Source organism: Microcoleus sp. S13C4, assembly GCF_036700865.1.
Lineage (GTDB): Bacteria > Cyanobacteriota > Cyanobacteriia > Cyanobacteriales > Microcoleaceae > Microcoleus.
Genome location: NZ_JAUBPS010000002.1, coordinates 65,555 through 119,877 on the forward strand (window position 1 = coordinate 65,555; position 54,323 = coordinate 119,877).

The following is a 54,323-nucleotide window of genomic DNA, read 5'->3' on the forward strand; positions in this document are numbered from 1 at the left end:
CACTGGTGGTGTTGGTGTCGGCAGCGGTGGTGTTGGTGTCGGCAGTGGGGGTGTCGGTGTCGGCAGTGGGGGTGTCGGTGTCGGCAGTGGGGGTGTTGGTGTCGGCAGTGGGGGTGTCGGTGTCGGCAGTGGGGGTGTCGGTGTCGGCACTGGTGGTGTTGGTGTCGGCACTGGTGGTGTCGTGTCATTATCAGTAATCGCCACTGTCACCGCTGGAACCACAACCACATTATACTTAGCATCACCCCCGCTCACGCTGTGAGTGATATTGCCGCTGTGCGTGCCTTCCACAACCGTATCATCAACAGCTTTTACCGTAACGGGTTGAGCGACATTCCAATTATCCGCAGTGAAAGTGATAGGCGCGATCGCCTCTATCTGATCACCTGTTGTGAGAGTGATAGTTACAGGGGCGTAAGGCTGCGACGTTAATTTGATCCCATAACTGCCATCATTCGCACCTCCTTCAGCAGCAGTTGTGCTCGTAGGTGTAATGCTGACACCTGCTGTTTCGTTGTCGGTAATAGCTACATTGACATCCTGAATTGTTGTGCCGCTATACTTAGTGTCTGTACTGGTAACAGTGTGAGCGATCGTGCCGCTGTGCGTACCTTCGGCTTTGTTATCGTCGGTAGCGGTGACAGTGACTGTTTTGGCAACATTCCAATTAGTGCTATCAAAGATAACAGGGGCGATCGCATTTATTTCACTTCCGGTATTAAAGTTAATGGTAACAGGGGCGATCGGCTGCGATGTTAACTTGAGCGCATAACTGCCCGGCGCACCGCCTTCTGTAGCAGTTGTTGCTGTGGGAGTAATAGAAATACCAGCCGTATCATCGTCCTTATTGCTGAGGCTAACATCCGCTGCATCTAGCTTATAATTCGGATCGGTGCTAACAGCAAGCGCTGTGACAATTTTGTAGCCAATATTGCCGTCAACAATGCTATCGTTAACCCCTTTTACTGTCACCGGCTGCGCTGTATTCCAGTTAGCCGGAGTGAAAGTTATGCTAGCAGGGGAAACAGTTCCCTCCGCAACATTGTCACTGGTCAAACCGATAGTCACATCAGCAGTTGGTTGAGTATTTAGAACCACAGTAAAGTTAGCAGGGCTGCCATCTTCACCAGTAGTTAATCCCGCCGTCGGATTCACCGTAATTCCCGGAGTTTCATTGTCGCTGTTGATGACGGTGACATCTTCAGGATCGACGTTATTGTAATTAACATCGGTACTCACAGCAGCAGCCGTGACAATTTTGTAAGGTTGAGGGCCATCAGCTACTAAATCGTCAACACCACTCACCGTGATTGGTTGCGGTTGATCGTAGTTAGCAGTAGTGAAAGTTAAGCTATTAGTTGAAACTTTTCCTTCGGCTAGATTGGAACTGGTCAAACCGATGGTAACGTCAGCAGTAGGTTGAGAGTTAAGTTTGACAGTGAAGGTACCAGTGCCACCGACTTCACTTGTAGTTAATGCTGTTGGGTTAATAGTAAAGCCAGCTTTGTCATCATTAGTAATCGTTGTGGTAGCGGTAGCAGTGGTAATTGTCGGTGTTATGCCTGGGCTGGTGGGACTTGAAAGGGTGACGGCTATGGTTTCGTCGGGTTCAACTAGGGTGTCGCCTAATACGTCGAGAGTAATGGTTTTGGATGTTTCATCGGCGGCAAAATTAATTGTGCCAGTAGCAGCAGTTGCGCCAGAAGTGCCGCCGATGTTGTTGTAATCGCTGATGTTTTTAGCTGTGCCGGCGATCGTATAATTTACGCTACTTGCCCCGCCTGTGTTGCCGCTGCGAGTAGCAGTGAAAGTCAGAGGTTTTGTGCCAGTGTTGCCTTCAGGAATGCTGGCAGTACCAGCGGCAATGGCATAAGAAACAGTACCGTTAGCAGCAATAGTTAATGTTGTTTGTTTGGTTGTACCTGCAACGCCACCAATGATTGTGCCAAAGTTGAGGATGGCGGTTTCGGCGTTTTCAGGGAGATTGTCGGGTTTGATAGTAACTGCAACATTCTGGGTGAGTGCCGCACCTGTTGCACCTGCGGGGAATATAATTGATGTCGGCGAAAAGGTGTAGTCTGAATTTTGGGTGGCTGTGCTGCTGGGGTCGATGACAATTGGTACAGTTACATCGCTCAAAGGAGTGCCGCCGCTGAGAGTGACGGGGATATTAACTACTGTGTCTGTTGTTGCTTCTGTGCCAGGGTAGGTTGCTGCACCAAAATTAACTGTATTTGGTGTATTTAGAAAGACAGAAACGTTGTTTGAACTGTTGTTAGCTACTGCCAAATCTGGGAGAGTATCAGCATTAAAGTTGCCTCCAATAATGGAAGTTGTATCTGTGCCCGCAGCAAAGTTAATGGGTGTACTAAAACCGCCACTGCCATTGCCTACTAAAATTGCAGCGCCGCTGGTGCTTCCTACTGCTAAGTCAAGTTTGCCGTCTCCGCTAAAGTCATTCGCAACAATGCCTTGCAGCCCTGTCCCCGCGCTAAAATTAGTGGCCGCACCAAAGCTGCCCGTGCCATTTCCCAATAGAATTGACACATTGTTAGAGCCGGTGTAAACTACGGCTAAGTCGAGGAAAGTGTCTCCGTTAAAGTCCCCATTAGCGATAGAATTGGGATTTGTGCCAGCCGCAAGATTAGTAGCTGCACCAAAGCCGCCAGTACCATTCGCTAAAAAAACAGAAATGGTGTTAGATAAACTGTTCGGCACAGCTAAATCGGAAAAAGTATCTCCGTTAAAGTCCCCCACTGTCATAAAAGCGGGAATTGACTGCGCGCTCAAGTTAGTGTTGAAATTCAATGCCCCGCTGCCACTGCTATTTGCCAGCAAAATTGTGACAGTGCCAGAGGTACTCCCAGGGCTTGCATTGACTACTGCTACGTCGGAAAAGTTGTCCCCGTTAAACTTCCCAACTGCAACCGAGATAGGGGACACTCCTGTAGGATATTGAGTGGGGCTGCCAAAACCGCCCGTACCATTTCCTAAGAAAATTGAGAGGGCGCCACCAGTGCCACTACCCACTACTGCTAAGTCAGGGAAATTATCGTTGTTAAAATTGCCGATCGCGATCGCTGTGGGACTTGACACCGCCAAGGTAGGAATAGGCGCGGGATTAAAGCCACCAGTGCCATTGCCTAACAGGATAGAAACGGTGTCAGATCCTTGGTTTGTTACAGCTAGATCGGGTTTGCCATCGACGTTAAAATCCCCCGTAGCAATACTGTAGGGATTTGTCCCCGCGCCAATATTTGTCGCAGCACCAAAACTATTCAAAACGTACTCGTAAGCTGCTAATACTTCGGCTTCAAATACCAGCGGTGTTTCTATTTTCCCGGTTCTGACTTCTAGTTCCCAGTCGCCGCCCTTTGCTACACTTCCCGTGAGGTTTTGGGAAGCTGCAACCGAGGCCCCAGTTAACTCACTCAAGCGTTTGACAAATGCTTTACCTGTCTCGCCTGCTGCTACACAGCACCCGTACAGCAGGATATTCGGTCGATTTTTGGCGAGTGAGTCGGTTAGTGGCGAAAACCACTGCTGTAGAGAATCCCGATCGCACTCTATATCATCTAAACTCAAGCGAACGTCGCCGACTTGCAAGCTGCCGGGAGCACCGTGAGAAACTATGTGAATGCTGTCAATATTTGTCCGAAGAGCTAAAATTTGAGTAATTTGATCGATCGCATCCCGGTTCCCATCCAAAACCACTACTTCCGTACCCGGTTTTACCCCAGCGATCAAACTTTGATAGTTTTCAACTTGAGTGTCGATAAAGGCGATCGCACTTGGTGAAACTTGATTATTTAAATTTGGCATACTGCACCTACTAATAGCTAAAAAAAGACAATAATTCCCCTGTTTCGCGACTGGCATCCGAAACTCTTTCTCAAGGTAGTAGTAACCATAACTGTTTTTTGAGAAAATCTCTATAAATTTTTCTTTATAAACCCCTATTTAATTAAAGTTTTGATAAAGTTGGGGAATTCTATTAAGTAATATTACGGATGAGCGAGCGCGAGGTGGAGGACATAACACAAAAATCGTTCAATAGCAAGTGTAATGAGACTGAAATATTAAGAGCAGGATTTTTGATACATATGTGCGAGGGGCGGGTTGATGTATAATGTGAGCGATTGCCAAGATTTATGGTAAAATCCGCCCCTACCAGTTATTCGTTACCATCTTTACGGGCGATCGTCGCACTTACTTCAAACTCCCATCTATCCCTGCTAAAATTGCCTCCGCTTGCCCGCACAAAGCAGCGTGACAGCAACCGTTACTCGCCAACAATCCTCCCCACTGACTGACATCTCCCTGGTTATATTGCAAAGTAGAACCGTCAAAACGAGTAAATCGGCCGCCCGCTTCAGTCAAAATTAATTCTGGTGCCGCTAAATCCCAATCCTTCGGCGCAGACTTTCCCGAAAGAGCAATATAAACATCAGCTTTTTGTTCTACAATTGTCGCAATTTTACAGCCGATACTACCGACAGCTATTTGATTTTGACAAGGCAGTTTTTGTAACAATTGATTAAAGCGATCGCCCCGGTGACTGCGGCTGGTTACTATAGATAAATCTGCCACTATATTTCGCGCCGAAACCTGCAATTTGACCGCAGAACCCTCCCGATTTTCCATAAAAGCACCCGCATCGCGGATTGCGTAATAAATCTTTTGCTGTTCGGGCCAAGCGACAACTGCCAATACCGGTCTTCCCTCGAACGCTAAAGCAATGTGAACAGCAAATTCACCTGTCCTGTCAATAAAATCTCGCGTTCCATCCAAAGGGTCAATAATCCAAACCCAACTTTGAGGTAAGGGAATTTGACCGTTTTTTTCTAAATAAGATTTGTAAGTTTCTTCGCTGAGATAGCCAAATTCTGCATTTCCTAAAGCCGACTGCAATTCGTCGAGTATGTAAGAATTGACAGCGACATCGGCGGCGGTGACGGGGCCATCTTTTTTCTCTTGGATGTCAAGGTTAGGAGTGTTGGAATCCTGCCGATAATAGGATTGTAGGATATCTGAGGCACTCCAGGCGATCGATCGGGCAATTTCGCTGATTTCTTCGAGAGTTTTCATGAATTTCTTTTTTTTGAACCGCAGATGAACGCCGATTAACGCAGATTTCTGGGCATTGCATATTTGCAGGATGATTGGGAATTTTATCAAAGCTGAAAACCCTTATTTTTCCGGCGGGTTCTGGGGTTCACCCCACAAGATTCATCCCAAAATTATGCAATGCCGATTTATGTAGGGGCGGCGCCCCCGTGCCCGCCCCTGGGAACCATAAATTAGCAGTTACCAATTAATATGAGGATATTTCCATTCATAATAATTGGGAAACACAAAATTAGTAAACGAAACCGAAATACTAACCTCCAATGATTTTACATGGTGCCACCAACCGACCGGAATAAAGATAGCCTCTCCCGGTTCCAAAATCACTTCAATAATTTTCGCCTCTCTGTAAAGCGGATATTTGTCATAATCGGGATTTTCGCCGTCAACCTTGCTGAAAACTCCGACGTGATTATAAAGCAGAGGTGTTTGTTGCGGAGAAATCAATTTAATTAGTTTGCGACCAGAAACTTGAGCTAAAATTAAATTAACTGGGTCATGGTGCAGCGGTGTAATCGTGCCTTTTGGGCCGAACCAAAAGAAAACTCTGCCTTTTGTATCCGCAGGATTGAGGTATTCTGGAAATATTTCAAGGTCGTTAAATAGCGGTTTAAATTCCTCTCTTTCCAAAGTTTGGTTGTTAGCAACCATGTAACAATCGTTGCTAGGCCCGCCATTGACTACAATATCTACATATTCACGAAATAAAACAGTTTTTTTGTGGTTGTGAATTTTAATTTCATATTCCGGGTCGGAGTTGCGGTTGGCTTGTATTTGCACCTCTGCATCGCCGTATTTTTCCTGCAAATACTCCGGCGTCCACAACTGCAAAGCTTTCCAGTTGTGCATAATGTTGGTAATAATTACTGGAGTATTTTTGGCGTAGTAATTTTCGAGAAAATACTCTCGGGAAAGGCTACTTTTGCGTTCGATTGTGCCAAACTTGGAAGACAATGCAGCTAATTGATTGTTGATCCTGAGATGCGATTCTAATTTCTGCAATAACTGGACGTAATGGCTGCCTGCTTGAAAGTAGGGATGAGATGATATTTCCGTAACTTCTGCGGTGGCTGTCTCCGCATCTAGGCCTGTACTTATTAGCGCTTGAATGATTTCTTCGTCGGGTTTATTTAATAATTTGTTAGCCGCCACCCACTGTTTCATATTGTCGGGAACTTCTTGTTTGCTTGGCGCTGCGAGTAGATTGGGCAAGTTTTGTGTCAGCCATTCTAGGTTAACTTGCTGTTGTTCTGTTAGAGTAATCCGCAAAGGGGGAAGGGTTATACTTAGAGGTTGGGTGTCAGGCATGATTAGGGTATGTTGTTTGGGGAGTGTTTTGTGTGACTTTAACTTGTCTTACTAATATAGCAATTTTGTTAACGAACTGCGAAGGCGCTAAGGGTACGAAGAAAGAGAAGAGGGAAGTTCACAAACTTTGTCGATGTTGCTGTCAGCATTTTAACTTAACAAGTGTTGCCAGTTCCATTTTTCTAGCTTTGAGCGGTTTTAACCGGATAGTTTGGTTAATTTTAATTTAAAATTAAGCCTTATTCATCCAGGCGCGGGTTCCGAATTTTTTGCAGGAATAGGAAGCGATTTTAGCCGCTGCGGTGAGAGTATCGGTAAAGTTATTGTGCAAAATGTAGTGACAGAAAGCCCCGTGAAAGATGTCACCAGCGCCTAAAGTATCTGTGGCTTGAATTAGAGGTACTTCTATAGTGCCGTAAGTGCCATTGCTGAAGTATAAAATTGATTTTTCGCCGCGAGTGATGGCAATATGGGAAATTCCGGCTGCTGAGAGATAAGCAAAGACTTGTTCTGAATTGTCGCAGTCTGGTGGATAAAAATTCTCGGAACATACCGCCCATTCAATGAAAGGCAATATTTCTTCTAATCCGGGTTTCCAACTGCCGCCGTCGAGGACAATGGGAATGTTTTTTGACTTGGCAAGTTGAGCAATTTCTGTGCTGGCTGCGATTTGATGTCCGTCAAGCAGTACAATACTAACTGATGTTAAAATATCATGGTTAATTGTTTGACTGTCAACTTGCGATTTCGTAGCATTGATGGAAATTACCGATCGATCGCCCGTTGCTTCAGTTACAATAATCGAGGAAACTGGCGGCGAGTGCGATCGCCCGGGCTCCAAATCAATTATCCTGACATTATACTCCGCTAAGTCTGCACGAATTAATTGGGCGATCGCGTGAGTCCCCAAAACGCCAGCCCATACCGCCACATTCCCCAAATAGCTAAAAGTGACTGCAGCATTTGCCGCCGGCCCGCCCGCAGCAATGGTACAATCAGAAGCAACAACTTTCTGATTTTCACCCGGATGCTTCTGGGCCAAATAAACTAAATCTAAAGTCGCTAATCCCAAAAACAATCCCGTTTTCATATCTGCGTTAATCCGCGTTCATCTGCGGTTAAAAAATCCCAATATTAAAATGCAAGCAAATCCCAATACAGGAACACTTTACATCGTAGGAACCCCGATCGGCAACCTCGAAGACATGACTTTTCGCGCTATCCGAATCTTGCAAACAGTAGACTTCATCGCCGCCGAAGACACCCGCCATACAGGCAAACTTTTGCACCATTTCCAAATCAAAACGCCCCAAATCAGCTATCACGAACACAACCAACACCAGCGACTTCCCGAACTCATCGACAAACTGCATTTAGGCAAAGATATCGCCATCGTCACCGATGCCGGAATGCCGGGAATTTCTGACCCCGGTTCCGAGTTAGTCAAAGCTTGCGCCGATGCTAATATTAACATTATTCCGATTCCCGGCCCGACCGCCTGCATTGTTGGGATAACTGCATCAGGATTACCCACAGAGAGATTTGTATTTGAAGGTTTCTTACCAGTGAAAGGTCAAGAACGCCAACAGAGTTTAGAAGCTTTGCAAATAGAATCCCGCACTATAATATTATACGAATCTCCCCACCGGTTGCGACAAACTTTACAAGATTTAGCAAATACTTTTGGAAGCGACAGACAGATTGTGCTGGCGAGAGAGTTAACTAAAATGCACGAAGAGTTTTGGCGTGGTAGTATAGAAAGTGCGATCGAGCTTTACACCAATCGCGAACCCCAGGGAGAATTTACCCTCGTAATTGCCGGCATCCAAACAGCCGCACCAATATTTTCCGAAGACGCCATCAAAGCAGAATTGCAAACATTAATTGCCGAAGGCATAAGTCGTTCCCAAGCCAGCCGCCAACTAGCGCAACAAACATCCCTCCCCCGCCGCCAAATCTACCAACTCGCCCTCACAATTGGCGACAATGAATCACTAGAACAACCCGTGGATGACTTGTGAATATCTCTCTTCTTCTCTGTGCCCTCTGTGCCCTCTGCGGTTAAATAAAAAAGCTAGATACTCACACTCTGAATTATATGGTACGCGGAAACTACGATCAACAAAAGCCATATTTACGAAACCCCCACATCAACAAACCCATCGCCGAAATTTATGCAGACTTAGACGCCTTTAGCTGGGAGATATTTGAAGACCAACCCCACCGCTTCGATACAGTCAGTTTCTACGTCTTGCTTCCCCCACTGTTTTACGAAGGGCGTTTCATCAAAGGAATTTACTTCAGCGAAGCAGTCGAACTCATCAACAAACTATTTCCCCAACTTTCCTCAGTATTTTTCTCCTTCACCTATTCCCCCGGTACATCCTATTCCTGGGCACCGGTAGCGGACGCCTACTCCAGTTTATACAAAAACCCGCAGCGAGATAAGTGGTTTCGCGAAACTTATGTCGATCGCGCCCACAAACCAATTATACCCCTACAAGACACCGACTTCATCAACGAATACTTAATTTCCCCGCGCAACGTCCCCGCAAAAGACATCGACCTCCTCGCCGTCGCCCGAATTTCCGAAGAAAAAAATTTGCCAATTATTGCCAAAGCCTTAAAAGTTTACCGCCAAAAATATCCGCAAAAACCAATAAAATTAACAGTAGTCACAGGCCACGAATTTGATGCTAGCAACCTGAAAACTCTCGACCAGTACGCATTAAAAGAATGGCAAGAAGTCGAGACAATTTTAACCAATCCCTCCGACTACATTAACTTAGTGCCGAGAGTTGACTACTACAGCGAAATACCCACATATTATTCGCGATCCCAAGCATTCGTCCTCGGTTCCCTCCTAGAAGGAAAAAACCGGGGAATTACCGAAGCCATGAGTTGCAACCTACCAGTAATTTGTTTTGAAGAATTCAACCAATACGCCAGAGGAAACTCGCCAGTTTTCCCCGAAGGTGCGGGTCTTTACGCCAAATTTGACCCAGAATCTCTCGCAGATACTATATATACAGTATTGGAAAATCAAACAGAATTTAAACCGCGATATCAGTATTTAAAGCATTGTGGGCGGAAAAACTTTTTCAATACTTGTATAGACAGTTTTCCTTACTATCACCACAACATTCCCGACTACAAACCGGGAAATGCGATTAACAATTTGTGGCTGGATTTAGCAGTTCAGCAAAATTATCAAGTTAGCTTAAACAGCTTTTTGTACGGAGGTTCTCCCTTGTCTCATATTCGCGGGACAAATGCGATTCAGCACAATCTCCGCGAGTTAACAAAATTTTTGTGAGAATCTGTACAGCAAACTAGACTTATTGCATAAATCTTTGATTGATAGGGAAACCGCAGATAATTTCTAGTAAAACTCGGCGGTTGAAACCAATCCTACACAACCTTTCGGCCGCCTAAGCGCTGGCGCGCTTGCTTCGCCCACGCGCGGAGTAAAAAATCAACATATAGAGATTCAGCGTAAGTTTTGTTTCAGAAGATCGAAATATCCTCAAAAATCTTACTTGCCAAAACTCTTGCTAAAGTCACAGGAACAGCATTGCCGACCATTTTGTATCCATCAGCAATATACTTGTACTTAAAAATAAACTCATCCGGGAAAGTCTGAACTCTCGCGCACTCTCGCACAGAAAGCCGACGGTAAGGCTGAGGCGAATTGGGGTCAAAAATGCGTTTGTCTTTGCTAACCAAAATCATTTTACTAGCTTGAGGATGGAGAGGTGCGTGTCTGCCACTTGCCTGAATTGTAAAAGAAGGTTCTGACCAACTTCGCACTCGATTCCGCGACATATAAAGGCTGGAAAACCCCAAATCCGCACATTCGTGATTTGGGACATAATCGTGATAATTATCTAATTTACCCTTAACTGACAGTGGCGCGGCCTGCAAATCAAAAATCGCATCTTTCAGCGTCAAAACATCGGTTCCAGGTTCGGGAAACTCAAAACCACAACCCAGAGTTTCCCGATAGCCAACAACAATCACCCTTTGCCTATCTTGCGGAACACCAAAATTTCTAGCATTCAACAACTTGTACGAAACCCGATATCCGATGTCCTCAAACTGCGATAATATATAAGTGAAAGCATCCTTGTTTCTGGCCGCCAAAATACCGCTAACATTCTCAGCTAAAAAAAACAAAGGCTGCTTGTCGCGCACAATTCTGATATACTCCCAGAAAAGTTGACCCCGACTGTCATCAATCCCCCGTTTAGCGCCGGCCGCACTCCAACTTTGACAAGGAGGGCCGCCGATTATCCCAATACAGTTGGGAATTTCATCAGATTTGATTATTCTGATATCTCTGCGATCTAAAATAGTTTCAGGATGATTGAAATTATACGTATCCCAAATAGACTTATCATATTCATTCGCCCAAACCGGATTAAAGCCAGCCAAGCGAAAACCCAAATCCAACCCCCCACAACCAGAAAACAGAGAAATAATATCCAAAGCCACCTTTTTTAACCCGCAATAAATACAATAAATCAATTATAAACCTCTCTTTTCTTAGATATCTATCTCTTTCTTCTCTCACTCTGCGCCCTCTGCGCCCTCTGCGGTTAATAAAAAAAATATAATTCACACACAAACAGAATTTATCATCCTCAATGAATACAGAATCTATCCTCCAATCCTACCAACATTTCGGCGTCCACCTCGGGCTAGAAAGAATTAAACAACTTCTAGAAAAACTAGACAACCCCCACCAAAAAATCCCCATTATCCACATTGCCGGCACAAATGGTAAAGGTTCCGTTTGCGCTTATCTCTCTTCCGTACTAACAGAAGCAGGCTATCGAGTCGGGCGCTACACATCCCCGCACCTAATCGATTGGACAGAAAGAATTTGCATCAACCAAAAACCGATTTCCTCAACAGAATTGCAACAGTGTCTAGAACGAGTTGTCGCCGCTACCGAAAACAACACCGAAACTCCCACTCAATTTGAAATAATCACCGCAGCAGCTTGGCTGTATTTCGCCGAACAAAAAGCAGACATCGCAGTCATAGAAACTGGATTGGGCGGTAGATTAGACGCGACTAACGTTTGCGAAACACCTCTCGCTAGCGTCATTACTTCTATCAGTCTTGAACACTGGCAAATACTCGGCCCCACCGTGGCAGATATTGCTGGGGAAAAAGCGGGAATTCTTAAAGCAAAATGTCCGGCAGTTATCGGAGAATTGCCAGAATCAGCTAGAATAGTAGTAGAAAAACGCATTCAAAAATTAGACTGTCCGGCAACTTGGGTAAAACCAGCAATAGATTTAGGACAAGGATTCGCAGAATATCAGTTAAATCAAAATGCGGTTAAAATAAAATATCAATTGCCGCTGCTGGGAAAAATTCAACTAATGAATTCAGCAATTGCGATCGCAACTTTGCAAACTCTCCAACAGCAAGGATGGCAAATTTCCCCAACCGCCATCGAAAACGGTATCGCCAAAACCCAATGGCCCGGAAGACTCCAGCAGACAACTTGGAAAAACCGCAATATATTAATTGACGGCGCCCACAACCCCGCCGCAGCGATCGCCCTGCGTGAATATGTCGATAATCTTAACAGTTCCCAACCACCGATTAACTGGGTAATCGGCATTCTTGCGACTAAAGACTGCGAAGATATTTTGAAAGCATTACTCAAAAAGGGCGATCGACTTTACCTAGTACCCGTACCCGATCAAAACTCCTCATCCCCCGCAGAATTAGCCACCCTAGCTCAAATTATCTGCCCGGAATTAACACTCTGTCAAGCCTTCTCCGACTTAACAACGGCCTTAGACGCTGCTGTTACAGGCGACAACCTAACAATCCTTTGCGGTTCCCTTTATCTCGTCGGCTATTTTCTGCAACAACAACAATCCCAAGCTTAAACGCATCAGAATTGTGTTTCTTCCTCAGTAAAGATAGGAGGCCACAATTCCGAAATGGGCAATTCCCAACCGGGAAAAAGTTCTGCTACTGTTAAGATATCGCCATTTCCTAAAACAGTCGGTTCACCTGTAGAGCGATAAATAGTCACTGTTTCTTCATCAGGATCGATCAGAATTCCGACGATCGCACCCAGCTCTATAAACTTCAAAACCTTGGTTTCTATAATCTTAATGCGATCGCTCTGAGATTTAATCTCAACCACCAAATCGGGGACAAGTTCTCCAAAATAACGCGGACTTTGGCGCAAGCGGGCGGCGCGCACAAAAGAAACATCCGGTGCTTTGACATTCGTATCCGGCATGATGAAACCGCCTGCGGAGTCAAAGACTCTCCCCAAGCGACGGGGATTTATCCAAGCGAAAAGAAAGGCGATGAGACGGCTACTGATTTCACTGGATACGATGTCTGATGGTCCCACAATTGAAAGTCTCCCGTCTTCTAGTTCAATTTTGTAATCTAAACCCGCTTCGCAAAAAAGGGTTTGAACTTGGTTTAAATCTTTGAGTGTCATCGCTGGCATAAGAATTTTCTCCTATTCCGATCTGAGCTTTGATTTTAACACGAGTCAAATTTATGAATAGTTGAGGAATTTAGGCTATCTTCCTACACATCATCAATCAAGCTGAATTGATAAAGGCGATCGCACGGGATAAATAAACTCTGTTTCTGGGATGAGCGATCGTTCTTATCAAAAAACATTTATTTCTAAAATCGTCGAGATTGAGCTATCCAAAGTTCTCCTCCGACTCCGCCTTGTGAAGCGGCGGTAATTTAATCATTTGATAATAACTTAAAAGCTTATATATGGTCTTATATAGGACGACACAGATTCCCATTATTTAATAATACGTCAACTAGAATAAAAAAGCAAGAGGCGAGTTCAAAAAACACCCCGCCCCAGCTTCAATTAAAAACTACCTTTGATCCCAAGCCTTAGCCGCATCAGCCACAGCTTGGTCTACCGACTTCTCATCCAACATCGCAGCCTGCAAATTGTCATAAATCGCCTTTTGCAACTTCTTAACATCCTTCAAAGGCGGAATCAATAGCTCGGCGGAACTCAACCCAGAAGCACTAATAACCCGAGCTCGATCGGCTGCGGGAGCATCAGTCGGAACGCTCTTAAAATAATCGTCCTGTAAAGCCTCAACCGTAGAAGGTAAAACATTAGCAGCCTTAGCAAAAGCCAACTGATTTTGAGAATTAGTCACGTACAAAGCAAACTTGACAGCATCATCAGGGCGCTTGCTGTCGCGGGGCACAACCAAATTCATTACCGCCACAGTCTTCTTGCCGGTTTCCCCCGTAACTTGAGGCGCAGCAGCCGAAACAGCACCAATACTCGGAGCATTCTCAGAAATCGCCTTTAAAAACTGAGGCCCCGAAGCTAACAAAGTAGTTTCCCCAGCTTGATAAAGCTCGATCGCCCTGCGATGTCCCTGCACCAAAACATCCTGTGGCAAAAGTCCGCCTTTGTACAAATCAACCCAATACTGAAAAACAGCTTTGCCCTTAGCAGTATTAAAAGCAGCCTTGCCTTTAGCGTCAACCAAAGGCACACCCATCTGCACGAAAGATTGCAAAACTTCCGCCGAATCCTCCGGCACAAAAGTCACAAAAAAAGCAAACTTACCAGTCTTTTCCTTCACCTGCTTGGCAACAGTTGCCAACTCGGCATAAGTAGCCGGAGGCTTAGCAATTCCAGCCTTCTTCAACAACTCCGTATTGTAAATTGTTACCCCAGTCGTGAGATACCAAGGAATGCCAAAAGTCTTGCCGTCGAGTACACTAGCTTTCCAGATATTTGGGAGATAGAGCGATCGAACTTGCTGCGGAATCCGAGAATCCAAATCCAGCCAAGCATTGCGTCCCGCCAACAGCGAAGCAAAATCGGGATTCAGGTTAACCACATCCGGCGCAGTTTTCGCCGAAACAGCCCCCAAAATCTTGCTTTCCATCGCCGACCAAGGAACGTCCACCCAGCGCACCTTCACCCCCGGATTTTCGGCTTCAAAACCAGCGATCGTCTTGTTGAAATACTCAGTAAACTGAGGTTGAAGCTGCATAGTCCAGAACTCGATTTCCTGCGTATTATTTGCCTGGGAATTAACAGCCGGCTTGCTGCAACTCACCACCGCAGCCAGCAGCAGCCCCACCAGCCCAAAAACAGCAAACAGTTGCCAAGATTTACGTTTCATAGAATAAAATTTGAGAGTTATGGGAACCGTTAGACAAAAAAGCGTGAAGCGAAGCTATCCCGGAGGGAATCGCCCGAATCAAGCGCGATCAAGTGCGAGAGAGAGTTTTGTAGGCGGGCCCCCGAGCGAGATAGTCTGTTTTTGTGCAGAATCGGCAGGTTTTCGGTCGATCGAGCTGGAATTTATTGACATTCGCAGCAGAATAGCTATTGTCAAGTAAATTGGATAGCATAAAATCGGAACTAGCGATCGCGCAACACAGACCGAGCTGCGTAGCTACGGCGGGATACCGAGATTACAGCTCTCTTTCGGCAGTTGGAACCCAACCCTCCAACACGCCTGCGCGCTGAATCAGGCTGGCCAACTACAAAAGAAAAAAATAGCAATTACCGACGACCCAATCACATGGTTAACTTTTTCAAAGGTCTACTTTCCCAACGCCAGCCAGGAATCGGGATCGAAATAGCCCCAGACCGCATCAACATCATTCAGCTCGAAAAGAAAGCTCAGGCATTAAAATTAGGCATCCTAGCCTCAATAGAAGTTCCAGAAGACTATGTACAAGAAGGACAAATAGTAGATCCGCCAGGAATGGCAGAACTAATAAAAGCCGTCCTCGCCGAAAACAAAATTAAAGCCAAGCGAGTAGCCACAGCCATTCCCGGCCGCGAAGCCGTCATCCGCCTCATCCCAGTTCCCGCAGAGCTCAACGAAGAAGAACTGCGGGATTACATGAACGCAGAAGCAGGACTGTACTTGCCGTTTCCCAGAGAAGACGCCGACGTAGACTATCAAAAAATAGGCCTTTTTGTAGATGACGACGGAGTAGAAAAAGTGCAAGTCGTGTTAGTAGCCACCCGCCGAGAAGTTACCGACACATACATCGAAACCTTCAAAGAAGCCGGACTGATTATAGACGTACTAGAAGTAACCAGTTTTGCCCTAATCCGCACCCTCAAAGAACAACTGCAACAATTTTCCTCCCAAGAAGCCGCAGTTCTCACCGCCATAGAATTTGACAGCACCGAGTTAGCTATAGTAGTGGACGGTATACCTCAGTTCAACCGTACCATCCCGATCGGCACCTACCAAATCCAGACCGCCCTCAACCAAGCCATGAACCTGCCGCCAACCAGAGACACCAGCGAACTGCAAGGCATGACCCTGCCAGTCACAGATACAATGGGCGCATCGGGAGACGCCAATCCCGGCACAAATGCGATGATTAAAGTATTGGGAGAACTAGCAGACGAACTGCGCCGCTCAGTAGACTTTTACCTCAACCAGAGCGAAGAACTCGAAGTAGCGCAACTGCTGCTAGCAGGCCCGGGAGCTGCGATCGGCAAACTAGACGAATTTTTTATGCAAAGATTAAGCTTGCCCGCATCTCAAGTCGATCCCATCGAAACCCTAGGACTCGAAATCAGCCAAGAAATTACCCCAGAACAGCGAGCAGGTTTAGGAGTCGCCCTAGGTTTAGGACTAAGGGAGGTTATGTGAACTAACAGTTTTAGATGAGAGAAAAACCGATTTGAGAATTTTAGGTAAAAACCCCTGCCAAAAGAAGAAGGCAGAAAGCAGAAGGTAAAATATTGGAGGTAGAAGGTAGAAGGTAAAAGGTAGAATATATCTGAGGTAGAAGCAGCCCCTTCCTTCAGTAGAAGGCAGCAAGTTGTTTCTTTCTTCCCTAAATAAATCCTTCACTTCTACCAGCAATCTTGGGTTCAGTCTAAAATCTCAAATTTCAAATTTAAATCTATAGCAACAGCCAAGACTGTTAGAACCTTCTTAATTGCTGAAACATAAGCGGTAGATCACTTTTTCCTTCTACCTTCTACCTTCTATCTCCTGCGTTATACCTTATACCTTGTGCCTTCTGCCTTCTTCCTTCTGCTATAAAAACGAGTGAAGCCATGTACAGCCTAGATATTAATTTTCTCAACGACCGTCCGGACTACAAACCAGTCACAGCAGCCAAAAGCTCAGCTAAAAAAAGTTCCGGTGGAGCCAAAGACCAACTGCCCATATTTGGGGCGGTGCTGTTTGCCCTTGGCATCAACGCCGCAGTCATGGGCGCCTGGTGGTGGGCGACTAACGACAATAACAACTTGGCCACACAACAAGCAGCCATGGACCAAGAACTGGCCAAGTTAAACACTCAAGCCAGCACCATCAAAGCCATCAACGCCGAAACCGACAAAGTTACCGCCGAATACAAAGCATTAGCTGGAGTATTCGACCAAATTAAACCTTGGTCGGCGATGCTGCAAGACCTCAGTGCCCGTACTCCGGCGGGAGTGCAAATTGGCAAAATCGAGCAAATCGACCCGAGTCCCTCCGCCGTTGCAGCAGCACCCCCACCGCCCGCAGCCACCCCCGCAGCCAGCCCGTCCCCAGGGGCGAGTCCGTCCCCAGCAGCCAGCCCCACCCCGGCTGCCGCTCCCCCCCCCGTCGTCCCGCAGCAGGCAGCAAAAGTACAAATTTCAGGGATAGCCAGTACCTTTGCCCAAGTTAACGACTTTATGCTGCTAGTCCAGCGCTCTCCTTTCTTCCTTAACACCGATACCAAACTGATAGCGGCCACATTAAAAAACAACCCCGCACAATTACAAGTGCGTAACCAAAACGCAGCACCACCAGAACTTCCCAAACTGCGACCGGTGGTGGAATATAAAATTGAAACGACGCTCAGCCCGACGGGAGCCTCCGAATTGCTCCCCGAGCTCCGCAGCAAGCAAGCAGACGGGCTAGCAATACGGATAGAAACACTTCAAGAAAAAGGAGTGCTAGAAACACAAAAACCAGAGGTGAAAAAATAATGACAGCCAATCAGTTTATTCCCAGCGGCGCACAAGCAGAAGAGACAGGGGCTCAGGAAATATTCGGCATTAAGCTGACACCCCAAGCCCAAGCAATCGGTATCGCGGTTCTCGGCCTCCTCATTGCCGGCGGCCTTGGCTACCAGTTCGTACTTCCCGAATTCCAAAAAAGCGTCGAATTCAAGCAAAAACTTAGCGAAAGCAAGCAAACGCAACTGCAATTGCAAACTCAAATTCAAAGAAAGGCAGAAGCAGAAGCAAAGCAAGAAGAAGCAAAACAGCGCCGGGCTAACGTGACGGCAATGTTTGCCAGCGACGCCAGCGCCAACACGCTTTTGCTTGACATGACGCAACTCGTTAATAGAATCAACGCCGGCGTGCAAGGAGATGACCTCAAGGCTAAAATTACCAAGTTTGAGCCGGATATGCCCCCAGCAGCAGCAACCGCCGCGCCGGGAGCTCCAGACCCTGATATTCTGGCAGATACCTCCTTCGGGCCGTCCCTGGCTGGCAAGCTCAGACGCAAAAAATTTAAGGTAGAGTTTGAAGGCACTTTCGCTCAAACCCGCAATTTTATGCGTAACTTGGAATTGATGCAGTCGCTGTTGGTAGTTAGGAATTTGAAATCTGAATTGCTAGCATCAAATCAGCCAATTGAAGTTGACTTTTTGAAAGGGAAAATAGTTCCTGTGGAGCAGCCACCAACTAAAATTAAAACTGCTTTTGACTTGCACGCACTGCTGCCGTTAAAGCAAGAAGAAAAACCGCCAACTCCGGCTCCGAGCCCTGGTGCTAAGTAGCGGTAGTTGGGCGGGTAGATATTAGCTATTGTTCCAAACTAGCTTTTTCACAAAAAGGCAGAAGGCAGAAGGTTGAAAGGGGAAGATTGAAGGTAGAAGTCAAAAAAATATGAGTGCCAGAAAATTATTTTTTATATGGCAATCAACAATTGGCTCTACAACCTAATTTCTTCTAATACCCGTCTCAAAAATTAATGGAACTGTATAGCAATCCTTGCGGGAGTCGTAATTTTTTGACCCCACCCCAACCCTCCCCGAACCCGCGGGGAGGGGGTAAGAAATCCACAAATGATGCGAGGATTGCTGTAGGATAGCTTCTAACCCTTATGTCATCTGTTATTCCCAATCGAAAATCGCAAATCGAAAAGGGCATAACTTCTTCCTTTAAAAAGGCTCGAATCGAGAATATTTTAGTCAGTTTAGCAGCTAGCGACAAAAGACTGCGGACAACAAATAACAAAGTGTAGTTGAGGAGAGAACGTGAAACAGCATCTACGGTTAAGTGGAGGACTCTTATGCAGCGTTGCAGGAGTTCTGATCACCCAAGCCCCCGTCTTGGCAGCGCCGACTCAAGTCACAGGAGTGCAAGTAAGTCAAGGCAATAATGGCGTAAATATTGTGATGGCGACAGAAAAGGGCGATCGCCCGCAAGTTTTCGCCATCAATAACGGCAATACTTACCAAGCCACAATTATCAACACCCAACTTCGCTTGCCACAAGGCAACAGCTTCCGTCAAGATAACCCCGCTCCGGGAATTTCTTCCGTAGAAATCAGCCAGGTAGAGGCTAACAGCATCCGCGTTGTGGTAGCCGGTACAAACGGAGTTCCCAACGGACAAATTGTGCCGGGACAAGGCCAAAGCATCGTTCTCAGCGTTGCCGGAGAGGGCGGTACAGCACAGTCTGCCCAAACTTTACCCCCGCCACCTCCGGGACTGCCGCTGAGCCAAACAGCTCCCCGGCCCGCTCCCCAAGTCCGCACCTCGCAAAACCCAGGCGTGCTGCTGCCAAATCCCGAAATTACTGTTACCAGAAACGATCGCCCGCCCCTCCCCAGCGAAATACAACCCCAGGCAAATCAGGCTGCGCCTTTCCTACCGCGGGCAGTTGCTCCGCCCTTGGGAGATATCGCAGTGTCTAACATCGCCCCTGGCGTGGGAAATATTGAACTGAGTTCGGGAGAACGCATCCCCCGCTTGGTCTTACGGGATGCCCCAGTCCGGGACGTTCTGGCTCTGCTGGCCCGTGCTGCGGGCTTGAACATTGCTTTTACAGGTGGCGGGGCCCCTGGTCAACCCGGCCAGCCCGCAGTGCCTGGTCAGCCGGGAGCCTCGGGTTCAGATGAAGGGCCGAAGATTTCTTTGGACATCGAAAATGAGTCGGTGCAAGATGTCTTTAATTACGTGCTGCGGCTCAGCGGATTGCAAGCTAACCGCCAGGGGCGGACGATTTTTGTAGGGACTAGCTTGCCGATCGACTCGCGCAATATAATCATTCGGACTCTGCGGCTTAATCAAGTTCGCTCTACGGATGCAGCTAACTTTTTGAGCGCTCAAGGCGCGGAAACTCAACTGCCGATTACTCGGGTGACGATTCAAACCGTCGGTCAGGGAAATGCGGCGCGGGATGTGGAAATTAGGGAACCGGACATTAAGGCGATCGGCGCTAGGGACGGCAACGGGCCGCTATTGTTGAGGGGACTGTCGGTGCTGGCAGATGCGAGGCTCAATTCCATCACTTTGGTGGGCGACCCGCGCAAAGTTGACATGGCTGTGGCTTTCTTGACACAGCTAGATTTGCGTCGCCGTCAAGTCGCTGTCAACGTCAAGGTGATCGATATCAACTTGTTGGGAAACAACACCACCAACAGCAGTTTCTCTTTCGGAATTAATAACAATTTTTTCGTCAACGACAATGGGGCTGCCAGTCTTAATTTTGGTGGCATCAATCCGCCCACTGGCCAGGATGTAAGTAGTGGCATAGCTAATCGGCCGATTATTGAGAACCGAGACATTCCCACACAATTCAGGGATACTCCTTTCTACGATGCCAACGGTCGGCGTACCGTGCCGTTTACAGGTCAAGGTCTCGAAGGCCCTGGCAAAGGTGTGTTCCTCCAGCCGACAGCCCCAGTTACTAATGACCCCTCGCGACTTGGAATTACGGATTACACTCCCGGCTCGGCAACCGCTTCGGGAAGTGCAACTTTCGGCCTGTTCCCGCTGTTCCAGTATCCGAGGAGGTTCCTGTCGGCGTTGCAGGCAACTATTCAGAGCCGGAATGCCAAAATCCTGACCGATCCGACTCTGGTGGTTCAAGAAGGAGAAACGGCGAATGTGAATATTACTGATGAGGTGATTACTAACATTACGTCGCAAACGCAGAGTACGGGAAATACAAGTACCCAAACTGTGACGGCTGTCAAAGACAGGGCTGGTTTGCAGTTGGGGGTGGCGATTGATCGGGTTGACGATAATGGCTTTGTCTCTCTGCGGGTGAACCCGATTATCAGGACACCTGGCAGCACTCAAAACCTTTCGACTGGCGCGAACACCAATAGTATCACTCTGCTGGGCGAGCGCTCGTTGCAATCGGGGCTAATTCGCCTGCGGGACGGTCAGACTTTGATTGTTTCGGGGATTATCCGAGACGAAGAACGGACTACAGCGAACAAGATTCCGATTTTGGGAGATTTGCCGATTATCGGTTCGCTATTCAGGAGTACCAATAAGGTTAACCAGCGGGCGGAGTTGATTGTATTGCTGACGCCGCAGATTTTGGATGATAGCGATCGATCGAACTTTGGCTACCAAAACAACATCAGTCCCGACGCCCGCCAACTGTTGCAGCGCAGTCAGCCCGTCCAACCGAGACAATAGGAACGAAGGAAAAATGCCTGGCTGTCAACTTTCCACGCTCTTTCCCCTGAGTCCGACAGTCCCACAGGGGTTGAAACCCCTGGCTCAAAGCTATAGTCCTCTAAAAGAGGACTATAGAACTCATAAGTCCTATGAAAGAGGACTATAAATCACTCTTTCAGTCGTCTTCAGACGACTTCAGCTATGAGACAGGGACTTCAGTCCCTGGCGGGTTTGGGGAGAATGAAACAGCCCTGCCCCACGGGGGAAAGAAATAAGGAAGAAGGAAAAACTTTTCCTTTAGCCCTTGACAAATGACATTTTATTCCTTCTATTTCTCCTTTTGTGCTTTCAAATCCACCGACGCGAGAAATCTTCTCTCCAAGGTGGTATTTTTTTACCTAAATTTTGGGATTAATTAAAAAAAATTAGCAAGTTCCATATAAATTAAAGGTTCCACCGATCCATAACGGTCGGCAAGACTTTAGAATAATGCAGTGAAAATTAGATGCTGTGGGGTTTTCAGCAGTTAGAAACAAAAATTCCTTTTCTGACCAATTACCCTAGGGTAATTGGTATTCAGCAGGAGTTGTGATTAGGGGAAGCGGACGGGAGCAATTGGGAACCACCCAAACCTCCCCATCCACACCTCAATCCAGTTGATAACTCACAGCTAATAGTTGAACTAACTCTGTTTAACGTAATTTTGCAAATCCAGAAGGAGTTCGCAATGAACAAAGGTGAATTGGTTGATGCAGTGGCGGAAAAGGCTAGCGTGACGAAAAAACAGGCAGATGCTGTTTTGAGTGCCGCCCTTGAAGCAATCATGGAAGCTGTCTCCGACGGCGACAAGGTAACGCTGGTCGGTTTTGGCTCGTTTGAGTCGCGGGAACGCAAGGCCCGCGAGGGTCGCAATCCCAAAACTGGCGACAAGATGGAAATCCCGGCAACTCGAGTTCCTGCATTTTCCGCAGGGAAGTTGTTTAAGGACAGAGTTGCACCGCCGAAAAACGCGGAATAGCTGGCGAACTGAGTCTTGATTAGACCTGTACACGGTGGGAATTTAGCTTGGGCAGCCACACTGGCAGGCTGCCCTGCCTCTGCTATTGTCGATTTTTCTGCCAGTATCAGTCCTTTGGGCCCTCCTGAGTCGGCCTTGAATGCGATTCAAGCTCACTTGAGCAGTCTGACGGCTTACCCAGACCCGGATTATGGGGAGCTCAGGACTGCTTTGGGGGAGGGTTTGAATGTTGACCGGGATTGGATTTTGCCGGGGAATGGTTCGGCGGAATTGTTGACTTGGGCGGCTTGGGATTTGTCGAAGCTGGAGGCGACTTATTTGGTGACTCCGGCTTTTGGCGATTACGGGCGGGCTCTTTCGGCTTTCGGCGCGCAGGTGCTGAAATGTCCTTTGGATCTCCAATCTTGCACCATTGTCAAAAACGGGCAAGATGCCCATTCCACAAATGAATTTTCTTGTGGAACAGGCAAGATGCCTGTTCCTAAACAAGTAATTGAGGATGGTGCAACATCTCAGTTGGAGCTGAAATCGTTGGACGCTGGGGCAGGAAATGAGTTAGTAACCGATGATTTGTCGGTTTCTAACCGTTCCCTTGTCTCCCCTTCTCTCCGTCTCCCGGTTCCTCTTGCTCTCGATGCCCCCTCTCGACGAGGTTTGCTCCTGAACAACCCGCACAATCCTACGGGTTTGCTGTTTGCTAGGGAGGCGATTTTGCCTTATGTGAAGCAGTTAGGTATGGTGGTGGTGGATGAGGCCTTTATGGACTTTCTACCGCCTTCTGAGCAGGAAACTTTGATCGATGCTGTTGAGGAGTTTCCGAATTTGGTGATTTTACGATCGCTCACTAAATTCTATTCTCTGCCGGGACTGCGGTTGGGCTGTGCGATCGCCCATCCCGATATTCTGCGCCGCTGGCAGTTGCTGCGCGATCCTTGGCCTGTGAATGCTTTGGCTGCTGCTGCTGCTGCTGCTGTGGTTCGAGATGCGGCTTTTGAGCAGCAAACCTGGGATTGGCTGCCTGTTGCTCGCCGAGAGCTATTTGAGGGTTTGGCTAATTTACCGGGTTTACAGCCTTTTGCCGGGGCGGCTAATTTCTTGTTGGTTGAGTCGTCGATGTCGGTTTCTCTGATTCAAAAAAGTCTCTTGGGACGACACCGGATTTTGATTCGGGATTGTTTGAGTTTTCCTGAGTTGGGCGATCGGTTTTTTCGGGTGGCTGTGCGCTCCAGGGCGGACAATCTGCGGCTGATTGCTGGACTTGCGGATGTTATTAGTTAGCTGACTGTTGACTGTGGACTGTTGTCAGTTGACTGTTTACAACAAATAAGTACACAAACAGAAATATTTACACAGATATAATTTTGTAAGGCTCATAGGAAGAGAATTTCAGATTCTATTTTGTGTAATTAATTCTGTCCGTGTACTTAACAAATAACAAATAACAAATAGCCAATAATAAATAACTAGCAACTAGCAACTAGCAATTAGCAACTGACTACTGACTTTTTTATTTATGCTTGATTATGATTTAGTGATTATTGGTGGAACTCCGGCCGGACGCTATGCTGCTTTGACTGCAACTAATTTCCCGGCTCGCGTTGCTTTGGTGGAACCGCTAAGTAATTCGCAAGATTTGCCGACTGGGGGGAAAGAGTCGATCGACCTTGGTTTGAGATACAGCCAAACTTTGAGGGAGGCTGCTCGTTTTGCCCAGCAGATCAGCCGCCAGCAGTTGGGGGTTCGCTGGGAAGTCGCTAATTCCTCTATGCCGATGAAATTGGGGTTTGGCGGGGTTCTCAAGTGGGCCGAGAGTGTTGTTTCTAATTTGTCAGAAATTGATGATATCGGCGTTTTGGCTGCTCGCGGTGTCGATGTTATTTTTGGCAGCGGCGAGTTTGTGGCGAAACCGGATTTGGCTTTTGTTGTCGGCGGGCGAAAATTGCGATCGATCTGTTATTTGCTGGCTTGTCCAACTCTGCCGGCGATTCCCAATATTGAAGGACTTTCATCTGCTGGCTTTTTTACTTCGGAAACTGTCGCGAAATTAGCACAACTTCCACAGTTGCCTAAAAGTTTGGCTGTAATCGGCGCAGATCCCAGCGGTGTCGAAGTGGGTCAGACTTTTGCTCGGCTGGGGGTTGCTGTCACTTTGGTCGTGAAAAGTTCGCACATTTTGGCTAAAGAAGACCGGGAGGCTGCTGGGTTAGTTCAAGCTGCAATGGAAGCTGAAGGAGTGCGGATTCTAACTGCTACTGAGGTGACTCAAGCGAGGGTGATTGAGGGTAAAAAGTGGATTCAAGCAGGGCCAAGGGCGATCGAAGCTGAGGAGATTTTTCTGGCCGCCGGTAGAGGACACAATTTTTCATCGTTAAATCTGGAAGCGGCTGGGGTTAAATTCAGCGATCGGGGGGTAATTTTAAATGAAAAGCTGCAAACAACTAATCGCCGCATTTACGCGATCGGAGATGTTGCTGGGGGTTATCCGTTCCCTCACATCGCTAATTGCGAAGCTGCGGTTGCTGTGAAAAATGCTTTGTTTTTGCCGATGTTTCAAATAGATTATCGCGGGATTCCTTGGGCGATTTTTTCTGACCCGCAGTTGGCGAGGGTTGGCTTGACTGAAGCACAAGCAAGGCGCCGTTTTGGAGACGATCTTATTGTTTGTCGGGAATATTTCAAGAATGTTGAAAGAGCTCAAATGTCCGGGGATACAACTGGTTTTTGTAAGATTGTCGGGCGTCGCAACGGGGAGATTTTGGGAGCGAGTATTGTGGGGCCGCAAGCTGCTGAGTTGATTCACGCGATCGCCTTGGCTGTGCGTCACGGAATGAAGGTTGAGGCGATCGCCGAACTTCCTTATATTTGGTCGAGTTTTTCGGCAATTAACGGTCAAACTGCTGCTGTTTGGGAGTCGCAGCGCTTGGGCAGCAACACTTTTATGCAGAATTTGTGGGAGAATTTGTTTCACTGGCGCAGGTATTGGAAGTGAAACCATCAAAGGGGTAATTGGTAATGCGTAATTGGTAATTATGTGAGTGCCAAAATATAATTGACTTGGGCTAATTCCAGAGTCTGCTTCTGCATTTTGGCATTAAATGCCTGATTCACTTATTAGAGTGGGTCAGCTTGTTGTTGCATCTGGACAAATAATTCGGCTTGGAGACTATGACTCTCTACCGATTCGCCATCGGGCGCACAAACTCGATTTCCTCTGCTTCTTGCTTTAAATGCAGAGTCGCCCGAATTGTATTGATGAGATTAAATTCGGAGCTAAACTGGACATTAGATTTAATAGGCGATCGCATACAAGCATAGGTTTCACAAATACTTTTAAGTACCTGATTAGCCTCTTGAATTCCTTTTCTCTCAACTGCTGTCCTTCAATCAGCCTTAGCTTTGTTCATTTTCTACTTAGTCTTAACTCAAGTATAAACAGCTCTTACATAAACAATTCAACTCTTGTTTTAAACTCCTGCTTTCATCAGTAGAGCGACCAAGTATATTAAGAAAAATGTAATTCACTGAATACTACAGCAGAGCGAGGGAAAATAGTAGATAGTAACTCTAAAAAGTTTCAGGCTTGACAAAAACAGTAGGAATACGTAGATATGGCTGACATCACAAATCTTTTTCTAGGATATCACATTAACGAGCAAATATACGCAGGAAATCGAACTCTAGTTTATCGTGGCATTCGCACTTCAAATGGGCAGCCCGTCGTGATTAAAGTGCTGCGAAATGACTTTCCCCGCTTCAACGAACTGGTTCACTTCCGCAACCAGTACATCATTGCTAAAAACTTAGAGATCCCCGGCAGTGTCAAGGCATACAGCCTGGAGACTTACCATAACCACTATGCTCTGGTGATGGAAGACTTTGGCGGCATTTCCTTAAGTAGCTACCTCGATCTTCTAACATCCGCTAGCAACGAACCCCTAGAAGGATTGCCCGTTAACGAGTTTCTTCCCATTGCAATTCAAATTGCTAACTCGCTCGACGGACTTTATCGCCATCATGTCATCCATAAAGACCTCAAACCCGCCAACATTCTAATTAACCCCAGCAGCAAAGAAGTCAAGCTGATTGACTTCAGCATCGCTTCCCTGCTACCCCGCGAAACCCAAGAAATTCAAAATCCCAACGTCCTTGAAGGCACCTTACCCTACATATCTCCCGAACAAACTGGGCGAATGAACCGAGGCATTGATTACCGCACAGATTTCTACTCGCTGGGAGTCACATTTTACGAATTACTAACAGGAAAGTTACCCTTTCAGACGGATGACCCAATGGATTTGGTACACTGCCACCTTGCCAAACAACCTATCCCAGTCTCAATTGTTAACCAGAGCGTTCCCTTGGTTCTGTCGGAGATTGTCAGCAAACTGATGGCCAAGAATGCTGAAGCTCGCTATCAAAGTGCCCTAGGACTCAAGTTTGATTTGGAAACTTGTTTATCCCAGTGGCAAGAGACAGGAGCGCTGACTAACTTTACCATAGGGGAGCGAGATTTGTGCGATCGCTTTACTATCCCCGAAAAATTATACGGTAGAGAAAGCGAAGTATTCTCCCTCCTAGAAGCATTTGACCGCGTGAGTGCCGGAAGCACCGAAATGATGCTCGTTGCCGGTTTCTCCGGCATTGGCAAAACTGCTATTGTCAACGAAGTTCACAAACCCATTGTCCGGCAGCGTGGCTACTTTATTAAAGGCAAGTTTGACCAATTTCAACGCACCCTGCCTTTTTCAGCATTTGTTCAAGCTTTTCGCGATTTAATGGGGCAATTGCTGTCGGAAACAGATGCAAAAATCGAGCAGTGGAAATTAGAAATTTTAACAGCTTTAGGCGATAGCGCTCAAGTGATAGTTGAAGTCATTCCCGAACTACAAAAAATTATAGGAGAACAACCGCCAGCCCCAGAACTTTCGGGCAGTGCGGGACAAAATCGCTTCAATTTGTTGTTTGAAAATTTTATTCAAGTCTTCACAACAAAAGAACACCCTTTAGTAATTTTCTTGGATGATTTGCAATGGGCAGACTCAGCATCTTTAAAATTAATTCAACTGCTGATGAGTGCTACTGATAACCGCTATCTCCTATTAATTGGAGCTTATCGGGATAACGAAGTGTTTCCAGCGCATCCATTAATGCTGACGTTAGCAGATATTCAAAAAACTGAAGCAAAGGTGAATACTATTACCTTAGCTCCCCTCGATCGAGCAGACGTAAATAGTTTAGTTGCCGATACTCTAGCTTGTTCTACAGCGTTGGCTCTGCCTTTAACAGAACTCGTTTATCAGAAAACTGTAGGCAATCCATTTTTTAGCACACAATTCCTCAAATCTTTGCATGAAGATGGGCTAATTGAATTTAATTTTGAAGCTCGGTATTGGCAGTGCGATATTGCCCGAGTGCGAACCTTGGCACTAACGGATGATGTAGTAGAATTCATGGCACTTCAGTTGCGAAAGTTGCCAACTCGGACACAGGAAGTTTTAAAGTTAGCCGCTTGTATTGGCAATCAGTTCGATTTGGCGACGTTAGCAATTGTTGATGAAAATTCGCCAGTAGAAACCGCAACAGCTCTATGGAAGGCGCTGCAAGACGGGCTAATTTTACCTGTTAGCGAGGTTTACAAGTTTTATCAAGCAGAGGGGAATAGCGAATCGGTAATCGGAAATGGGAAGGAATTTGACCAATTATCAATTACCCCTGACCAAGTACCCAAATATAAGTTTTTACACGATCGCGTCCAACAAGCAGCCTATTCTCTGATTCCTGAAGACCAAAAGCGCTCTACTCACTTAAAAATTGGTCAACTGTTATTAAAGAATACGCCCGAAGCCGATCGAGAAGAAAGAATCTTTGATATTGTCAATCACTTAAATGTGGGAGTTGAGCTAATTACCCAGGAAGCAGAACGGGAGCAATTAGCACGGTTGAATCTGGTTGCCGGAAAGAAAGCCAAAGCTGCTACTGCCTATTCTGCTGCGGTTGAATATTTCAATATGGGCAGAAAATTAGTGGCAGTAAATAGTTGGGAGAATCAATACGAACTAACATTAGCGCTGCATACCGAAGCAGCAGAGGCGGCATATCTCGTCGGTGACTTTGAGCGGATGGATAGATTAGCATCAGTGGTGGAAAGCTGCGCCAAAATGCTACTGGACAAAGTGAAAGTATATGAAGTACAGATAGAAGCTTATATGGCGCAAAATAAGCTACAGGAAGCGCTGAATACGGGACTACAAGTTTTAAAACTGTTGGGGGTAGAGTTTCCCTCCGAGCCAAATCCGTCTGATATTGGGCAGGCATTAGGGGAAACCGCGGCAATTTTGAACGGGAAGCGAATTGAGGATTTAATTGAGCTGCCTCAAATGAGGGAGCCCTATAAACTAGCAGCCATAAGACTTTTATCAAGTATCTTTGCTACTGCATACCTTGCTGCTCCTGCACTGTTGCCTTTGACTGTGTGCAAACAAGTACAATTATCCCTCCAATATGGGAATGCTTCCGTTTCTCCCTTTGCTTACGCCAATTATGGTTTTCTTCTTTGTGGAGTTGTGGGAGATATTGATTCAGGTTATCAGTTCGGTCAATTGGCTTTAAGTCTAGTGTCAAAGTTAAATTCTAAAGAAATCAAAGCCAAGACAGCCTTCGTAGTAAATTTCTTGATCAGACATTGCAAAGAGCATCTCAGAGAAACCTTAGAGCCTTTGGTGTCAGCTTATTCAAGCGGAATGGAGACAGGAGATATAGAATATGCAGCCTATAATTTATTACAGTATTCCTGTTCAGCTTACTATAGTGGCAAAGAACTGACTGTCCTTGAAAGAGAGATAGCAAGAAACAGAGATGCTATTGATAAAATTAAGCAAGAAAAACCGCTTAATTATATAGAAATTCATTGGCAGGCTATCTTGAATATGCTGGGTAAAAGTAAAAATTCTGGCCTTCTTAAGGGTGAAGCCTACGATGAGCATATCAAGTTGCCACTTTACCAACAAACAAACGACCAAACGGGATTTGCCTACATATATTTAAACAAGCTTTTACTTTGTTATTGGTTTGAAAAATACTCAGAAGCGATTGATAATATCGCTATGGCAGAGAACTATTTAAATGCAGTAATAGGAATGCCCATTGTTCCTGTTTTCCATTTCTACGATTCTTTGGTGCGGTTGGCGGTATATTTGGACACTCCACAGTCAGAACAACAGAAACTTCTCGACAGAGTACAAGCTAATCAAGAAAAAATGCAAAACTGGGCGCATCATGCCCCCATGAATCATCTGCATAAATTCTATCTAGTGGAGGCAGAACGGCATCGGGTTTTAGACGAAAAAATAGAGGCGATCGAGATGTACGACAAGGCGATCGCACTTGCTAAAGAAAACGAATACGTCAACGAAGAAGCTTTAGCTAACGAACTCGCGGCTAAATTCTACTTAGAATGGGGAAAAGAAAAACTGGCAAAACCCTATTTAATTGATGCTTACTATGCCTACGCTCGTTGGGGAGCAAAAGCAAAGATTGACCATCTAGAACAGCGCTATCCCCAATTGCTTGCTTTTATCCTGCAACAGGAGCCAACTCGCCAGTATCCGAGCGAAACAATTCACACCTCCCGCAATAGTGAATCATCCCTATCTACCGCGAATAGAACACTTATCGGTAGCACCAGCAGTTGGGGGTTAGTAGATTTGCCGACCGTTATCAAAGCTTCTCAAGCTCTCTCTAGCGAAATAAAACTCGATCAATTGCTGACTACCGTCATGCAAGTGGTGGTGAAGAATGCCGGAGCACAAACCGGAGCATTAATTTTGAATGAAGAGGGAAACTGGAGGATAAACATCCACTGCACAAACCGTCAAGACTGCCTTCTGCAATCTATTCCGGTTGAGGAGAGCGAAGTAATTCCTCTAACCCTGATCAACTACGTCAAACGTACAAAAGAAACCCTAGTGTTTGATGATGCTAGCACTCAACCAAGATTTGCATCTGACCCCTACATTATCCAACAGCAACCTCACAGCCTGCTTTGCACTCCGATCACCGAGCGAGGGAAAATGATGGGGATTTTGTATTTGGAAAATAATTTAGCAACAGGAGTATTCACGCGCGATCGCGTGGCCATCCTCAATATCCTGTGCTCGCAAGCTGCAATTTCCTTACAGAACGCCCGACTGTATCAGCAATCCCAGGATCATGCCCAAAAACTAGAGCTTTATCTTCACGATCTCAAACAGATGCAACTGCAATTGGTGCAGGGTGAAAAGATGTCTGCTCTCGGAAATTTAGTCGCAGGGGTAGCTCACGAAATTAACAATCCCGTAGGCTTTATCGCCGGCAATTTGCAACCGGCTCAAGAATATCTACAAGATTTATTCGAGCTAATCGATCTCTATCAAGATTCTTTTCCCAAGCCAGGAGCTAAAATTGAAGAAAAAATTGAGGATATAGACTTGGAGTATTTGCGAGAAGATTTACCGAAATTGATTAGCTCAATGAACGAGGGAGTCGAGCGCATTCGCAATATCAGTACGAGTTTGAGAACGTTTTCCAGGGCAGATAGCGATCGACCAGTTTCTTTCAATATTCACGACGGACTCGAAAGCACTCTGCTAATTCTCAAGCACCGTTTAAAAGCCAGCGAGTTCCGCCCTGCTATTGAAGTTGTGAAAGACTATGGTAAATTGCCCCTAGTGAAATGCTTTCCCGGCCAGTTAAACCAGGTGTTTATGAATGTGCTGGCTAATGCGATTGACGCTCTGGAGGAGTCAAATAAGGAGCGCAGTTTTCAGGAAATTAAAGCCAGACCTAATCAAATCACGGTTCAAACCGCTCTGAGCGAATCCAACAATCAGGTGTTGATTCGCATTAAGGATAATGGAGTGGGGATGTCAGCCGAAGTCAAGGAAAACATCTTTAACCACTTATTCACCACCAAGTCTGTGGGTCAAGGAACCGGATTAGGATTGTCTATAGCCCACCAAATTGTGGTGGAAAAACATGGAGGTACATTAGTGGTCAATTCTTCCCTCGGTCAGGGTTCGGAGTTTGTTATTTCTATTCCGGTATGAGCAGTTCGTGCTAGGCTTTAGCGCAATTAGCGCCGCCTCGAAACTACGATATCAGTTATTAGAAGAAACAGGGAACGAGCAACAGGGTATCTTTCTTCCTAGGAACTACGGAGTAGGAAAACACAGAATGTAGGCTAATTCCTCCATCCTCCGCCCGCATCTTATTCGTGATTGAGACAGCAGTTTGCAACCTCCTGCTTTACAAACACTATTCCCTGTTTTTGTTCCCGGTTTCGAGTTAAGAGTTCCCTGGAGATTCTCAGCATCTACCTTACCGACATGAAAACGGCTATCATGCTACTGAGATTGTGGAGTTAAATTTTATAGCTGAAAACTCTCTTTGAATTAACTAATGTTGCATAGGGCGATCGCTAACATCATAATGTGCGCTGCGCGGCCCTAGATTAAAGTTTGGGTTAGATACGCAGCGCGCACCCTACATTAATAAGGTGCGCGCTTGACGCTTGACGCTTAGATGTACGGAGAGGGTGGGATTTGAACCCACGTTAGAGTTACCCCTAAAGTAGATTTCGAGTCTACCGCATTCAACCGCTCTGCCACCTCTCCAATTGACTTGAGATGCGAGCTAAAAGTATTTTACCGCACAGTGCGCCAGATTGTAAATCTTTATAAAAAAGAAGTTTGATTTTCTTCAGATTCCAAAGTGGTCTTAAATCCCCCTGCTGGAGTCCACTGGAGAGCTCCGTCGCGCCCTGTCCAGAAGATCTGGGTTTTGCTTTGGCGTAGTTGGGCAGCGGTTTCTGGGTCGATTTCGTCAGCAGATGCGATCGCCACTTGCGGCCCCACTGCGCCCAATAACTCAGCCGTCAAGGTTTTTCCTGACCACCACAGCACTTGAGCCGGCTTCAAGGTTCCCGTTGCTGCCAATTTTTTTTGCGCTTCCGGTGTCATTTCACCGACGAGCAACCAAGTTCTATTGCCCACGAGCAATTCTACCACCGGAATCTCCGCATTCACCAACTGCAACCGCATCGAACCCAGATCAACTGTACTGTTAGTTTCTAAAGGAAAGTAAACGCCTTGGCGTGATTGCACAGCCGTCATAAATTCCTGATTGCTGCCACGGTGAATTTGTTTTGGAGCAGGATTATCATAAAATGTTTTAATTGGCAAGCGTTCTAGTAATTTTCCCCAACCACTGCTCAAACCTAAATGACCGTGAGTGGCGATCGCAAAATTCACAGAATTAACTCCTTGCTGCTGTAAAAAAGGCAACACTGTAAACCTTACGGTATTTTCATCACCACTATTGATCAGCGCCACTTTTCCCCTATCTTGAATTACTAAAACTGGATCGCCCGATGTCGCCAGCAAAGTAACTTGAAATAAAGATGATTGAACGTGCCAAGCTGGCAAAACAATGATACTTATTCCCGCCACAACCGCCAGCGGTAAAATCCAAGAAGATGAAAAACTCGGCAGCGAAATAACTCTACTTTTCCCCTTATTCTTTCTTCCTTTTTCCTTATTCCCTCTTCCTTCTTCCTTATTCCTTCTTCCTTCTTCCTTATTCCCTCTTCCTTCTTCCTTATTCCCTCTTCCTTCTTCCTTATTCCTTCTTCCTTCTTCCTTCTTCCTTCTTCCCCCAATCCAAACCCAGCAAATTAAACTGTAAAGCGCGATTAGCTGAAACACCGATACTTGACCGACAGCTACCGAATTACCAGGTAATTGCGAGAAATATTGGGCGATCGCAATTAACCCTTTCGCCGGATAGTCCAACAGTTGCGCTAAAACACTGCCAGCCGGCGGAAAAATCAATCCAGCTAAAGCGCTAACCATCCCTCCAATACTCAAAATCCACAGCAAAGGAGCTGCAATAATATTAACTAAAATGCTGTAAGGCGATACGACACTAAAAACGTAAAGTAGCAGCGGCAATACCCAAACTGAAGCGGCGATCGGAACCACAACAATCGAAGCGATCGCGGGCGGCATCCAGTCCAACTTTGCCATCAGTGGCGGCGTTGTCACTATTAACCCCAAAGTCGCCAAAAAACTCAGTTGAAAACCTAAATCCCAAATCCACAAAGGGTTAACCAGCAGTAAAATAGTAGCAGCAATTAACAGCAATCCCAGCGGCTTAACTTGGCGGCTCAGCACCAAAGCAAATAGTGTTCCAAATCCCATCAAAGCGGCGCGGCATACTGATGGTTCAAAGCCAGTTAATGCCACAAGCAAAAATAAAGCACCGACGCCAAAACTAAATTGTAATTGTTTGGAAAAACGCCTGGTTAAAGCTAGAAATAAAGCCAAAACCATCGAAACTTGAGTGCCGGAAGCTGCGATCGCGTGGGCCAATCCAGCCTGCACAAAATAGTCACGGATGTTATAAGGTAAATCGACTGCTTGTTTGCCGAGGGCGATCGCACTGATCAAGGGCCCTTCGGGAACATTTAATTGCGATAGTTGCGATCGCACGCTCCGCTGCCGCATCGCTTGAATTTTCGATGGCTGCATCCCGCTTGGTTCCAAGAAAGCAGCCGTTTGGCTGTTAACTCGATTAACATCCGCGATCGCATTTTCTCTCGTCCAGTCAATTTGACGACCTTTGAGTCCTGCAAAAGCCCCTTCTCTGGCTAAATATGCTTGAAAATCAAAAGCCCCCGGATTCGACGGCGGCTGCGGTTTGTACAAGGAACCCACAACTGCGATCGTATTGTCGGCATACAAACCCGTTGCTTGCAGCAGCGGCACTGTAACGTAGAGTTTGCCGGATACTGGGCGGTTTACGAGTGATCCTCCCTCGCCGCCGTTGATTTCGCTCACTAAATCTGTTTCTAGCCAAAATTGTGATCGACCCGATCGAGTCAATCGAGGCGTACTGACCACTCTACCGCGAACTGTCACTGCCACTTCTTGAGTGTTCCCGCCAGCCGGAATCAGTTTGCTGATGTCATCTATTGCTGGTTGGGGCGATCGAACTGCAAAATAAACGCTAGCTAGAAATGCCAGCAAGCCCGCAACTGCCCACACCCATTTCACTCTCGGCAGCATCTCCAACAAACTCAACTCTTCCCTCGCATCTAAGGGTTCTTCAAGAGCATTTTCTTTTTGTCGGCTGCGTCTTTTCTTAGTAACTTTGACAGAATTATTAGTATATTTTCGCAACAATTTCGGCAGGGCGATCGCCGCCGCTATTCCCAAAGCAAGTATCCCGTATCTACCCCAAAAAACCGCTGTAGAAATCAATCCCAGAATATAGGCAAGACAGAAAATGACACCCGTTGCTTGATTCATTAATTAGTAATTCAGAGGGGGAATATTTCAGGGAAACCGATGCGGGACGTATGCACTCCTTACCAAAAAAACCGGGTTTTTAAACCTAGATAAAAAGCTAAACGCTGTGTGTGTATTTAGATAAAAAGCCCAGTTTCTGGCTACCCGTGCCTAAGTTATGGCAAAATTTCTTTCCTTACATTCTTTCCCTTCCCCTTCCCCTTCCTCTTCCTCTTCTAAATAGACAGCCCCAATTTTAAACCGAAAGCCGCGTGCAGTACCATAAGTGCAAGAGCCGTCGTGCCTAAATAAGCGTGAACCGCGCGCAGTGCTAGCTTATTGCCCCCAAAACCCGTGAGCGAAATCAAGCTGCCAACAGCCAGTAAAACCAGCACTGCCGAACCTGTCCAAAAATGCGGACTTTCCATGACTGGCTGGTGCTGCATCACCAGCGACAGCAAGCCGCCTGTATAGCCCAAAGCTAGAAACAGAAACATCCAGGGTGCAAGCTTGCGGTGATCCGAGCGACTTTTGAGTGCGACATCTTTATCGGCGGCCAAACGTCCCTGCCATCCGGTATACCCGACAAAACTGCCCATCGCAACTACCACGATCCCCATCATTACAGGGTGTCCCCAATGGGTAATTGGTTCGGGAATTCCCAGACTGCGAAATTGACTGGCGATGGGTTCTAGTAGTTCGCTTAAATTTACCATTTGATGCTGACTCCAAACTGGGCGATAAATATTTTAGGACTAATATTAAAATATTATAAAATATTAGTGTAGCAACCGCGATCGTGCACTTCAAATAGCCGTTTAACCTGATGGCCAAACATTGCCCTGAAGCCTAGATATAGGCAAAACTTAGCCGACTAAAGCCGGCTGTGAGATTTTTACAGCAGTGATGCTGCTTCAAGTTAATGGTTAGCCTTAAAGGCTACATCCAATGGCAAAATCAAGGCAAATCACCCCTAGGCCAAAACCTGGGACTGCCCTTTGCCCCATTTTCACAGCCCCATCCTCACTCTGGATGTTTAATTTTACTACCCTACTCAAAGTTAATTTCAAGTCTGTTGACTTCTGAATACCTTTAACAACTATTCTTTTGTCCGCACACCAGCAAGAGGAAGCGATGATTAAGCCTTACCGATTTTTGCAGCGAATTGCTCAACTGTTTGCCTACGCCTACTCAACACTGATTGCCGGCTATCTGATACTGAGACTTATCTTTTGGGACAGTCTGTGGCCGGTTGCCTTGATGGGGGATTTTGTTCCTTGGATTTTCTTGCCAATCTTCCTGCTGCCAATTCTAGGGTTTTTTCTCATAAAGAAACGCTGGTTCGCGATTGTTTCATCTGTGGCTTGCCTCTGCCTGCTGGGTTGGCTACACATCACCTACTTTTCTCCCCAGCCGGCGAACATCAGTGACTCCCAGCCAACCCTGAAGGTTTTTTCTCTCAACCTCGGCTGGCATCACAAATCCCCACAAGCTTTGGTTAACCTAATTCAGGAAGAAAAACCAGACCTCATTTGTTTGCAAGAAATTAACGAGGATTACGCCAAAGAAGTCTTCTCTAAATTGGCCGCATTATACCCGCACCAGCGGGGGCGCGGATACCATGTGATTCTCAGCAGATACCCGATTCGCTCTTTCCAAAGCTTACACCTAGCGCGTGGGAACGAACCACAGGAACGAGCTATTATCGAAATGAACCAGCAAGATCTAGTTCTTTATAACATTTCAACAACCCCACCGTGGTTTCGCAAGCATAAAATTTTGCCTTTCCTCAAAATCCCAGTTTACGAGTACGGCGACCGACCGGCACAAATTCAAGATTTAGTGCGACGACTCCAGAAAGAAACGCTGCCGACTATTGCCGCCGGGGACTTTAATCTGACTGACCAGTCTCAAGACTACTATTATTTGAAAGCGGTTATGCAAGATGCTTTCCGAACAGCAGGAGTGGGTTTTGGCTTTACTTTTCCTCACGGATGGGATCTGAGTTTACTGGTTAAACAGTTAAACTGGAAATTAACTTTTCCCCTGGTAAGGCTTGACTATGTTTGGTATTCTCACCACTGGGGGGCTAAATCAGCCAAGGTTTTACCGCCAATTGGTTCAGAGCATCTGCCGGTGTCGGCCCAACTACGGATGCAACCGGAATTTGGACGAGTGTAGGGGGTTGGCAACACTTTGGTGGGGCGACCACAAGGGCATTGGTGTCAATTTAAGCTTCGGGCGAAGGTCATGATGCTGTTGGCGAATCCGTGAAGGGTGACACCTCACATTTGCTCCCGTCACACCCCTCTTAGATCGTGTTCGGATAATTGCCCGCAATTAATTTTTCTATTTTTATTCCTCTTTCTTCTTCCTTTTTGGCGTATTTGGCATTTTGGCGGTTCATTATTAAACCCCCCAAAGAAACAAAATATTGATTCGCCAACAGTCTCATGGAATTCGCGACTATACAAACAGGGAATTTTAGACAAATGAAGATGTTTTCAACCAAGCACAGACTAATGGCTTGAATTAAGCCTTACTGGCTTTGCACTTGACTGCTGAATCGCCCGTATGCCATAGCCCCCGGTCTGCACTTCACCCAATTCTCACAGCCTCATCCTCACTCGGGATGTTAAATCCTACCTGCCTGCTAAAAGTTAATTTCAATTCCTTGAGTTTTGAATGGCCAAGTGAGAAATTAACATCGCAGGCGACGAGCAGTCACACTTCTACATTTTGCTAATCGCTCTCAAGGGAGAATCAACTTCTGGAAAAAAAACTAGAGGTTCCAAGTTTGAGACTTCTGCCATAAAGTATGCCGTCTGCCCAGGCTCACTTCGATCGACTGAGCGCTAAACCGTCTGAAGGCACCCTGAAAGCACCCTTGTCTGTTGAGCAGCCATCGCTGTGCACCTAAATGAACCCTCTCAACTAACTCGCTGGGGATTCGGTTGTAGCAGACAAGCAGTGACTTTCGCTGTCCCCTTCCTCGGAACCGTGCAATCGCTAAACTCACTGCGCCGTCGCTAAAGTAGCTTCTGAAGGTTGGATTTGATACTTTACGAGATTTGCCAGTTCCTGTAACTGATTAATCGCTTCTGCACCTTCTAGTTTCATGAGTTCGCGGTCGTCCCGCATCTCAGTCCAAGTGATACCGTAATCTGACACTAAAAATCGAATCAGATGGTTGTCCGTCAAACTGACCATAAATGAGGCACTGTTCATCTGACCCCCGCAAGTGTAGCAGGATGCCAGATAACCCCGATGCTCTAGCACGATCGCTAAAGCTTGAAGGTTCATTACCAAATCTTGAACGAATTTACGGTGTTGTTCTGCAAGTCTCAGAAACACAGTTCTCCTCCTATCACCACACCGTGTATTTTACATCCCATTTAATAATTTCTTAATAAGTGGGTATTTAGGTGCTGGTTCAGTATACGTTTAGTATGCTCAAAAAAAATCGGATTAGCGACCTCTTCAGCCTACCTATACTAGATTAACCGAGTTGTGCTCGAAACGAAGTATCAGCAGCGACATTCAGCCAAAACAGGCTCTCGCGGGGGACTCCAGCCTGAAAATTTGCCTGCTGTCAGAGGGGATTCAGCCGTCGGAGAGCCCAAAGATACAAATAACTAATGATAGTAATCAAATTAGTTAAGTATAAGAGTTCAATCGCCCTGGGGATACTCGTCCCAAAGCGTCGTCGTCTGCCGCAAGCTCCGAAAATCGCCATTCCCCAAAATCAAGTGATCGAGCAGCGGAATCGACAAAAACTGTGCTCCCGCCAGCAACTGTCGCGTCAAAGCAATATCCTCCGGGCTTGGTTCCACAATCCCCGAGGGGTGATTGTGCGAGATAATCGCCCGCGTCGCCCCCTGGCGGATCACCTCGCGAAAAATATCCCGTGGGTGAGCCAAAGTTTCCGTTGCTGTGCCGATCGTAATTACCTGAGTTCCCAGCAGCCGATTTTTCACATCCAGCAGCACCACAGCAAAGCGTTCCTGAGACTGCCACATCAAATCCTGACTCAGGGCATCCGCCGCCGCTTGGGGAGAGTCAACCACAGCCATTTCCGGCGGCCGCGACTGAAATACCCGCTTCCCCAACTCCACTGCCGCCAAAATCGAAGTTGCCTTGGCCGGGCCAATCCCGTGAATCTGCGTCAACTCCTGAACGCTAATAGTGCGTAGCACAGCCACAGGATCGCGGGAATGCAAACTCAACTGATTTAAAATATACTGTCCGAGCCCGACGGCGGAAAGTTTGCCGGGTCCCTGACCAGTACCCAGGAGAATCGCAATCAATTCTGCCGTCGCCAAACTTTTCGGGCCACCCGCCATCAGCCGTTCGCGTGGCCGTTCACTCGTTGGCAAATCGACAATTCTCAAGCTGTAAGTCATAGCTGCACCCGCACCGCAAGCTCAACAATTACACAATTTTAGCCGATCGATTTGCGTTCTTCAATTCGTACAATCACCCAAAAAAGCCTTCATCATTAACCGAGGCTGTTGGCAGATAAGATCTAAGGCAATGTTTCACAAGCGATCGAGTCTTTATCTCGATCAAGCTTAAACGGATCGCCCGGATATGCCTCTAAAACTCGCTGCGCTTCGGCTTGAGTCGCAAAGTCAGAACAGTTGCAATCCGAGTTAACGCAACTCGGAAAATCGGCACTTTTAACCTTTGGTTTAGAAGACTCGTAAATAACTTTCTTGGTATCTTCCTTTGGCTGCTGTGCATCAAGAGCAATCTCTGCGGTTCGTTCAACAGATTTGACTGAAGATGGCAATTTGCGATCGGGCTCTGGTTTGGCAAGTGTAGGTGCTGGAGCAGAAATTGCAGGTTTCGGTGTTGGTGTCGGCGTTTTCACAGTCTCCGGCTTGGGTGTCGGCGCTGCCGAAAGCAGTGACGGCTTAACGGTTTGAGATGATACTAGCGGATCGGTTGGGGCCGGAAGCGCCACTGAAACTTCCTGAGACGGAGCGGGTGCGGTGACGCCAACAAGCACAAACGAAGCCGCCATCAACCCGCCGTACATCGCGATCGATCGCTTGCGGGTTGGTGCGCCCACCCATTTCGGATTAACAATACCCAGAAAGAAGGCAGGGATCGACAATAGAAAGCTTAAGACGAAAAAATTAAACATAGCGACCTTTACCAGTAAAAAAGAGAAGTAGCCCAGGACGCAGAAACCGGGTTTCTTTTACCAAAATCCGAGGTGAAGCACGAAGGATATTTGTTTAAAAAACCCGATTTCTTTAATTTCTGTGCGTAAGTCCTGAGAAGTTAACTTCCTTAGTTATCGGCAGGCAACTCACAAATCCGTAGGATTTACGAAGTAAATATAACCCTAGACACGGGACGCTGGTAAAACTCGGTTTGTGAGTTTATTTGTCCTTACTAAACCCACGAGTTTTTCCTACAGTTCGCTATCGCACTCCGACGCCGAGAAACCGGGGTTTTTAATTGCAGTAAATGAGTAGAACCAACTATTGTTCTTAAAAAACTAGGTTTCTCGCCCCAACCGGGCGTAAGTCCTGCTAAAATTTCTTGTAACGCTGCCAGAAAAGTGAAGTGCATACCCAGCTACGTTCAGCGCAAAGGTGCGCTTACCCTAAATTCTGACCATTCTGTTGAGGCAAGCAGCCCCGAAGAAACTGGTTGAGGCGGCTTAGGTGCTGTAACCCCAAGCAAAACGAACGAAACTGCCATCAACCCGCCGTACAAGGCAGCCGATCGCTTGCGAGTTCCCAGTCCCACCCATTTAGGATTTAGGACACCCAAACAAAAGGCCGGTGTGGAAAACATGAAAGTTAATACAAACAAGCTGGACATCACACACCTCCGACTACCGAATTGCAGCGATTAATTACTTTTATCTCCAATTAATAGCTCACAAATCCGCTTAAAAAAGTTGCAATGTAAGATTTATAACTTGAGAATTATTGCTGTTTATCGAACAATAATAAAAAACTTTAAAATCTCTTACTTTAGGTAGTTGTTAAAAAAATAAGAGCTTTCTAGACAGTCAGAAAATCTAGCTTAAAATAGACACTAAATTCCTTAATCAAAATATGAAAGTCCGCTTTAATGTAGTGCGCCAAAATCAAAACGAGGCTCCCCGCGTTCACACTTACACCCTAGATGTGGAAGAGAGCAATACCATCCTCGACTGCCTCAACAGTATCAAGTGGGAACACGACGGCACTTTAGCTTTTCGCAAAAATTGCCGCAATACAATTTGCGGCAGTTGTTCTATGCGAATTAACGGTCGCTCGGCATTAGCTTGCAAAGAAAATGTAGCCAGCGAACTCGCAAGACTGCAAAAAATAGCTGATTCCAGCTCAGCAGAAATGCCTACCAATTTCATCCCAGAAATCACCGTCGCCCCAATGGGAAATATGCCCGTTATTAAAGATTTGGTTGTTGACATGACCAGTTTTTGGGACAACCTAGAAGCAGTTGAACCATATATCAGCACAGCCTCGCGAGCAATTCCCGAACGCGAATTTCTGCAAACTCCAGAAGAGCGATCGAAACTCGACCAAACCGGCAACTGCATCCTCTGTGGTGCGTGCTATTCTGAGTGCAACGCCCGCGAAGTCAACCCGGAATTTGTCGGCCCCCACGCCCTCGCCAAAGCTTACCGCACGATCGCCGACTCCCGCGACAGCGAAACCGAAAATCGACTGGAGAAATACAACGAAGGCACCGCAGGCGTCTGGGGATGCACCCGCTGTTACTACTGCAACTCGGTTTGTCCGATGGAAGTCGCGCCGATGGATCAAATTGGTAAGATTAAACAGGAGATTCTCGATCGCAAAGACGACCAAGCCAGTCGATCGATCCGCCACCGCAAAGTTTTAATCGATCTCGTCAAAGAAGGCGGCTGGATAGACGAGCGCAAGTTTGGCATCGAAGTAGTAGGAAACTACTTCCGGGACGTTAAAGGTTTGCTGAGTCTGGGCCCGTTGGGTTTGAGAATGATCGCTCGCGGCAAGTTCCCGCTGTTTTTTGAGCCTTCAGAAGGTACGGAAACGGTGCGAAATCTGATCGAATCGGTTCAAAGTTTAGAAAATTCAGCAGATTAGCCATGGGCTGTCATTTTCCTGGTAAATTACAAGTTGTGCGATCGCAAAGCTTCCCAAAAGTCACTACTCAAAACTCAAAACTCAAAACTTTTAAATGACTGCTAAAACTCCTCCATCCCCAAAACCGACAGCCCCAAATACCCCAAAACCAGAACCCGCGTTTGGGTGGAATGCCTATGCAGAACAAATCAACGGCCGATTTGCGATGGTGGGATTCGTGGGACTTTTACTGCTAGAATTCTTCACCCGCCAGGATTTTTTTACCTGGCTGGGTTTCCGTTAAATTAATCTAAATCAAGAAGGGAAGTTGAAAATTTATCGCTCTTTCAGCTTCCATTCTACTTTTAAGAGTTATTTAAAATACGGTTTATCAAATTATAAATACAAAATTATGAGTTTTCTAGTTTCAGATAACACATGAATGTACCAAAGTCGATCGCACTTACTTGGAGTGCGATCGTCCTTGAATTATAGGGACACGGCAATGCCGTGCCCTGGCTCCCAAGTTTCGTTCAAACTAATTTCCAGTTGTTTCGCGCACTCTCAAACTGTACTTGCCTCTACCTTTTGGAGGCGGATCGTAAGCATTGACAATGACCCGATAGCGACCGTTCGCAGACAAGGTAACAGTAAGCTCTGAATTGGAATTTTGCTGCGTGGCATCATCATTTTCTGCAAGTAGCTCGCCCTGGGAGTTGAAAATAGCGAGATAAGTATCAAACTCGGTACTTTCTACTGTAACAACCACTTTCTGACCCTGAGTCCCTTCAAAGGTATACTCATCGTACAAACTGCTGTCCGAGGGCAGTACAGAAGACTTAGCAGGGGTGAGTTCTCCGTTTTGCTCTAAAATGACTTTAGATGAACCCGCATCAGGACTCGGCCGAGGTTCTACAGTTGGGCTCTGAGTTGGCGAACTCTGTGGTGATGGCGATGGCTTGGGGCTTGCTTGAGCTAAAACCGCCTTGCCAGCAGGCTTCGCATTAGTTAAATTTTGAGGAAATTCTGCTGAAAGGAGGGTGAAACTACTGTTAGCAACTCCACCTAAATTTGAAACTGGCAGGGAGAGAGTCGGCTTACCAGAAAAAGTAGCTAGTAGAGCAATTGGCGCGATCGCCCAAAATCTAACTTGACGCATGAATTACCTCGATTTGCAACGAAGAAGGAAGTTCGGCAACGGATTCTGTAACGGATTTAACGGATGGAAGAAGGAACTTCGGTAACGGATGAGTGTAAAGGATTTAACGGATGGAAGAAGGAACTTCGGCAACGAGCACTGTACAAGATTTAATGGATGCACGGAAGCTGGAAGCAGAATAATTCGACCAATTACCAATGCCCAATGCCCAATTTTCACCGGACAGTTAGAGTGTAACGACCCCGGCCCGAAGCATCGTAAGCATTGACAATTACGCGGTAGCGACCCGTAGCGGGCAAAGTAACGCTCAGAAACGCATTTTTAGTCGAATCACTCGCATCGTCATTTTCTGCCACTAATCGGCTATTAGGGTCAAAGATAGCCACATAGGGATCAAAATCTGTGCTTTCTAGGGAAATGGCTACAGACTGACCTGATCGACCTTCAAAAGTATACTCGCGATACAGACTGTTGTCAGACGGCAATACTGGGCCGCCTGCGACTAAAGCGCCTTCTTCTTGCAAAATAGCCCGAGAAGGCGCGGTAGGAGCACTCGCTTTCAGTTCTAACGTATAAGCCCCTGACTGCCTAGCTTGGTAGGAATTTGCCACTAACGTGTAAGTCCCGTCTGCGGGCAGCCTGACTGTAATTCTGGCGTCTTTACTGCCTGCCCCGTCATCATCTTGCGCGATTTCGCGCTGGTTGGGTCCGAGCAAAATTAAATAAGGGTCAATTTCTTGACTTTTCATTTCTATTGTGATTTGCTGACCCGCTTTTCCCTCAAAGGAGTAGAGGTCAAAAAAGCTGTTGTCAGTGGGTAGAACGCTAGACTTGTCGGTGAGGAGGCCGCTGACGGCGGGCCCGTTTAACGGAACTTTTTGAGGTGATTTGTTGCCAAAGGGCGATCGGGCTTGAGCCACGCGGGGAGCCCGCCCTTCTCGTACCGCTGTCAGGAAAGCGGGTACTTTGTCTGCTGAAATTGCAAAACCGATACCGATATTACCTCCGCCCCGACCACGAGTAAAAATAGAAGTATTGACGCCGATTAATTCTCCTGAACTGTTTAGCAGTGGGCCTCCTGAATTGCCGGGATTGATGGCGGCGTCGGTTTGAATTAAGCCCCGCTGCTGGTCGATGCGGCTGACGATTCCGACTGTAAAAGTACCTTGAAATTGACCGAATGGATTGCCGATCGCAAATGCTTGTTGCCCGACTTTCACCGAACCTGGACGGGCTAAAGGAATAGTGGGCAAATTGTTTTGACCCCGAATCTTCACCACGGCTAAGTCTAGACCTTCTTCGCCGAATCCGACGACATCGGCCACAAGTTTTTTGCCGTCTGACAAAATGATATTGACGGTACCGCCTGCCGAAACCACGTGGGCGTTAGTTAACACCATGCCGTCGGGGCTGATAATTGTGCCGCTGCCGTTAGATTTATCTGTATCGACGGTAACAACAGCCGGACTAGCCTTTTCGTAGACTCGAATATTGGTTTGTTCTTCGACATTTTGGGCGATCGCACCCTGGGAATGCACCGAGTTAAATTCCGTTAAATCTGTTGATTGCCGCACAGGGGATGCTGTAACAACCGCAGTAGCGCTGGCTGTTACCCCTACCGTTAAAATTCCCGATACTGCTAAACTTAGAAGTTTGAAATTCATGGCGATCGATTATTATTTAGCGATCGGTAGCTACGAATTAGGTTTTGTGGCTAACCGCTAACTACCTTCTGTAATTATTTTAGGACTTGCACCACGGTAGTGACATTCCTCACGCCGGTTCTCCTTTTCGGGAATCTGAATCAGCAGCTAAATACTTAAAATTAGCTTCTCGTACCGCAGCGTCCTCATTGCCGTAGAAAAAAGACAGCAAAGCAAAGCGCTGACCACTAATCACGGCAGTGGCTTCATGCAGCAAAGAACACGAAAAAATAATCGCCGTGCCCGCATCCCCTTTATAACCGTGGGGCGCGTACTCTGGAAACCGTAAAAATCCCCCCGTGTACTCTCCCACATTCAAGTTTAGCGTCATCGCAAACCTGCGGTGCAGCGTAGCTTTGCTAGTGTTGTCGCGGTGCGGCCGAAAATAACCGCCGCTGTCAGCATCGTAACAACCTATTAAATACCGTTCAAACCTGGTAATTGTAAACTGAAAAGCTTTCTCTACTTCCGGCATCACCCGGCGCAGAATAATCGCACTCAATTCTCGCTGGAAATCCTCGTCTTCAATAAAGAAATCTCGACGCTTCTTGAAAGTCTCGTCGTACAGGCAAACTGTTTTCCCCTCTATTTGCCTCATAAAGCCCGAGGGAGTGCCACCCTTAGCTTTGTACATATCGATCAAACTACGGCAAAATGCTTTGTTTAAAACGTTAGGAATTACCAACACGGGGGCATGAGCAGTAATGGGTCGAGCTTCCTCAATTGGGGGCAAAGTTTTGAGAAAATCTAATACTTGCTGGGCGTGTAGGTGCGGTTCGCCCATCTGCAAAATGTTAATTACCTGAAGGTTTTCGTTGAGTACAAAAGTTTGGGGTGCATAGTGAACTCCGGCAACTCCATTTTGTTCGACATCTTGGGACACACCGTACTTCTGACTGACTGTTTTATCCAAGTCCCAGAAAAAGATGAATGACGGAGCAATTGTTGTCGGTCTGTTTTGTTCTTTGTCTGCTGGGTCAACGCTCACTCCCAACCGCTCTACTTGCAAGCTTTGGAATTCCTCTGATAGCTCTTGAAAGCTTTTGAGGATAACTTGGATTTGTTCAAAAGCTGCGCTGCCAAAGAAAAACAGCACGACTCGCTGGCCGCCAACCGTCGAGAAATGAAATAAGGGGTTATTTGTAGAAGGGATGGAAAACCAGGGAGCCGGATCTCCTATTTCTAGTAATGGCATCTTGCTGATTTTAGATTTGGGATTTTATATTTAGATTATTATGCTGTCGATTAGTTCCACAGGTTCGGTATGTTAGGATTTTTTTACAAAAAATTAGGTTTTATGTGTGTATATCTACGTTTGTCTGCGGTTTCACACTCGCAATTTACAGTCTTTTTAATAAGTCTAATATCTGATAATAAGTAGATGGGTATCAATAAACGCAACTTAGAGTTTTGCTGTGTCCCAAGTCGGAGCTGGGCAATAAATGTTTAGTTTCACCCACCTACTTATGTTTGCCTATTTGTCGAAACTGGGGGAATTATCCGGTTGGTCTTCCGGGTATTCTACAGGTCGATACTCCACGTAATCTGACGGCGGTGCTTCCACGTCGCGGTTGCTGGGGCGAGACCTGGATGATTCCGTAGGACGGGGTTTTTTGGTTCTCGGCGGCGTATCGGAACTGCGGTTTTCCGAAGCAGGGGGGCGACTGCTGCGGCTGCGGGTCGGTCTTTCTTCGGGGTTGTCTGAAACGTCCCAGTTGTCAGAGTCTTGGGCAGGCGGGGCTTCTGGGCGAGAGGGACGTTTGCGCGACGATCGATCGGGCGACTCAGACCTGGAGGTGTTAACGCTGCCGTTGCGATTCGAGGGGCGGCGGCGGGGTTCGTCGTCGTAGGCTTCCCGAGAGGAACGGTTGTCTTGGCTGCCTCTAATCCGGGGACGCTGGGGGTAGTCTTCCTCTGGTTCTAGCTGCTCGATTTCGGAATCGTAGCCGTCGTAAGCGTAGGCATTGCTGACGGGTCGTTCTTCATCTACGTATTGGGCACGACTTTTGGCTTGTGCTGTGGTTGCTCCGCGCAGCTTAATGCTTTCTGCTGCAAAAAATATGGCGGAACCTGTGAGCAGAAATTGACCGAATGCCAGAATTGGGTCAAGCCGCCATCCTTGAAATAACAGGATACCGCCGCACAGCAGGCCGACTGCTGCAAAAAAAATATCGTGGTCTCGGGCTAGTTTGGGACGCCACGATCGCAGAAAATACAGTCCTGCCCCTGCAACGGCTAGGATGATCCCTAGCAGGCTGCTCCAGTTCAATCCTAAATTGACCATTAGCCTATCTCCTATGTCTTTCCTATGTTAGCGAGTTAGATTTTACATCTATCATTAAGTCTGTCAGCCCGACTGTGCTTTCTGGGGCAGCGTCCGGTCAGGGTTTCAGCTTGGGAAGTGAACCATATAATAATGAGTTTAACGGGAAAAAACCTCAGCTTGGCAGTCAACTGAAGGTTTTGCCTTGACAGTTGCTGGCAGCCGAGGTTTCTCGGATCGGGGAAATGCCCGACTTGTAGCCCACAATTGACTTGCAGCGCCGGACTTAGACACCCGCTGACTTTTTAGGTGCGCTTGATTTTGTCTTTTTGGCTGATGAATATCAGGCCGATCGTTGCTGGAAGCACTACCACCACCACGCCGACCAGCAGGCTGTACAAAAAGTTCGCGAGAGAAGGAGTCATAGATTCCAAGCCTTTGTTACAACAATTTGATTTTTATTAATTTTATACTTTCGATCGCACCTGTGAAACGGTTAAAATTATGAAGGGCAGACTTAACAAAACTTAAATTTTCGAGATAAGACCCATGACTGGTATTACCGTTGCAAGTTGGATTCTGGGCTCTGTCCTAGTCGTGATGACCTTGCTGTTTATTTTTCGGATCGTCCTGACTTGGTATCCCGAGGTGAACCTGAGCAAGTTGCCGTTGAGTCTGATTGCTTGGCCGACGGAACCTTTTTTAGCCGTAACTAGAAAGATTGTACCGCCGATCGGCGGGGTGGACATTACGCCGATTATTTGGGTGGGTATCTGTAGCTTGCTGCGAGAAATGATTCTCGGTCAGCAAGGGCTACTGACGATGATGATGTAGAAGTGGGCGGTTGATGGTTGACTGTTGGCGGTTCACTGCCAACTGCCAACTGCCAACTGACTAATGACTGTTTTGGTTCAAGAACTGTTCGACGAAATTCGTGTAAACTTCGCCGCTGAGAAACTCGGGGGAATCGAGGATTTTTTGGTGGAAGCCCAGGGTGGTGGGGACGCCGGTGATGGCGCATTCCCGCAATGCCCGTTTCATCCTGCGGATGGCTGTCGGTCGATCGCGCCCCCATACAATTACTTTACCGATTAAAGAATCGTAGTAAGCGGGTATTTCGTAATCGGTGTAGACGTGAGAATCCATCCGCACGCCGGGGCCACCGGGAGGCAAATAACCGCTGATTATGCCGGGGTGGGGTCGGAAATTGCGATCGGGATCTTCGGCATTGATGCGACACTCGATCGCGTGGCCGTTGAGAATTACTTGGTTTTGCTTGATTTGCAGTTTTTCTCCTTGGGCGATGCGGATTTGTTCGGCTATCAAGTCGAGGCCTGTAATCATCTCGGTGACGGGATGTTCTACTTGGATGCGGGTGTTCATTTCCATAAAGTAGAACTTGCCCGATTTGTCAAGTAAAAATTCTACAGTCCCCGCACCCGTGTAGTTGATGGATTTGGCGGCGGCAATGGCGGCGTGACCCATTTGATCTCGCAGTTTCTGGCTGAGGGCTGGGCTGGGGGCTTCTTCGAGGAGTTTCTGGTGTCGGCGCTGAATCGAACAATCTCTCTCGCCGAGGTGGATGACGTTACCGTAGTTGTCGGCGAGGATTTGGATTTCGATGTGCCGGGGTTTTTCGATGAATTTTTCGAGGTAAAGTCCAGGGTTGCCGAAGGCTGCATCGGCTTCGCCTTGGGCTGCTGAGAATAGTTTGGGGAGTTCCGAGGGTTCTCTAACTAGCCTCATGCCGCGGCCTCCACCGCCGGCGGTGGCTTTGATCATCACAGGATAGCCGATGTCGCGGGCGATCGACAAAGCTTCGCGATCGTCGGCCAGCAATCCCTCGCTACCGGGAACTGTGGGGACTTTCACTCGCTGCATCGTTTCTTTGGCGGTGGATTTGTCGCCCATCGCCCGCATCGCCGCAGGAGAAGGGCCGATGAAGGTAATTTGATGGTCGGCGCAGATTTCGGCAAATCGGGCGTTTTCGGCGAGGAAGCCGTAACCGGGGTGAATGGCTGCTGCGTTGCGCGTCAGGGCAGCCGCGATGATGTTGGGGATGTTTAAATAGCTTTTGCTGCTGGTGGGGGGGCCGATGCAAACGGCTTCGTCTGCCAACTGGACGTGCAAGGCGTGTTTATCTACGGTGGAGTGTACGGCGACCGTGGCAATCCCCATTTCCTCGCAGGTCCGCAATATGCGGAGAGCTATTTCTCCCCGATTAGCGATTAAAATTTTCGAGAACCCCATCTTCGCTGCTTAATTCACTCAATATTCTGTACAATAATGCCTTTCGGTATGTTCTGGATAATCGTTTTCCAGAAATTGTTCACAAAAATTTATTTTACATTTTGCTGGTAGTGGTGCTATGATTGTAAATCGGCGGTGCAAAAGGGCAAGTCACAAGTTAAATGTCAGGAACCTCAACCTGCGAATCTTTAACTCGTAACGCAAAAATCCCGGAGATTGCTAGAAAGAGCGGATGTGGCGGAATTGGTATACGCGCACGCTTGAGGTGCGTGTGGCATTATGTCCTTGCGAGTTCGAGTCTCGCCATCCGCATTGAATATATAAAACAACTGTTGACGGTTTTTGGCTGTTGGCAGTTGTTTTATATTGAGTGGTTTTTCTAGAAAGTCGATCGAGTTTTAGATCGGATTCTCGAAAACTCGATCGAACTAAGCTTTCTTTAACTGTCGATCGACAATTGTGTTTGAATTGGAACGCTGAGTTCATTTACGCACAGCGCATTTACAAAAACAATTGTATGTGGGACTGCGGGCATTAAGCGACGCAGTGCATTCAAGTAAGCTTCGGCATCAGGGCGACGAGTAAAACGGGCGACTGTTAACTGCTGACAGTTCGAGAGTTGGCGAATTATACACCAAGGTTTAAGTCGATCGCGATAAGTGAGTTCTTTTGGTATCATAGGAAAATCCTTTCCACGAAAGTGGACGGTTAGAGAGGCGATTGCCCTTGATTTATCAGGTCTGAGGGCGATCGTCTTTGTGATTACAAATATTAAACGATAAATACTTATCGTTTGTCAAGTAGAATGGGGTTAGTTAGGTTCCGAATCCGAGAGTTGGCTGACGAAAAAGGATGGACGTTAAAGGATGTTGCCGATCGATCCGAGGTTCCGTACAGCACAGTCAGGCACTATGCTCGTTCGGAAGGACTAGCAACGGTTGATATTACATCAATTCAAAAAATAGCTCGCACCCTCGATGTTTTGATTGAAGAGTTAATGGATGTTGTCAAAGAGTAAACAGATTTATCAGTAAGTCGCGAGAATATGACAGCGAAAATGTAATTAACAAAGAAAGCAGAGGGCGATTACACATCCCCAGAGGTAAGTTGATTTTGGGGACTAGGTGAAATTGTCTGCTGAGGTGATGATTTAGCGTTGAGGTGGCGTTTAGTGAAAAACCAAGCCAACCATCCCAAGCCTCCACCGCCTACACAACTAAGTACAAGGGCAATAATGAAGGGATGCGGGGGAAGCAGAGGATGTTGGGGAGAAGGCAAATCCCAAGGTTTTTCGATTAAGGGGTAGCCCGCTGCTAAGATTCCGGCAAAGCCGACTCCGACACCGATGCCGGTACCGACTGCTTGAATCGTATTTTGTAAATTGCGATCGCGCTCTTTTTCCACTTTCTCATACTGTACCTGTTGTTTTTGAGCATCAACTTCTACAATGCCCCGGATAGTTTCAATCATCTGTTGAAACAATTGCCGTCCTACGGTAAGATAACTTATATTGACTTTAATCTGTTTCTGAAATATCTGGCAACTCCGGTCAACAAATTTTTGTATAAAATCTAAGTTATCCATTTCTTGGATGCTGCAATCGCCAAGTTGTTTGAGCCAATAACTATAATTTGCAACATTCGTTTCAATTGTAGTCTGGTGAAGTTCTATATCTCGCAAATAGCGGGCATAATTTAACCCGATTTGGGGGAGTTCAGTCAGACACCCCTCCAGTTGCTCCAGCCGCTCGTCTCTATTTGATTTCAAACGGCTAAACTCTTCCACCTTCTCCTCTAATTGCCTATAAAGTTTTCTCGCTTCCTCATTGCATCGATACGCTTGGTGATAAGCATAAATAATTTTACTACGACAGCATAATAAATTGATTAGCGGACGGTAATAATTGCCATCCTCCTCCAACTTTAAAGTTTTTTCATTAGTATCTAACCAGACTAGAATGTGACACTTTAACTTGGGATCTTCTTGACTATTGTCAAATTCCAAAATGGGACTACCTAGAAGTTTTCCGTCACCGACTAAATAGGGTTTTGGCTGTTTAAGCTCTGAATCTTGAAACAAAGCGTCTACACAATCTTTTGCTAAATCTTGATGATTGCCAGCAAAATCAACAGGTTTAGCAAATAATACTAGGGTTTGTCCCAGTGATGCTTGGATTTCCCAAGGTAGTAGACAACCTTGAAAATTTAGACTGCTCAGTTGCTTGACTTCTACTGTAGAATTGCGAAAAAGCAGCGTGAAGTCCAGCGCGTAAGTGTCGTGGAGTCGGAGGGGATAAATTACGCCTTTCAGAGGCAGTTTATCCGGTTGGCTAACAGTTGTAAATGACACCAGTCTCTCGACATTTGACTGCCAAAGTTCCACATAGTCACTTTGTTCGTTATTTTGGCTATTTCTATTGCTTAGGTTTTCAGGTAAAAAATCGAGCTTTGGCTCTGTTTGCAGCAGTTGTCCCAAAGCAACGCATTTATGCCATAAATGGTCAGCCTCTACAGATTGTTTATCCCCTTTTGCCAGGTTGCTGTACAAATGAAAGGCAAACAGCATTAGTTTGGGGTTGGCAAGTTTGCCTGTCAATTGAGTGTTGTTCATCACCTAGAGCCTGAGTGCTATTTTGACTGGTTGGGGAAAGTTTCTTGGATGGCATTTGATAGCGTTTCTTTGGTTACTTCGCGACGAGGTTTAGGCCCTGGCTCTGAAGGAGCCTTCACGTTGTCGCCGATTCCTGGTGGGCGAAACTTATTATCGCCGTGCAAGTTTCTCAAAGCCTCAAGTATTGGAAGGCGACTTTCGCAATTACACCAATTTGAGACAGCATGAGATATTTGATTAATATCATCTGGCAGAGTAGCACGTAGCTGGTGTAATTCAGCCTCGTGTTTATAAAATAATTGAGGCTGGGTAGCAATCAACAGTTGAAATGCTCTAGTGTTGTCTTCTTCAAATGACATTTATAGACTCCTATTGACCGATAGCACAGAAAGCAGCCCAGTAGTAAGGCGATTGAAAAGGTTTAGCTTTAGCTTCCATCTTATTAAATAATGCAGGTAACTGTACAATTTTTTGTGTGGGATTCAAGGTAAGTTTGCTTGTCCATAGCTGCAAATCTTCTTTAGTGGCATCCCGCAGCCAAACTTGAGCTGATTTAAGGGCAAGGGGGACACTTAACCCGGCTTTGAGAAGCTGATAAAATTTTATCATTAAAAATGAGGCTGACACATCGCTGACGGCCCACAAAGTCGCTACTAAACTAGAGCTACCAGCCGCCAGGAAACCGCTAGGTAAGCTGATATATTCATCGCTGATGCTGTTAAATTCGCTGATGCCTGTGTAGCAGGCGGAGAGGACAACCAGGCGGCATTCTCGGAGGTCAAGGGCAAAGATGTCTGCTAAGGTGAGGCATTTGGTGAGGTCGAGGGTGTTGCCATTTTGTAAGGGTAGATAGCGAGTGGGGTTTTCTTCAGGGCGAGGCGGGGGTAATTCGCAGTCGGCTAGCAGCAATGCTGATAGCAAAGGTTGATTAAAGTTAAAGTAGCCATGACAGCTAAAGTGGGCGCAGTGGGTAATGCGGAGACGGCTGTTATCTATGAATAATTTTTTGGCATCACTTTGGATGAGGATATCTTTGAAGTCGAAATGCTCACTAATCACTTGTACTTCTAAGTCGCTACAGTTCAGGTCATTAGAGGGATTTTGGACGGCAAATAGGTGAGTGAAATTTGGGCGTTTTCGCCTTTGTGCCTGTTGCAGCAGTTGACAACTGGGGGAATAGCGGACACCTTGTTTGAAGCAATCTAGTAAGTAGGGATTGGTGGGTTCAGGAGGCTGAGTTTCTGGGTTAAATCGCTTCCAGGTTTCAGGGCTAATCGGCAAGGCGTGAAGGGGGAACAGGTGTAGGAAAATGTGGGGAATTAAAATTAGTCGATCGCAGTGTTTGGGTACTTTCCCCAGAATTTCATTGATATGCAATATTTCAGATAAGCTTTGGAGGCGAGGGGCTAGGTTTTCCTGCCATTGGGTTTTATCTTCTTCTTGGTAATCTCTCAGATATTCCTCGCCCCAATTTACCAAGGCTTGAAAGTCGGCTTTTGAAGATTGCCATACTATAGGATTTGGTGATTGGGGGGTGATAATGAAAGTAAGGAATTTGTCGCCCAGGATGTACCATTCAAGGATAGCGGTGTTTTCTGCAGTGAGGGCTTGAATATCGCTGTAGAAGATGCCTTTAACTTCTTGAGTCAGGAGGAAGTCGGGGTCAATGGGTTTGATGTCACGGACGAGCAGTTCCTCGAGTTGTTGCCACAATTGGGTGAGATGGATTTGATCGCGGCTGCTAGTTTGTAGGGTGTCGGTTTGGAGGCCGCGTTCTCCCGATATTGTGCCGCCGTTGCTGTTACGATTTGTCTGTTGGTTGTCTAGTCGGCGCTGTTCGGCATCAATTTCTCGACGCAGGCGCGAGAGTTCGTTGAGAACGGTTTCGGGAATATCGCCTTTGGGGTATAAGTCGCGGGTGGCGAGGAGTTCGACTAAGTTGCGGGCTTTGCTGCGTTCGACGTATTCTAGGGCTTTGGTGTAGTGTTTTAATTCGATGCAAACTTCTACCATGCCCAGATAAAGTTCATTCCATTCTTCAGCTAATTTCTGTTTGCTTTCATCCCCAGATTGAATCTCGCCCCGTAAAGTTTCTACTGTTTCAATCGCTTTGGCATAGGTATCATAAGCGAGTTGCCATTGCTGGTTACTTCGGTAAAGATTACCTAAATTAGATAAAGTCCCTGTATGTTCTTGTGGGAAAGCCTCGCGAGTTCTAATAGTTAAAGCATTGTGATAAAGTGCGATAGCACTTTCGATATTCTCTGCTTTATCTCCCCTGATTCTGTGACGGTAGGCTTCTCCCAAATTATGTTGCGTGCCGGCCCAATATTCGGGAAAAGCATCACGGGTGTAGACAGTTAATGCAGCAGTGAAAGATGCGATAGCACTTTCGATATTCTCTGCTTTATCTCCCCTGATTCTGTGACGGTAGGCTGTTGCCAGATTATTTTGCGTCATAGCCCATTTTTCGGGAAAGGCATCGGGGGTGCGGATGGTTAATGCAGCAGTAAAAGAGGCGATCGCATTTTCGATATTCTCTGCTTTCTCTCCCCTGATTCTTTTACTGTAGGCATTTGCCAGATTATTTTGCGTCTGGGCCCAATACTCGGGAAAGGCATCGGGGGTGAGAACGGACAATGCAGCAGTGTAAGATGCGATCGCCAGTTCGATATTCTCTGCTTTATCTCCCCTGATTCTTTCACTGTAGGCAATTGCCAGATTATTTTGCGTGCCGGCCCATTTTTCGGGAAAGGCATTGCGGGTGTAGACGGTTAATGCAGCAGTGAAATATGCGATCGCAACTTCGATATTCTCTGCTTTCTCTCCCCTGATTC

Annotated in this window: 39 protein-coding genes and 2 tRNA genes; 17 read left to right on the forward strand and 24 right to left on the reverse strand. The window is 46.6% G+C overall.

What is annotated here, in order from left to right; all coding sequences use genetic code 11:
* The 4 genes from QT996_RS01640 to QT996_RS01655 form a co-directional block, all read right to left on the reverse strand.
* A partial coding sequence (locus QT996_RS01640; RefSeq protein WP_333044147.1) for a DUF4347 domain-containing protein occupies positions 1–3,822 on the reverse strand: 3,822 nt, incomplete at its 3' end.
* 387 nt (positions 3,823–4,209) lie between these two features.
* Positions 4,210–5,088, reverse strand: a complete 879-nt coding sequence (locus tag QT996_RS01645; protein ID WP_333044148.1) for an inositol monophosphatase family protein — start codon at positions 5,086–5,088, stop codon at positions 4,210–4,212.
* A gap of 219 nt (positions 5,089–5,307) precedes the next feature.
* Entirely contained in the window at positions 5,308–6,435 is a 1,128-nt protein-coding gene (locus tag QT996_RS01650) for a cupin-like domain-containing protein (RefSeq protein ID WP_333044149.1), read from the reverse strand.
* Between the two features lie 232 nt (positions 6,436–6,667).
* The gene (locus QT996_RS01655) at positions 6,668–7,525 is read right to left on the reverse strand and encodes a PfkB family carbohydrate kinase (RefSeq protein WP_333044150.1); all 858 of its coding nucleotides are present in this window, start codon (positions 7,523–7,525) and stop codon (positions 6,668–6,670) included.
* Positions 7,526–7,574: 49 nt separating this feature from the next.
* Here QT996_RS01655 and rsmI point away from each other — a divergent pair, with 49 nt between their 5' ends.
* Positions 7,575–8,456 (forward strand): 16S rRNA (cytidine(1402)-2'-O)-methyltransferase, encoded by an 882-nt coding sequence (gene rsmI, locus QT996_RS01660; protein WP_333044151.1) that lies wholly within the window; start codon positions 7,575–7,577, stop codon positions 8,454–8,456.
* 77 nt (positions 8,457–8,533) lie between these two features.
* Positions 8,534–9,751 carry a glycosyltransferase gene (locus QT996_RS01665; protein WP_333044152.1) on the forward strand — a complete coding sequence of 406 codons (1,218 nt, stop codon included), beginning with the start codon at positions 8,534–8,536 and terminating at the stop codon, positions 9,749–9,751.
* A gap of 191 nt (positions 9,752–9,942) precedes the next feature.
* Here the strand turns inward: QT996_RS01665 and QT996_RS01670 are convergent, their stop codons facing one another.
* Positions 9,943–10,929 (reverse strand): DNA cytosine methyltransferase, encoded by a 987-nt coding sequence (locus tag QT996_RS01670; RefSeq protein ID WP_333044153.1) that lies wholly within the window; start codon positions 10,927–10,929, stop codon positions 9,943–9,945.
* Between the two features lie 152 nt (positions 10,930–11,081).
* Here QT996_RS01670 and QT996_RS01675 point away from each other — a divergent pair, with 152 nt between their 5' ends.
* Positions 11,082–12,347: a folylpolyglutamate synthase/dihydrofolate synthase family protein gene (locus tag QT996_RS01675; RefSeq protein WP_333044154.1), complete on the forward strand. Its 1,266-nt coding sequence runs from the start codon at positions 11,082–11,084 to the stop codon at positions 12,345–12,347.
* Between the two features lie 5 nt (positions 12,348–12,352).
* Here the strand turns inward: QT996_RS01675 and QT996_RS01680 are convergent, their stop codons facing one another.
* Both QT996_RS01680 and QT996_RS01685 read right to left on the reverse strand, forming a co-directional pair.
* Entirely contained in the window at positions 12,353–12,928 is a 576-nt protein-coding gene (locus tag QT996_RS01680) for a Uma2 family endonuclease (protein ID WP_333044155.1), read from the reverse strand.
* 394 nt (positions 12,929–13,322) lie between these two features.
* A complete protein-coding gene (locus tag QT996_RS01685) occupies positions 13,323–14,606 on the reverse strand; it encodes a sugar ABC transporter substrate-binding protein (protein ID WP_333044156.1) in 1,284 nt (427 codons plus the stop codon).
* Between the two features lie 405 nt (positions 14,607–15,011).
* On the opposite strand from QT996_RS01685, the gene pilM reads away from it, so the two are divergent.
* The 8 genes from pilM to QT996_RS01725 all read left to right on the forward strand — a co-directional run bounded on the left by pilM (position 15,012) and on the right by QT996_RS01725 (position 31,188).
* On the forward strand, positions 15,012–16,106 hold the full coding sequence (gene pilM, locus QT996_RS01690; RefSeq protein ID WP_333044157.1) for a type IV pilus assembly protein PilM: 1,095 nt from the start codon (positions 15,012–15,014) through the stop codon (positions 16,104–16,106).
* A gap of 413 nt (positions 16,107–16,519) precedes the next feature.
* On the forward strand, positions 16,520–17,425 hold the full coding sequence (locus tag QT996_RS01695) for a PilN domain-containing protein (protein WP_333044158.1): 906 nt from the start codon (positions 16,520–16,522) through the stop codon (positions 17,423–17,425).
* Entirely contained in the window at positions 17,425–18,225 is an 801-nt protein-coding gene (locus QT996_RS01700; RefSeq protein WP_333044159.1) for a pilus assembly protein PilO, read from the forward strand. The genes QT996_RS01695 and QT996_RS01700 overlap by 1 nt, the downstream gene beginning before the upstream one ends.
* 480 nt (positions 18,226–18,705) lie before the next feature.
* On the forward strand, positions 18,706–21,105 hold the full coding sequence (locus tag QT996_RS01705) for an AMIN domain-containing protein (protein WP_333044160.1): 2,400 nt from the start codon (positions 18,706–18,708) through the stop codon (positions 21,103–21,105).
* 691 nt (positions 21,106–21,796) lie between these two features.
* Entirely contained in the window at positions 21,797–22,105 is a 309-nt protein-coding gene (locus QT996_RS01710; protein ID WP_278187376.1) for an HU family DNA-binding protein, read from the forward strand.
* A gap of 15 nt (positions 22,106–22,120) precedes the next feature.
* Positions 22,121–23,383 (forward strand): aminotransferase class I/II-fold pyridoxal phosphate-dependent enzyme, encoded by a 1,263-nt coding sequence (locus QT996_RS01715; RefSeq protein WP_333044161.1) that lies wholly within the window; start codon positions 22,121–22,123, stop codon positions 23,381–23,383.
* Between the two features lie 235 nt (positions 23,384–23,618).
* Entirely contained in the window at positions 23,619–25,094 is a 1,476-nt protein-coding gene (locus QT996_RS01720; RefSeq protein WP_333044162.1) for an NAD(P)/FAD-dependent oxidoreductase, read from the forward strand.
* Positions 25,095–25,713: 619 nt separating this feature from the next.
* The gene (locus tag QT996_RS01725; protein WP_333044163.1) at positions 25,714–31,188 is read left to right on the forward strand and encodes an AAA family ATPase; all 5,475 of its coding nucleotides are present in this window, start codon (positions 25,714–25,716) and stop codon (positions 31,186–31,188) included.
* A 480-nt stretch (positions 31,189–31,668) separates the two neighbouring features.
* Here QT996_RS01725 and QT996_RS01730 read toward each other — a convergent pair.
* The 3 genes from QT996_RS01730 to QT996_RS01740 all read right to left on the reverse strand — a co-directional run bounded on the left by QT996_RS01730 (position 31,669) and on the right by QT996_RS01740 (position 35,144).
* Positions 31,669–31,755 (reverse strand) — tRNA-Ser (locus QT996_RS01730).
* A gap of 60 nt (positions 31,756–31,815) precedes the next feature.
* Entirely contained in the window at positions 31,816–34,449 is a 2,634-nt protein-coding gene (locus tag QT996_RS01735; RefSeq protein ID WP_333044164.1) for a ComEC/Rec2 family competence protein, read from the reverse strand.
* Between the two features lie 215 nt (positions 34,450–34,664).
* Positions 34,665–35,144 (reverse strand): DUF4079 domain-containing protein, encoded by a 480-nt coding sequence (locus tag QT996_RS01740; protein ID WP_333044165.1) that lies wholly within the window; start codon positions 35,142–35,144, stop codon positions 34,665–34,667.
* Between the two features lie 391 nt (positions 35,145–35,535).
* Here QT996_RS01740 and QT996_RS01745 point away from each other — a divergent pair, with 391 nt between their 5' ends.
* Entirely contained in the window at positions 35,536–36,609 is a 1,074-nt protein-coding gene (locus QT996_RS01745; protein WP_333044166.1) for an endonuclease/exonuclease/phosphatase family protein, read from the forward strand.
* 834 nt (positions 36,610–37,443) lie between these two features.
* On the opposite strand, the gene QT996_RS01750 is transcribed toward QT996_RS01745, so the two are convergent.
* From QT996_RS01750 to QT996_RS01765, 4 genes are all read right to left on the reverse strand, one after another.
* Entirely contained in the window at positions 37,444–37,782 is a 339-nt protein-coding gene (locus tag QT996_RS01750) for a DUF1815 family protein (protein ID WP_015176985.1), read from the reverse strand.
* Between the two features lie 317 nt (positions 37,783–38,099).
* Positions 38,100–38,831: a RadC family protein gene (radC, locus tag QT996_RS01755; RefSeq protein ID WP_333044167.1), complete on the reverse strand. Its 732-nt coding sequence runs from the start codon at positions 38,829–38,831 to the stop codon at positions 38,100–38,102.
* A gap of 122 nt (positions 38,832–38,953) precedes the next feature.
* Positions 38,954–39,577 (reverse strand): excalibur calcium-binding domain-containing protein, encoded by a 624-nt coding sequence (locus QT996_RS01760; protein ID WP_333044168.1) that lies wholly within the window; start codon positions 39,575–39,577, stop codon positions 38,954–38,956.
* Positions 39,578–40,023: 446 nt separating this feature from the next.
* Entirely contained in the window at positions 40,024–40,266 is a 243-nt protein-coding gene (locus tag QT996_RS01765) for a hypothetical protein (RefSeq protein WP_333044169.1), read from the reverse strand.
* Positions 40,267–40,505: 239 nt separating this feature from the next.
* On the opposite strand from QT996_RS01765, the gene QT996_RS01770 reads away from it, so the two are divergent.
* On the forward strand, positions 40,506–41,522 hold the full coding sequence (locus tag QT996_RS01770) for a succinate dehydrogenase/fumarate reductase iron-sulfur subunit (RefSeq protein WP_333044170.1): 1,017 nt from the start codon (positions 40,506–40,508) through the stop codon (positions 41,520–41,522).
* Positions 41,523–41,616: 94 nt separating this feature from the next.
* Positions 41,617–41,805, forward strand: coding sequence for a chlorophyll a/b-binding protein (locus QT996_RS01775; RefSeq protein ID WP_333044171.1), 189 nt, complete (start codon positions 41,617–41,619; stop codon positions 41,803–41,805).
* Positions 41,806–42,039: 234 nt separating this feature from the next.
* Here QT996_RS01775 and QT996_RS01780 read toward each other — a convergent pair whose 3' ends face one another.
* The 5 genes from QT996_RS01780 to psbX all read right to left on the reverse strand — a co-directional run bounded on the left by QT996_RS01780 (position 42,040) and on the right by psbX (position 47,051).
* Positions 42,040–42,660 carry a pre-peptidase C-terminal domain-containing protein gene (locus QT996_RS01780; protein ID WP_333044172.1) on the reverse strand — a complete coding sequence of 207 codons (621 nt, stop codon included), beginning with the start codon at positions 42,658–42,660 and terminating at the stop codon, positions 42,040–42,042.
* Between the two features lie 215 nt (positions 42,661–42,875).
* The gene (locus QT996_RS01785; protein ID WP_333044173.1) at positions 42,876–44,324 is read right to left on the reverse strand and encodes a trypsin-like peptidase domain-containing protein; all 1,449 of its coding nucleotides are present in this window, start codon (positions 44,322–44,324) and stop codon (positions 42,876–42,878) included.
* Between the two features lie 109 nt (positions 44,325–44,433).
* On the reverse strand, positions 44,434–45,558 hold the full coding sequence (locus QT996_RS01790) for a redoxin domain-containing protein (RefSeq protein ID WP_333044174.1): 1,125 nt from the start codon (positions 45,556–45,558) through the stop codon (positions 44,434–44,436).
* Between the two features lie 279 nt (positions 45,559–45,837).
* Complete coding sequence (locus tag QT996_RS01795; RefSeq protein WP_333044175.1) at positions 45,838–46,647, reverse strand: Ycf66 family protein; 810 nt, start codon at positions 46,645–46,647, stop codon at positions 45,838–45,840.
* Between the two features lie 284 nt (positions 46,648–46,931).
* On the reverse strand, positions 46,932–47,051 hold the full coding sequence (gene psbX / locus QT996_RS01800; RefSeq protein ID WP_006634855.1) for a photosystem II reaction center X protein: 120 nt from the start codon (positions 47,049–47,051) through the stop codon (positions 46,932–46,934).
* A 124-nt stretch (positions 47,052–47,175) separates the two neighbouring features.
* Between psbX and QT996_RS01805 the strand changes: the two genes are divergently transcribed.
* Positions 47,176–47,460 (forward strand): YggT family protein, encoded by a 285-nt coding sequence (locus QT996_RS01805; protein ID WP_006634856.1) that lies wholly within the window; start codon positions 47,176–47,178, stop codon positions 47,458–47,460.
* Between the two features lie 60 nt (positions 47,461–47,520).
* On the opposite strand, the gene accC is transcribed toward QT996_RS01805, so the two are convergent.
* Positions 47,521–48,876: an acetyl-CoA carboxylase biotin carboxylase subunit gene (gene accC, locus QT996_RS01810; RefSeq protein WP_333044176.1), complete on the reverse strand. Its 1,356-nt coding sequence runs from the start codon at positions 48,874–48,876 to the stop codon at positions 47,521–47,523.
* Between the two features lie 228 nt (positions 48,877–49,104).
* Between accC and QT996_RS01815 the strand changes: the two genes are divergently transcribed.
* A tRNA-Leu gene (locus QT996_RS01815) sits at positions 49,105–49,188 on the forward strand.
* 127 nt (positions 49,189–49,315) lie between these two features.
* Here the strand turns inward: QT996_RS01815 and QT996_RS01820 are convergent.
* Positions 49,316–49,555 carry a hypothetical protein gene (locus tag QT996_RS01820; RefSeq protein ID WP_333044177.1) on the reverse strand — a complete coding sequence of 80 codons (240 nt, stop codon included), beginning with the start codon at positions 49,553–49,555 and terminating at the stop codon, positions 49,316–49,318.
* Between the two features lie 126 nt (positions 49,556–49,681).
* Here QT996_RS01820 and QT996_RS01825 point away from each other — a divergent pair, with 126 nt between their 5' ends.
* Positions 49,682–49,894, forward strand: a complete 213-nt coding sequence (locus QT996_RS01825; protein WP_332973393.1) for a helix-turn-helix domain-containing protein — start codon at positions 49,682–49,684, stop codon at positions 49,892–49,894.
* Positions 49,895–49,962: 68 nt separating this feature from the next.
* Here the strand turns inward: QT996_RS01825 and QT996_RS01830 are convergent, their stop codons facing one another.
* From QT996_RS01830 to QT996_RS01840, 3 genes are all read right to left on the reverse strand, one after another.
* Positions 49,963–51,486, reverse strand: coding sequence for a hypothetical protein (locus QT996_RS01830; RefSeq protein WP_333044178.1), 1,524 nt, complete (start codon positions 51,484–51,486; stop codon positions 49,963–49,965).
* Positions 51,487–51,503: 17 nt separating this feature from the next.
* Entirely contained in the window at positions 51,504–51,845 is a 342-nt protein-coding gene (locus tag QT996_RS01835) for a hypothetical protein (RefSeq protein WP_333044179.1), read from the reverse strand.
* A 10-nt stretch (positions 51,846–51,855) separates the two neighbouring features.
* A partial coding sequence (locus QT996_RS01840) for a CHAT domain-containing protein (protein ID WP_333044180.1) occupies positions 51,856–54,323 on the reverse strand: 2,468 nt, incomplete at its 5' end.

Excerpts from the sequence above, each read along its gene's own strand:
- QT996_RS01645 (WP_333044148.1), bottom strand. The coding sequence starts at position 5,088 with ATGAAAACTCTCGAAGAAATCAGCGAAATTGCCCGATCGATCGCCTGG.
- QT996_RS01650 (WP_333044149.1), bottom strand. The coding sequence starts at position 6,435 with ATGCCTGACACCCAACCTCTAAGTATAACCCTTCCCCCTTTGCGGATT.
- QT996_RS01655 (WP_333044150.1), bottom strand. The coding sequence starts at position 7,525 with ATGAAAACGGGATTGTTTTTGGGATTAGCGACTTTAGATTTAGTTTAT.
- rsmI (WP_333044151.1), top strand. The coding sequence starts at position 7,575 with ATGCAAGCAAATCCCAATACAGGAACACTTTACATCGTAGGAACCCCG.
- QT996_RS01665 (WP_333044152.1), top strand. The coding sequence starts at position 8,534 with ATGGTACGCGGAAACTACGATCAACAAAAGCCATATTTACGAAACCCC.
- QT996_RS01675 (WP_333044154.1), top strand. The coding sequence starts at position 11,082 with ATGAATACAGAATCTATCCTCCAATCCTACCAACATTTCGGCGTCCAC.
- QT996_RS01680 (WP_333044155.1), bottom strand. The coding sequence starts at position 12,928 with ATGCCAGCGATGACACTCAAAGATTTAAACCAAGTTCAAACCCTTTTT.
- QT996_RS01685 (WP_333044156.1), bottom strand. The coding sequence starts at position 14,606 with ATGAAACGTAAATCTTGGCAACTGTTTGCTGTTTTTGGGCTGGTGGGG.
- pilM (WP_333044157.1), top strand. The coding sequence starts at position 15,012 with ATGGTTAACTTTTTCAAAGGTCTACTTTCCCAACGCCAGCCAGGAATC.
- QT996_RS01695 (WP_333044158.1), top strand. The coding sequence starts at position 16,520 with ATGTACAGCCTAGATATTAATTTTCTCAACGACCGTCCGGACTACAAA.
- QT996_RS01700 (WP_333044159.1), top strand. The coding sequence starts at position 17,425 with ATGACAGCCAATCAGTTTATTCCCAGCGGCGCACAAGCAGAAGAGACA.
- QT996_RS01720 (WP_333044162.1), top strand. The coding sequence starts at position 23,619 with ATGCTTGATTATGATTTAGTGATTATTGGTGGAACTCCGGCCGGACGC.
- QT996_RS01725 (WP_333044163.1), top strand. The coding sequence starts at position 25,714 with ATGGCTGACATCACAAATCTTTTTCTAGGATATCACATTAACGAGCAA.
- QT996_RS01735 (WP_333044164.1), bottom strand. The coding sequence starts at position 34,449 with ATGAATCAAGCAACGGGTGTCATTTTCTGTCTTGCCTATATTCTGGGA.
- QT996_RS01740 (WP_333044165.1), bottom strand. The coding sequence starts at position 35,144 with ATGGTAAATTTAAGCGAACTACTAGAACCCATCGCCAGTCAATTTCGC.
- radC (WP_333044167.1), bottom strand. The coding sequence starts at position 38,831 with ATGACTTACAGCTTGAGAATTGTCGATTTGCCAACGAGTGAACGGCCA.
- QT996_RS01760 (WP_333044168.1), bottom strand. The coding sequence starts at position 39,577 with ATGTTTAATTTTTTCGTCTTAAGCTTTCTATTGTCGATCCCTGCCTTC.
- QT996_RS01765 (WP_333044169.1), bottom strand. The coding sequence starts at position 40,266 with ATGTCCAGCTTGTTTGTATTAACTTTCATGTTTTCCACACCGGCCTTT.
- QT996_RS01770 (WP_333044170.1), top strand. The coding sequence starts at position 40,506 with ATGAAAGTCCGCTTTAATGTAGTGCGCCAAAATCAAAACGAGGCTCCC.
- QT996_RS01775 (WP_333044171.1), top strand. The coding sequence starts at position 41,617 with ATGACTGCTAAAACTCCTCCATCCCCAAAACCGACAGCCCCAAATACC.
- QT996_RS01780 (WP_333044172.1), bottom strand. The coding sequence starts at position 42,660 with ATGCGTCAAGTTAGATTTTGGGCGATCGCGCCAATTGCTCTACTAGCT.
- QT996_RS01785 (WP_333044173.1), bottom strand. The coding sequence starts at position 44,324 with ATGAATTTCAAACTTCTAAGTTTAGCAGTATCGGGAATTTTAACGGTA.
- QT996_RS01790 (WP_333044174.1), bottom strand. The coding sequence starts at position 45,558 with ATGCCATTACTAGAAATAGGAGATCCGGCTCCCTGGTTTTCCATCCCT.
- QT996_RS01795 (WP_333044175.1), bottom strand. The coding sequence starts at position 46,647 with ATGGTCAATTTAGGATTGAACTGGAGCAGCCTGCTAGGGATCATCCTA.
- psbX (WP_006634855.1), bottom strand. The coding sequence starts at position 47,051 with ATGACTCCTTCTCTCGCGAACTTTTTGTACAGCCTGCTGGTCGGCGTG.
- QT996_RS01805 (WP_006634856.1), top strand. The coding sequence starts at position 47,176 with ATGACTGGTATTACCGTTGCAAGTTGGATTCTGGGCTCTGTCCTAGTC.
- accC (WP_333044176.1), bottom strand. The coding sequence starts at position 48,876 with ATGGGGTTCTCGAAAATTTTAATCGCTAATCGGGGAGAAATAGCTCTC.
- QT996_RS01820 (WP_333044177.1), bottom strand. The coding sequence starts at position 49,555 with ATGATACCAAAAGAACTCACTTATCGCGATCGACTTAAACCTTGGTGT.
- QT996_RS01825 (WP_332973393.1), top strand. The coding sequence starts at position 49,682 with ATGGGGTTAGTTAGGTTCCGAATCCGAGAGTTGGCTGACGAAAAAGGA.
- QT996_RS01830 (WP_333044178.1), bottom strand. The coding sequence starts at position 51,486 with ATGAACAACACTCAATTGACAGGCAAACTTGCCAACCCCAAACTAATG.
- QT996_RS01835 (WP_333044179.1), bottom strand. The coding sequence starts at position 51,845 with ATGTCATTTGAAGAAGACAACACTAGAGCATTTCAACTGTTGATTGCT.